At 71.9% G+C, this 54,905-nt stretch carries 58 protein-coding genes, 3 pseudogenes and 1 riboswitch (1 of these 62 running past the window's edge); of the genes and pseudogenes, 38 read left to right on the forward strand and 23 right to left on the reverse strand.

The window, feature by feature from the left end; genetic code table 11:
• The first annotated feature begins 175 nt into the window (after positions 1–175).
• The gene (locus ACWDD7_RS23030; RefSeq protein ID WP_450458712.1) at positions 176–379 is read left to right on the forward strand and encodes a hypothetical protein; all 204 of its coding nucleotides are present in this window, start codon (positions 176–178) and stop codon (positions 377–379) included.
• A gap of 140 nt (positions 380–519) precedes the next feature.
• Positions 520–1,026, forward strand: coding sequence for a hypothetical protein (locus ACWDD7_RS23035; RefSeq protein ID WP_450458713.1), 507 nt, complete (start codon positions 520–522; stop codon positions 1,024–1,026).
• Positions 1,027–1,135: 109 nt separating this feature from the next.
• Here ACWDD7_RS23035 and ACWDD7_RS23040 read toward each other — a convergent pair whose 3' ends face one another.
• The 4 genes and pseudogenes from ACWDD7_RS23040 to ACWDD7_RS23055 form a co-directional block, all read right to left on the reverse strand.
• Positions 1,136–1,315 carry a hypothetical protein gene (locus ACWDD7_RS23040; RefSeq protein WP_450458714.1) on the reverse strand — a complete coding sequence of 60 codons (180 nt, stop codon included), beginning with the start codon at positions 1,313–1,315 and terminating at the stop codon, positions 1,136–1,138.
• A gap of 82 nt (positions 1,316–1,397) precedes the next feature.
• Positions 1,398–1,703 carry a DUF6247 family protein gene (locus ACWDD7_RS23045; protein ID WP_450458824.1) on the reverse strand — a complete coding sequence of 102 codons (306 nt, stop codon included), beginning with the start codon at positions 1,701–1,703 and terminating at the stop codon, positions 1,398–1,400.
• Between the two features lie 96 nt (positions 1,704–1,799).
• Positions 1,800–2,279, reverse strand: a pseudogene (locus ACWDD7_RS23050) (transposase); the annotation flags it as partial.
• Positions 2,280–2,312: 33 nt separating this feature from the next.
• The gene (locus ACWDD7_RS23055; RefSeq protein WP_450458715.1) at positions 2,313–2,621 is read right to left on the reverse strand and encodes a hypothetical protein; all 309 of its coding nucleotides are present in this window, start codon (positions 2,619–2,621) and stop codon (positions 2,313–2,315) included.
• Positions 2,622–2,733: 112 nt separating this feature from the next.
• Between ACWDD7_RS23055 and ACWDD7_RS23060 the strand changes: the two genes are divergently transcribed.
• Positions 2,734–2,880 (forward strand): hypothetical protein, encoded by a 147-nt coding sequence (locus tag ACWDD7_RS23060; RefSeq protein WP_450458716.1) that lies wholly within the window; start codon positions 2,734–2,736, stop codon positions 2,878–2,880.
• Positions 2,881–3,084: 204 nt separating this feature from the next.
• Here the strand turns inward: ACWDD7_RS23060 and ACWDD7_RS23065 are convergent, their stop codons facing one another.
• Complete coding sequence (locus ACWDD7_RS23065; protein ID WP_395484412.1) at positions 3,085–3,405, reverse strand: hypothetical protein; 321 nt, start codon at positions 3,403–3,405, stop codon at positions 3,085–3,087.
• A 384-nt stretch (positions 3,406–3,789) separates the two neighbouring features.
• On the opposite strand from ACWDD7_RS23065, the gene ACWDD7_RS23070 reads away from it, so the two are divergent.
• On the forward strand, positions 3,790–3,957 hold the full coding sequence (locus tag ACWDD7_RS23070; RefSeq protein WP_450458717.1) for a hypothetical protein: 168 nt from the start codon (positions 3,790–3,792) through the stop codon (positions 3,955–3,957).
• Here ACWDD7_RS23070 and ACWDD7_RS23075 read toward each other — a convergent pair whose 3' ends face one another.
• The 3 genes from ACWDD7_RS23075 to ACWDD7_RS23085 all read right to left on the reverse strand — a co-directional run bounded on the left by ACWDD7_RS23075 (position 3,958) and on the right by ACWDD7_RS23085 (position 6,085).
• On the reverse strand, positions 3,958–4,356 hold the full coding sequence (locus ACWDD7_RS23075) for a transposase family protein (RefSeq protein WP_450458718.1): 399 nt from the start codon (positions 4,354–4,356) through the stop codon (positions 3,958–3,960).
• 94 nt (positions 4,357–4,450) lie between these two features.
• A complete protein-coding gene (locus ACWDD7_RS23080; protein ID WP_450458719.1) occupies positions 4,451–4,858 on the reverse strand; it encodes a hypothetical protein in 408 nt (135 codons plus the stop codon).
• Between the two features lie 288 nt (positions 4,859–5,146).
• The gene (locus tag ACWDD7_RS23085; RefSeq protein ID WP_450458720.1) at positions 5,147–6,085 is read right to left on the reverse strand and encodes a cupin domain-containing protein; all 939 of its coding nucleotides are present in this window, start codon (positions 6,083–6,085) and stop codon (positions 5,147–5,149) included.
• Between the two features lie 111 nt (positions 6,086–6,196).
• Between ACWDD7_RS23085 and ACWDD7_RS23090 the strand changes: the two genes are divergently transcribed.
• Together ACWDD7_RS23090 and ACWDD7_RS23095 are read left to right on the forward strand one after the other, a co-directional pair.
• Positions 6,197–7,045: an NmrA family NAD(P)-binding protein gene (locus ACWDD7_RS23090; protein ID WP_450458721.1), complete on the forward strand. Its 849-nt coding sequence runs from the start codon at positions 6,197–6,199 to the stop codon at positions 7,043–7,045.
• Positions 7,042–7,491, forward strand: a complete 450-nt coding sequence (locus ACWDD7_RS23095) for a nuclear transport factor 2 family protein (protein ID WP_450458722.1) — start codon at positions 7,042–7,044, stop codon at positions 7,489–7,491. Before ACWDD7_RS23090 ends, ACWDD7_RS23095 begins: the two co-directional genes overlap by 4 nt.
• Positions 7,492–7,950: 459 nt before the next feature.
• Here ACWDD7_RS23095 and ACWDD7_RS23100 read toward each other — a convergent pair.
• Positions 7,951–8,753 (reverse strand): IS5 family transposase gene (locus ACWDD7_RS23100; RefSeq protein ID WP_450458724.1). Its coding sequence is split into 2 segments (ribosomal slippage): positions 7,951–8,408 and positions 8,408–8,753, totalling 804 coding nucleotides; the frame shifts between segments, so codons are not numbered across the junction.
• Positions 8,754–9,246: 493 nt separating this feature from the next.
• Between ACWDD7_RS23100 and ACWDD7_RS23105 the strand changes: the two genes are divergently transcribed.
• The 3 genes from ACWDD7_RS23105 (at position 9,247) to ACWDD7_RS23115 (ending at position 11,238) form a co-directional block, all read left to right on the forward strand.
• Positions 9,247–9,873, forward strand: a complete 627-nt coding sequence (locus ACWDD7_RS23105) for an ATP-dependent Clp protease proteolytic subunit (RefSeq protein ID WP_450458725.1) — start codon at positions 9,247–9,249, stop codon at positions 9,871–9,873.
• Between the two features lie 7 nt (positions 9,874–9,880).
• Positions 9,881–10,189, forward strand: a complete 309-nt coding sequence (locus tag ACWDD7_RS23110) for a hypothetical protein (protein ID WP_285558607.1) — start codon at positions 9,881–9,883, stop codon at positions 10,187–10,189.
• A 418-nt stretch (positions 10,190–10,607) separates the two neighbouring features.
• Positions 10,608–10,761, forward strand: a riboswitch (cyclic di-AMP (ydaO/yuaA leader).
• 3 nt (positions 10,762–10,764) lie between these two features.
• Positions 10,765–11,238 carry a C40 family peptidase gene (locus ACWDD7_RS23115; protein WP_351867528.1) on the forward strand — a complete coding sequence of 158 codons (474 nt, stop codon included), beginning with the start codon at positions 10,765–10,767 and terminating at the stop codon, positions 11,236–11,238.
• Positions 11,239–11,374: 136 nt separating this feature from the next.
• Here ACWDD7_RS23115 and ACWDD7_RS23120 read toward each other — a convergent pair whose 3' ends face one another.
• Positions 11,375–11,833: an ATP-binding protein gene (locus ACWDD7_RS23120; RefSeq protein ID WP_450458726.1), complete on the reverse strand. Its 459-nt coding sequence runs from the start codon at positions 11,831–11,833 to the stop codon at positions 11,375–11,377.
• 212 nt (positions 11,834–12,045) lie between these two features.
• On the opposite strand from ACWDD7_RS23120, the gene ACWDD7_RS23125 reads away from it, so the two are divergent.
• Positions 12,046–12,909 carry a helix-turn-helix domain-containing protein gene (locus tag ACWDD7_RS23125; RefSeq protein WP_450458727.1) on the forward strand — a complete coding sequence of 288 codons (864 nt, stop codon included), beginning with the start codon at positions 12,046–12,048 and terminating at the stop codon, positions 12,907–12,909.
• A gap of 10 nt (positions 12,910–12,919) precedes the next feature.
• A complete protein-coding gene (locus ACWDD7_RS23130) occupies positions 12,920–13,144 on the forward strand; it encodes a DUF397 domain-containing protein (RefSeq protein ID WP_392214305.1) in 225 nt (74 codons plus the stop codon).
• Between the two features lie 39 nt (positions 13,145–13,183).
• Here ACWDD7_RS23130 and ACWDD7_RS23135 read toward each other — a convergent pair whose 3' ends face one another.
• Positions 13,184–14,311 carry an 8-amino-7-oxononanoate synthase gene (locus ACWDD7_RS23135; RefSeq protein ID WP_450458729.1) on the reverse strand — a complete coding sequence of 376 codons (1,128 nt, stop codon included), beginning with the start codon at positions 14,309–14,311 and terminating at the stop codon, positions 13,184–13,186.
• Positions 14,312–14,458: 147 nt separating this feature from the next.
• Between ACWDD7_RS23135 and bioB the strand changes: the two genes are divergently transcribed.
• Genes bioB through ACWDD7_RS23155 form a run of 4 tightly spaced genes read left to right on the forward strand, consistent with a single transcriptional unit; the run spans position 14,459 to position 18,386 of the window.
• Positions 14,459–15,658, forward strand: a complete 1,200-nt coding sequence (bioB, locus tag ACWDD7_RS23140) for a biotin synthase BioB (protein ID WP_351867542.1) — start codon at positions 14,459–14,461, stop codon at positions 15,656–15,658.
• On the forward strand, positions 15,651–16,940 hold the full coding sequence (locus ACWDD7_RS23145; protein WP_351867544.1) for an adenosylmethionine--8-amino-7-oxononanoate transaminase: 1,290 nt from the start codon (positions 15,651–15,653) through the stop codon (positions 16,938–16,940). Before bioB ends, ACWDD7_RS23145 begins: the two co-directional genes overlap by 8 nt.
• A 1-nt stretch (position 16,941) precedes the next feature.
• Positions 16,942–17,670 carry a dethiobiotin synthase gene (gene bioD, locus ACWDD7_RS23150; RefSeq protein WP_450458730.1) on the forward strand — a complete coding sequence of 243 codons (729 nt, stop codon included), beginning with the start codon at positions 16,942–16,944 and terminating at the stop codon, positions 17,668–17,670.
• Between the two features lie 41 nt (positions 17,671–17,711).
• Positions 17,712–18,386 (forward strand): class I SAM-dependent methyltransferase, encoded by a 675-nt coding sequence (locus tag ACWDD7_RS23155; RefSeq protein WP_450458731.1) that lies wholly within the window; start codon positions 17,712–17,714, stop codon positions 18,384–18,386.
• Here the strand turns inward: ACWDD7_RS23155 and ACWDD7_RS23160 are convergent, their stop codons facing one another.
• Positions 18,387–18,725, reverse strand: a complete 339-nt coding sequence (locus ACWDD7_RS23160) for a fic family toxin-antitoxin system, toxin component (RefSeq protein WP_285558882.1) — start codon at positions 18,723–18,725, stop codon at positions 18,387–18,389. It abuts the gene before it with no gap.
• A 52-nt stretch (positions 18,726–18,777) separates the two neighbouring features.
• The gene (locus ACWDD7_RS23165; RefSeq protein WP_351867553.1) at positions 18,778–19,020 is read right to left on the reverse strand and encodes a toxin-antitoxin system HicB family antitoxin; all 243 of its coding nucleotides are present in this window, start codon (positions 19,018–19,020) and stop codon (positions 18,778–18,780) included.
• Between the two features lie 232 nt (positions 19,021–19,252).
• Between ACWDD7_RS23165 and ACWDD7_RS23170 the strand changes: the two genes are divergently transcribed.
• The 7 genes and pseudogenes from ACWDD7_RS23170 to ACWDD7_RS23200 all read left to right on the forward strand — a co-directional run bounded on the left by ACWDD7_RS23170 (position 19,253) and on the right by ACWDD7_RS23200 (position 27,561).
• Positions 19,253–20,056, forward strand: coding sequence for an ABC transporter ATP-binding protein (locus ACWDD7_RS23170; RefSeq protein WP_392214313.1), 804 nt, complete (start codon positions 19,253–19,255; stop codon positions 20,054–20,056).
• A 4-nt stretch (positions 20,057–20,060) separates the two neighbouring features.
• Complete coding sequence (locus tag ACWDD7_RS23175) at positions 20,061–22,634, forward strand: ABC transporter permease (RefSeq protein ID WP_450458732.1); 2,574 nt, start codon at positions 20,061–20,063, stop codon at positions 22,632–22,634.
• Between the two features lie 78 nt (positions 22,635–22,712).
• Entirely contained in the window at positions 22,713–23,597 is an 885-nt protein-coding gene (locus ACWDD7_RS23180) for an LLM class F420-dependent oxidoreductase (protein ID WP_450458733.1), read from the forward strand.
• A gap of 42 nt (positions 23,598–23,639) precedes the next feature.
• Positions 23,640–24,077, forward strand: a pseudogene (locus ACWDD7_RS23185) (GNAT family N-acetyltransferase); the annotation flags it as partial.
• Positions 24,078–24,240: 163 nt separating this feature from the next.
• Entirely contained in the window at positions 24,241–25,581 is a 1,341-nt protein-coding gene (locus tag ACWDD7_RS23190; RefSeq protein ID WP_450458734.1) for a hemolysin family protein, read from the forward strand.
• Positions 25,578–26,591 (forward strand): hemolysin family protein, encoded by a 1,014-nt coding sequence (locus tag ACWDD7_RS23195; protein WP_450458736.1) that lies wholly within the window; start codon positions 25,578–25,580, stop codon positions 26,589–26,591. Before ACWDD7_RS23190 ends, ACWDD7_RS23195 begins: the two co-directional genes overlap by 4 nt.
• A gap of 121 nt (positions 26,592–26,712) precedes the next feature.
• Complete coding sequence (locus ACWDD7_RS23200; protein WP_450458737.1) at positions 26,713–27,561, forward strand: SGNH/GDSL hydrolase family protein; 849 nt, start codon at positions 26,713–26,715, stop codon at positions 27,559–27,561.
• Between the two features lie 214 nt (positions 27,562–27,775).
• On the opposite strand, the gene ACWDD7_RS23205 is transcribed toward ACWDD7_RS23200, so the two are convergent.
• The 3 genes from ACWDD7_RS23205 to ACWDD7_RS23215 are packed head-to-tail and all read right to left on the reverse strand — an operon-like array spanning position 27,776 to position 28,637.
• On the reverse strand, positions 27,776–28,006 hold the full coding sequence (locus tag ACWDD7_RS23205) for a hypothetical protein (protein WP_450458738.1): 231 nt from the start codon (positions 28,004–28,006) through the stop codon (positions 27,776–27,778).
• Positions 27,994–28,440 (reverse strand): hypothetical protein, encoded by a 447-nt coding sequence (locus ACWDD7_RS23210; RefSeq protein WP_351878642.1) that lies wholly within the window; start codon positions 28,438–28,440, stop codon positions 27,994–27,996. The genes ACWDD7_RS23205 and ACWDD7_RS23210 overlap by 13 nt, the downstream gene beginning before the upstream one ends.
• A gap of 2 nt (positions 28,441–28,442) precedes the next feature.
• On the reverse strand, positions 28,443–28,637 hold the full coding sequence (locus ACWDD7_RS23215; protein ID WP_450458739.1) for a hypothetical protein: 195 nt from the start codon (positions 28,635–28,637) through the stop codon (positions 28,443–28,445).
• A 473-nt stretch (positions 28,638–29,110) separates the two neighbouring features.
• Here ACWDD7_RS23215 and ACWDD7_RS23220 point away from each other — a divergent pair, with 473 nt between their 5' ends.
• The 8 genes from ACWDD7_RS23220 (at position 29,111) to mug (ending at position 39,159) form a co-directional block, all read left to right on the forward strand.
• Positions 29,111–30,409: an ABC transporter substrate-binding protein gene (locus tag ACWDD7_RS23220; RefSeq protein ID WP_450458740.1), complete on the forward strand. Its 1,299-nt coding sequence runs from the start codon at positions 29,111–29,113 to the stop codon at positions 30,407–30,409.
• An 11-nt stretch (positions 30,410–30,420) separates the two neighbouring features.
• Entirely contained in the window at positions 30,421–31,443 is a 1,023-nt protein-coding gene (locus ACWDD7_RS23225) for a carbohydrate ABC transporter permease (RefSeq protein WP_450458741.1), read from the forward strand.
• Positions 31,443–32,336 (forward strand): carbohydrate ABC transporter permease, encoded by an 894-nt coding sequence (locus ACWDD7_RS23230; protein ID WP_450458742.1) that lies wholly within the window; start codon positions 31,443–31,445, stop codon positions 32,334–32,336. The genes ACWDD7_RS23225 and ACWDD7_RS23230 overlap by 1 nt, the downstream gene beginning before the upstream one ends.
• Before the next feature lie 132 nt (positions 32,337–32,468).
• Positions 32,469–34,025 (forward strand): arabinosylfuranosidase ArfA, encoded by a 1,557-nt coding sequence (arfA, locus tag ACWDD7_RS23235; RefSeq protein WP_450458743.1) that lies wholly within the window; start codon positions 32,469–32,471, stop codon positions 34,023–34,025.
• 39 nt (positions 34,026–34,064) lie between these two features.
• A complete protein-coding gene (locus ACWDD7_RS23240) occupies positions 34,065–35,600 on the forward strand; it encodes a glycoside hydrolase family 43 protein (RefSeq protein WP_450458744.1) in 1,536 nt (511 codons plus the stop codon).
• Between the two features lie 200 nt (positions 35,601–35,800).
• Complete coding sequence (locus ACWDD7_RS23245; protein WP_450458745.1) at positions 35,801–36,859, forward strand: LacI family DNA-binding transcriptional regulator; 1,059 nt, start codon at positions 35,801–35,803, stop codon at positions 36,857–36,859.
• Positions 36,860–37,171: 312 nt separating this feature from the next.
• Entirely contained in the window at positions 37,172–38,614 is a 1,443-nt protein-coding gene (gene purB, locus ACWDD7_RS23250) for an adenylosuccinate lyase (RefSeq protein ID WP_450458746.1), read from the forward strand.
• A gap of 56 nt (positions 38,615–38,670) precedes the next feature.
• Positions 38,671–39,159 (forward strand): G/U mismatch-specific DNA glycosylase, encoded by a 489-nt coding sequence (gene mug, locus ACWDD7_RS23255; protein ID WP_450458747.1) that lies wholly within the window; start codon positions 38,671–38,673, stop codon positions 39,157–39,159.
• A gap of 1 nt (position 39,160) precedes the next feature.
• On the opposite strand, the gene ACWDD7_RS23260 is transcribed toward mug, so the two are convergent.
• Both ACWDD7_RS23260 and ACWDD7_RS23265 read right to left on the reverse strand, forming a co-directional pair.
• Positions 39,161–39,877, reverse strand: a complete 717-nt coding sequence (locus ACWDD7_RS23260; protein WP_450458748.1) for an ABC transporter permease — start codon at positions 39,875–39,877, stop codon at positions 39,161–39,163.
• A gap of 2 nt (positions 39,878–39,879) precedes the next feature.
• Complete coding sequence (locus tag ACWDD7_RS23265; protein WP_450458749.1) at positions 39,880–40,800, reverse strand: ABC transporter ATP-binding protein; 921 nt, start codon at positions 40,798–40,800, stop codon at positions 39,880–39,882.
• 107 nt (positions 40,801–40,907) lie between these two features.
• Here ACWDD7_RS23265 and ACWDD7_RS23270 point away from each other — a divergent pair, with 107 nt between their 5' ends.
• The 3 genes from ACWDD7_RS23270 (at position 40,908) to ACWDD7_RS23280 (ending at position 44,070) form a co-directional block, all read left to right on the forward strand.
• The gene (locus ACWDD7_RS23270) at positions 40,908–42,062 is read left to right on the forward strand and encodes a sensor histidine kinase (RefSeq protein WP_450458750.1); all 1,155 of its coding nucleotides are present in this window, start codon (positions 40,908–40,910) and stop codon (positions 42,060–42,062) included.
• Positions 42,063–42,162: 100 nt separating this feature from the next.
• Entirely contained in the window at positions 42,163–42,816 is a 654-nt protein-coding gene (locus tag ACWDD7_RS23275) for a response regulator (protein ID WP_450458752.1), read from the forward strand.
• 96 nt (positions 42,817–42,912) lie between these two features.
• Positions 42,913–44,070: an ROK family transcriptional regulator gene (locus ACWDD7_RS23280; RefSeq protein ID WP_351873972.1), complete on the forward strand. Its 1,158-nt coding sequence runs from the start codon at positions 42,913–42,915 to the stop codon at positions 44,068–44,070.
• A gap of 21 nt (positions 44,071–44,091) precedes the next feature.
• On the opposite strand, the pseudogene ACWDD7_RS23285 reads toward ACWDD7_RS23280, so the two are convergent.
• From ACWDD7_RS23285 to ACWDD7_RS23300, 4 genes and pseudogenes are all read right to left on the reverse strand, one after another.
• Positions 44,092–45,090, reverse strand: a pseudogene (locus tag ACWDD7_RS23285) (extracellular catalytic domain type 1 short-chain-length polyhydroxyalkanoate depolymerase); the annotation flags it as partial.
• A 61-nt stretch (positions 45,091–45,151) separates the two neighbouring features.
• Entirely contained in the window at positions 45,152–46,072 is a 921-nt protein-coding gene (locus ACWDD7_RS23290) for an alpha/beta fold hydrolase (RefSeq protein WP_351873975.1), read from the reverse strand.
• A gap of 147 nt (positions 46,073–46,219) precedes the next feature.
• Positions 46,220–46,981: a GntR family transcriptional regulator gene (locus ACWDD7_RS23295; RefSeq protein ID WP_450458755.1), complete on the reverse strand. Its 762-nt coding sequence runs from the start codon at positions 46,979–46,981 to the stop codon at positions 46,220–46,222.
• Positions 46,982–47,220: 239 nt separating this feature from the next.
• Complete coding sequence (locus ACWDD7_RS23300; RefSeq protein ID WP_450458756.1) at positions 47,221–48,105, reverse strand: RNA polymerase sigma-70 factor; 885 nt, start codon at positions 48,103–48,105, stop codon at positions 47,221–47,223.
• 123 nt (positions 48,106–48,228) lie between these two features.
• Here ACWDD7_RS23300 and ACWDD7_RS23305 point away from each other — a divergent pair, with 123 nt between their 5' ends.
• The 3 genes from ACWDD7_RS23305 to ACWDD7_RS23315 all read left to right on the forward strand — a co-directional run bounded on the left by ACWDD7_RS23305 (position 48,229) and on the right by ACWDD7_RS23315 (position 51,588).
• Positions 48,229–48,882: an NADPH-dependent F420 reductase gene (locus ACWDD7_RS23305; protein WP_351874027.1), complete on the forward strand. Its 654-nt coding sequence runs from the start codon at positions 48,229–48,231 to the stop codon at positions 48,880–48,882.
• Between the two features lie 105 nt (positions 48,883–48,987).
• Positions 48,988–49,821 carry an alpha/beta fold hydrolase gene (locus ACWDD7_RS23310; protein ID WP_450458757.1) on the forward strand — a complete coding sequence of 278 codons (834 nt, stop codon included), beginning with the start codon at positions 48,988–48,990 and terminating at the stop codon, positions 49,819–49,821.
• Between the two features lie 363 nt (positions 49,822–50,184).
• Complete coding sequence (locus ACWDD7_RS23315; RefSeq protein WP_450458758.1) at positions 50,185–51,588, forward strand: GNAT family N-acetyltransferase; 1,404 nt, start codon at positions 50,185–50,187, stop codon at positions 51,586–51,588.
• Positions 51,589–51,658: 70 nt separating this feature from the next.
• Here ACWDD7_RS23315 and ACWDD7_RS23320 read toward each other — a convergent pair whose 3' ends face one another.
• Entirely contained in the window at positions 51,659–52,858 is a 1,200-nt protein-coding gene (locus ACWDD7_RS23320) for a trans-sulfuration enzyme family protein (protein WP_450458759.1), read from the reverse strand.
• Between the two features lie 60 nt (positions 52,859–52,918).
• On the opposite strand from ACWDD7_RS23320, the gene ACWDD7_RS23325 reads away from it, so the two are divergent.
• Together ACWDD7_RS23325 and ACWDD7_RS23330 are read left to right on the forward strand one after the other, a co-directional pair.
• The gene (locus tag ACWDD7_RS23325; protein WP_351873992.1) at positions 52,919–53,404 is read left to right on the forward strand and encodes an Lrp/AsnC family transcriptional regulator; all 486 of its coding nucleotides are present in this window, start codon (positions 52,919–52,921) and stop codon (positions 53,402–53,404) included.
• 53 nt (positions 53,405–53,457) lie between these two features.
• Positions 53,458–54,905: the 5' portion of a DUF885 domain-containing protein gene (locus ACWDD7_RS23330; RefSeq protein ID WP_450458761.1), read on the forward strand. 241 nt of this gene lie beyond the right edge of the window; 1,448 of the gene's 1,689 nt are visible here — the first part of the coding sequence; it begins with the start codon at positions 53,458–53,460; its stop codon lies off the right edge, out of view.

A 54,905-nucleotide genomic window follows, 5' to 3' on the forward strand; every position in this document is an offset into this window, starting at 1 on the left:
CCCTCGGGAGACCACTGCGAAGCTTCGGGCACCGTGGCCTGTCGCCGCGGCGGTGAACCATCACGCCCCTACCTCGTGACAACCCGTCACCACACAAGAAGTGGACCAGAACCCGTTCTCGTGAATAAAGCCATTTTGGACGCCTTCGCCGCGGCGCTGAGCGTGCGCACGGGCGATGCGGACGTGGCCCGACGGCGTCCAGTGGATGTACCCGGTGGGCACGTGGGACGAGGCGCACCTGGAGGTGGCGCTCATGCCCGGCGGCGAGGAGGTGTGGCTGCGGATGTCCACCGACCGCTCCAGCGTCGCCGTGTGGACCATCGAGCAGTGGTGGCCCTTCTCCGGGGAGCTGCCCGGCGCAACGCCGCCGCAAGCCTGAGACGCGAGGCCCACGGCGGTTCGGCCGGCGCACGGACGGCGGAGGTCGACGTGGCTCCGGCGGGCCCGTGTCGTTGAGCATCCAGCCGCACCGCAGGCCCTGCGGTGGGCTGACCGCCGTAGCAACGCGAACGAGGACCGATGCCGAAGAAGCTGGCCCACGACCCGACGTACGGCTACGACCCGGAGACGCACACGGTCCGGGTCGACCAGCACGACCTGGCGCGGCTGCTGCTGATGTTCCGCTCGCTGATGCGCGAGCAGAAGCCGGGTTCGTGGGATCACATGAGGGACTACGACCTGTCCTTCGAGCGTCTCGCGGACGCGGTCGATGCCAGCTCGCAGATCCGGTACGGCAAGCGCTGGACGGGACCTGATCTGCGGATGCGCTGCACCACGACCGAGCCGGTGTACGACTGGCCGGAGGGCGCGCCGTACGACGGGGAGGCGACGTTCACCTGGATGGTGCCGGGCTACGGCTCGCACGCCTCCGAGGCCGATCAGGTGGACCTCTACTCGAACAAGGCGCTGTGCGGGTTCTACTGGGTGAAGGGCGACAGTCCGCGCCGCGTGGAGGGCCTGCCAGACTGCCCGGAGTGCCGGCGCGAGGTCCAGCTCGGTGCCGAACGGCCCCGCGGCCGCTGGTGACTACCGGTTGCCGCCCGGGTGGCAACCGGTGGATACGGCCGTGGCTACGATCGGAAACGCCCTGACCCCGGCAGTTGCGATGCCGGGGTCAGAGCGCCTGCACGGGTGGCTATCCGAGCCAGGTGATGGTGAAGACGGACAGGCGGCGCAGGGGCCGGTTCACCCAGTAGGTGAGGGAGAGCTGGCCGACGGAGGCGTGACGGACGTCCTTGCCCTCGGGGTCCTCCGTGTTCCACTGCCGGAAGCCCCACGGATCGCCGGCGGCTGCGTCCAGGACGTCCCACACCATGTCTTCGACGTGTTCGGGCAGGGTGTCGAGGACCTTCGCGGCCGGGGGGCGGAGAAGCGGACCGCGTACGGCTGCTGTGGGGTCACCGGCGCCGCCTGCGGAGCTCCGCCATGTCGATGAACTCGCTGTCGTCGTAACCGGAGGCGACGAACGCGTCGACCGCCGGGGCGGAGGCGAGGCGGCCCTGCCACTCCTGGACGACCTCGTACAGCCCACCGAGGGAGAACGTGCGCCGCGATTCCTCGAGGGCAGCCGCCCACTCCCGCTCGAAGGCCGGCACCCAGGTGTCCGCGCGCCGGTCGGCGCGCAGCTGGGCGAGGAGTTCGGCCGGAGCTCCCGGGGCGGGGGCGTACGGCGTGACGGGGGCGTGGTCGGGCTGCGCGCTCATCTGGTCCTCCCGGCGGGTCGTCACTTCACGGTACGCGCGCCGGGTGGCCGTGGATGCGGTCATGGGCGGATCCCCTCCTACTGGGTGCGCAGGGTCAGATATCGTGGACTTGGAGATCTCCGCGCCGTACACCTCGGCGAGATGCGCGGAGATCTCCCGATACGTCAGCCCCTTCGCCGACAGCGACAGGACCATCTCGTCCACCCCGCCCAGACGCCGCTGCCGCTTCTTGACCATCTGCGGCTCGAACGACCCCGCCCGGTCCCGCGGCACAGCGATCTCGACCGGCCCCGACTCGGTGATCACCGTCTTGGAGCGGTGCCCGTTGCGATAGTTGTCCCGGCCGCCCTCAGCCCGCTCACCGGGCTCGTGCCCCAGATGATCGGTGAGCTCACCCTCCAGCGCGGACTCCAGCACCCGCTTGGTCAGCTGCTGCAGCAGGCCGCCCTCCCAGGTGAGCTTCACCCCGCCGGCCTGAGCCCGGGCAACCAGCTCGGCGACCAGCCCGTCGTCCACGGCGCCCGGCCCACTCACAGCGGCCTTCCCGGCCTCGGTGTCACTCGTCACGTCAGTCATCAACTGTCGCTTCCAGCTCGGGAGTTACACCACTCACCGTACAGACCCTCTTTGGAGGAGATATCCGAGGCCATCGAGATGGGCGACGACTTCGCCCCGGCCGAGCCCACCGACGGCTACGCCATGACGATGACCGCCACCGTCCTCGACCACGGCGGCGCCGACCTGCCGCTCCTGGTCGCCGAGACCGTCGGCAAGGCGTACGTCGTCAACGACGGCTCCGGCGAGCTGACCAACGTGGTCGCCAGCCACCTGCTGGCACGCGGCTTCCACCTGGTCACCCGGCTGCGCCAGGCCCCGCCGCAGGTCGCCGAGTGGATCGGCGTGCTGCTGCTCGGGCACGGCCCGGCCGGCGAGGACGGGCTGCTGGTCCTCGACCCCGACGGTGGGAAGTTCTACACGGGTCCGTCGACCTGCCCGACGGCTCCCCCAGGCCGCCCGCTACGGCTGGGCCGTGCTGTACGTCGGCAACGTCGGCGGGCTCGATCCCCGCGCCCACGACACCAAGACCACCGCCAGGGCACTGCGCACCGCCACCCAGGCCGGGCAGCTGGTCGGCGCCCGCATCGCCGTCGGCACCCCGGAGCCCGCCCGGAGGTAGCCCCCGCCCGCCCATCCGCCCGTGCGCCGAGACCACCCCGGTCCCGGCGCACTGTGCTGTCCGGCCCGGGTGGGGGGATCGCCGAGGTAAGCCCAGAAGCCGCCAGTAGTTGATCTTGGAACAAACCAAAGGCCCGGTGCTCGTACGCTCCCCCCAACAGACACAGCAGCAGCAACACGAACACCGGGCCCAGGAACAGCAGCCTCAGCCCTCTTCCCAGTCCACGCTGCCCACACCCGTGCCGATCGGGCCGTTGCACCAGGCGCCGGACCAGCCCTCCTGACCGGGATTCAACGTCACCCAGTCACCGTTATGGTCGGCCTCCCAGCCGCAGACCACCTTGGCACGGAAGGCGATAGCTCGGTTGGTGTGGTTCACGCAGTGAGCGAAGCCATACGTTCCCTCATTGGTGACCCCGGTGTTACAGGTGAGTTCCTTGCCCTGCGCGCCGGCGGTCGATGGCCCAGCAAAGGACAAGAGCAGTGCCATGCCGACGAGCGTGGCAGCAGCAGCCTTACGGATCACGCGTATTCCTCCTTGCAGTAGCGCTGAACCTGAACCTAGAAGCGGTTGGCGTAACCCGCGAGGGCATACAGGAGTACGACGGGGCGCGCGGGATCATGACGGTGGCGCGAGGCAGAACGGACGCCGCCCGTACACGCCAGACTGCTCATCGGCGCCGTCGGCCCGGCGCCGTTTCGGGCGGACCCGCCCGAAACGGCGGGCAGCTCCGGTCAGCGCGCCGACCCGGGCCCGAAGGCCGGGGATATCTGGCTTTGGGGATCAATGGAACCGTGGTCATCGGCGAGAACGATCATGGAGCCGGAGCGGGGACAACGGCTAACGCTGAGCCGTTGATCTCGGGCCAAGGAGCACAGGCCGGAGGCTAACCGGGCCAGCGCCGGATCAGTGAGCCGTCACCTAAAGGGGGCTCGGTCGGCGACCTACAACCCCCGCCGCATCCAGAAACGGCTCGGCTACCTCAGCCCGATCGAGTACGAGGAGAAGCACTACGCCGACCAGACAGCGACCGAACAAGTGAACCTGAAACCACGTCAACCTGCCCTGACCAGCTAGTCAGCCACTCCCGCACTGCGGGGGAACCTCAGGCTGGCGGTCGGCAAGCCATCTGCCCACCGCCTGGTCCAGGGCATCACCGTCGATGCGGGCAAGCAGCCGACGGACCGTCGCCTCCGAGGGCACGAGCCTTCGGGGCAGTAATGGATCGGGGCGCACGCCGAGTCGCTCCAGCACGTGCGGCGGCGCGTCCGCGATCCACTCGCCGACCGCCAGTAGCGAGGTGGCGCCAGTCAGCACCGCGCAGGCGGTCAGCGTGAGCACGACGGCCAGAGTATGGCGCACGCCGCGCGGATCACGCGGATCCGGCACCTGAGCCAACCGCTCCAGCAGGCCAGGCACCTCCCCGGGCCCGACGTCGGACTGCTCGCGGAGCCGGTCAAGGGCAGGCGGGATCAAGGATGATGCGTCGGCAGGCACGGTCTTCCAGGCAGGTCACGGACGTGGAGCACTCCATGATCACGAGTACCTTTCCTGCATCGCCCGCTCACAGCTACGCCGCGGCCTCGCCCGCAATCCAGGTCTGCCAGACACGACGGGTGTTCGGCAGGTCAGGGCGATCAAGAAGCCAGGGCACGTACCCGGCGTGGCACCGGGCCCACGGACTGTCCGACTCTGCCGCCCGACCGAGCCTGCCCCGTAGATCAGCGCTGTCGACAGCCCGGGCAACCCGCACGTATTCGCGATCCTTGCAGCGATACGCCCGGTGGACGACGATCTCGACCAGGTCGGTGAGCTTCGCCTTGATCGCTTCGTCCTGGCGAGCACGGGCCACCTTCCGGATCAGGCTCTGCTTCGTACCCCACGCCTTCGCATGCTGCGTCCACTCCAGCGGGTACCTCGCCTCCCACTCCAGGAAGAGCAACGCATAAGGCAGCCCCGGCCACGTCGCCAGTTCCACGTCCACAGGACCGCCCCACACCCCATTGTTGACGCTCTTTGAAAGTCCCCAACCCCCGCTCAGTCAGGGGACAGACGTGCTCGCGCGATTCCCCCACTGCTGATGCCGGGGCACGGCCGGAAGGCGACTCTTTGGATACGAGCTCGCGGCGATCGGTCTGCTCAGTGGCGAGCCGTCCCTGCACCACCAGAACCTCCGCGCAGATCAAGCCGTTGATCGGCAGCCAGGACATGGACACGGAGTCCAGGAGGCGCGCTGGATGAGACGTTGAAACGGGCATGGCGTTGATCAAGATCCGTGGTGCGTGGTGAGCAGCCGCGTCTGTGCGGTCGCTCGTCCTCTCTGTCGCCAGATGCCGGGCGGTTCTCCGTGGTGGCGGCGGAAGGCGGCGGCGAAAGCGAAGGGGGAACCGTAGCCGACGGCGTCGGCGATCTGGGGCAGGGTGAGATCGTCGGCGCGCAGGTGGTCGCGGGCGATGGTCATGCGCCATTCGGTCAGGTACTGCATCGGGGCCTGACCAAGTGCCTCCCTGAACACCCGCGCGAAGGCGGCCCGGGACAGGCCGCTGATCTCGGCGAGTTCGGGGACCGTCCACGGGTGGGCGGCGTTGTCGTGGATGGCTTGCAGCGCGGGGCCCAGCCGTGGGTCCGCGGCGGCCCGGTACCAGCGTGGTGCGGTCGTGCTGCGGCGGAAGTCGCTGCGGATGGCCAGGACGAGGAGCAGGTCCAGGAGGCGGTCCAGGACGATCTGCTGGGCGAGTTCGTTGCGTACCAGTTCGCGGGACAGCAAGGTGATCACGTCCCGCAAGGGGTCGTCGTCGGCCGCTGAGAGGGTCATGACCTGGGGCAGCGCGTCCAGGAGCCCGCTGCCGACGTCGCCGGAGAACTGGTAGGCGCCGCACAGGAAAACGGTGGCCTGCGGGTTGTCCCCGGGGTGCGTCTGGGCGTGGCGTGCCCGGAACTCCTCCGGCTCCAGGCAGGCGGCGCCCGGCTCATGCCCGATGCAGTGGTCCGGTCCGCCGCGAACCAGCGTGACGCTTCCCGGGATGAGCTCCACAGTGCTGCCGGGGGTGTCCAGCCAGAGGTAGCCGCGGCCGCGGACGACCGTGTGCACCGACAGCTGTATCGAACCGCCCAGCCGCAGGCCCCACGGCGGTTCGGCGACTGTCCGCGCGAACACCGCGCCGGTGGCGCGTGCCCGCACCAAGTGGTCAGTCAGCAGGTCCATGGGATCAGCGTGCCCAGAACGAACATCCAGGGTCAAGGCATGAGAGCCTCACGTAAAAGATCGAGCGAATCGCACATGGATTATCTCGCTCCGGGCTTCGAGCATGGAGCCATGAACAACGAAGCACCCATCGCACTCATCCTCGGCGGCACCGGCCGGTCCGGTTCACTGCTGGCCGACGCACTCGCCCAGCGAGGAATCACCCCCCGTACCGCAGCGCGTAGCGGGGCTGACGTCCGGTTCGACTGGGACGACCCTGCCACCCACAAGGCCGCCCTGGACGGCGTTGACCGTCTCTATCTGGTGACACCCACCGCGCGTATCAGCTACGCCGACCAGGTCAGGGCCTTCCTGGACCTCGCCGAGGCGGCCGGCGTGCGCCATGTCACCTACCTGAGCGTGTACAACGCCGATCAGGCGCCGCCGGAGGTCGACATCGCGGCCGTCGAGGCCGATCTGGCGTCCCGGCAGGGCATCACGCACTCGGTCCTGCGCACGTCGTGGGTGATGCAGAACTTTGCCGACGGCCACCTCCCCATCATCGACGGAGTGATGATGGTCCCGAGCGGCGGCGGAGGGGAGGCGTTCGTCGACGCGGCCGACATCGCGGCGGTCGCGGCCCAGACGCTGCTGGACCCCGAGACCCACGCCGGTGCCGTCTACTCGCTCACCGGCCCGCAGGCCCTCACCTTCCAGGAGGTCGCGGACATCATCGCTTCCGTGAGCGGCCGTCCCGTCGCCTACCACGACCTCGACCAGGAGATGTGGATTGCCGGTGCGCTCGCCGCGGGTGTCCCCGCCGACTACGCGGTGATGATGCGCTGGCTCACCGGCGCCATCATCGCCGGCAACGGTGCCACGCCCACCGGTGACGTCGAGAAAGTCACCGGCCGTCCGGCGACCGGCTTCCGCGCGTTCGCCGAGCGCAGCGCCCACGCCTGGACCTCGGAGGCGAAGTGAGCAAGACCGTTGACGACAACGCTTCCTTCGGGGCGAACAGCCCGTTCTTCCGCATCATCAAGGAGGGGCTGGACGGCCTGGTCGACGGGGAGGACTACTACGCCCTGCTGGCCGAGGACGTGGTCTTCGAGTACGTGATCACCGTGCCGGGCTACCCCCGCCGGGTCGAGGGACGCCAGGGGATCATCGACCTGTACAGCGACTACGGCAACTACATCAAGCTGCACAGCGCGGACAACCTCCGCGTTCACCGGGACCCCGAGACCTCGGTGGTCGTCCTGGAGTACGAAGTCCACGGCACTTCGGCAGTGACGGAACGGCCATACGACAACCGCTTCGTCTCCGTCGTGACCGTCAAAGACCGCAAGGTGACGCACTGGCGCGACTACCTGGACCCCATCGCCGTATTCGACGCACAAGGATGGCCGCAAGACCCCCGCTCGTAACGCCGGCGTACCCGCCGAGACCGGCATCAGTCGAGCGATTGACTTCCTCGCCAGGACGCCCCCAATGGCTGAGCCCGTCGCACGCCCGCGTCTTCTGGAAGCCGACGCGGGCGTGATGACTGCCGAGGAGCCTCCTGCTGACGAGCAGCAGCCCTGACGATCTCCACATGGTCGGCTCAGGCCCACTGGCGATCAGTCAACGAAGTGAGGAACGAAGAGCGAGACCGGGGATTTTCACGAAGCCTCATCACCATCAGGCAGCGAACACTTCTGGGCCTGCTGATGCCTCCGGCGCGCGCAGAAGGGCCGGCTCCCGGTACTGCTCGTCCGCTCCCAGGGGCCGAGTCAGCAGCCACATCTCGTTGGACCGGGCGAGTGCGTCCGCGACCTTCCTCTGGGCCTCCACCAGATGGGCGAGCGCTGCACCTCTCGCAACCGGATCCTCCGCTATAAGAGGTCCTAACAAAGGCGTTGGACGTGTCGGTGGGTGATGAGACAGGTGGCGAGGCCGAGGAAGGCTTCGTGGATGTCGTCGCGTCGTTCCCAGCGGACGCGTAGACGCCGGAAGCCGTGAAGCCAGGCGATGGTGCGCTCGACCACCCACCGGACCTTGCCCAGTCCGGAGCCATGGGCGACACCGCGTCGGGCGATCACGGGTTTGATGCCACGCTTCCACAGCAGGCGGCGGTACTTGTCGAAGTCGTAGCCCCGGTCCGCGTACAGTCGCCGTGGCTTGCGGCGGGGGCGTCCCCGCAGACCCCGGATAGATGGGACCGCGTCCAACAAGGGCAGGAGCTGGGTGACATCGTGCCGGTTGCCGCCGGTGAGCGTGACGGCGAGCGGGGTTCCGTGACGGTCGACGATCAAGTGGTGCTTGGAGCCGGGGCGGGCCCGATCGACGGGCGATGGGCCGACGTGACTTTGAGGGCCCGGACGTGCGAGCCGTCCACGGCGCAGTCGTCCAGGTCCAGCAGGTCGGCGCGGCGCAGTTCGGTCAGCAGGTCGGCGTGCAGGCATGGCCAGACGCCGGCCTCGGTCCAGTCCCGCAGCCGGCGCCAGGCCGTCATCCCGGAGCAGCCCACAGTCTCCGCGGGGACGTCACGCCAGGCGACACCGGTCCGCAACACATACAGGACGCCAGCGAGTGCAATTCGGTCGGGAACACGCAACCGCCCCGGATGGCGGCGGCGCCGCTCGGGAGCGGGCGGCAGCAGCGGAGCCACCCGCTCCCACAAGTCGTCAGGAACAAGATCAGCACGCACTCCGGACACCCTGCCGACCAAGATCACTAAGCGCAAGACCTGCAGCTCAACTCATTCTGAAACGATCAGTTACACGGCACGATCGTGCACTCCCGGACGGCACACCAAGGCACGTACAGCCAGGTCGGACGCTATCCGGCTCCTCAAACGCTGTCACTTCCCAAGCCGAGAGTGCGAGTTCGACCCGCTCCACGCAAAACCCCAGGTCGGCGGGATCCGCAGGGCGGCGTCCCTGGATCCCCGCGGCCGGTTCATCTCGTCGATCGGGCACTCGACGACCCGCCCGGTCATCCGATGGATCTCGGCCTTGTTGCCGCAGTTCCAGGAACAGTTGTGAGACATCTGTGACCAGCGAGGAGCAAAAAGGCCCTCTGACCTGGGCATTTGACGTGATCACCAGAATCCGGTCCCATCATAACGGCTGGTACGTCCTGTACATTCTGTACAGAAGTCGGAGATCATCGGTCTCCGCCATGAGGAGGGGTGTGCCCAGATGTCCCGACCGTCCGCCCGTTACGTCCTGCCCGAGTTCACCGAGCGCACCAACTTCGGGGAGCAGCGGCTCGATCCCTACTCGAAGCTGTTCGAGAACCGGGTCGTCTTCCTCGGAACGCCCCTGGACGAGGCGGCGGCCGGCGATGTGATCACCCAGTTCATGCACCTCGAACACCTGGCCCCGGACCGGGACATCACGCTGTATCTGAACTGCCCGGGCGGCTCGTTCCACGCCATGACGGCGGTCTACGACACGATGCGGTACGTCACCTGCGAGGTGCAGACCTACTGCCTGGGCCAGGCCGCCTCGGTCGGCGCCCTGCTGCTGGCCGCCGGCACCCCCGGCAAGCGGTTCACCCTGCCCGGCGCCCGGGTGGTGCTGTCCCAGCCCGCGCTGCCCGAGCCGGCCCAGGGCCAGCCGAGCGACCTGCTGATCCAGGCCGAGGAGCTGGTCAGGCTGCGCACCCTGATGGAGGAGATGCTGGTCCGGCACACCGGGCGCACCGAGGAACAGGTCCACCGGGACCTGGAGCGGGACCTGATGCTGGACGCGCCGGGCGCGCTGTCGTACGGCCTGGTGGACGGCGTGGTGCCCAGCCGCCGCGACCTCCCCGGCGAGCGGTGAGCCGGCCGTGCTGCCCGAGGAGCTGCCGCCGCTGCCCGCGCTGACGCAGGCGGAGGGTGAACTGGTCGACCACTATCTGGCGGTGGTCGACCTGCTCGGCAGGATCAACCCGGCGCGCGACGGGGACACCTATCGCGGGCTGCGCGCCGCGCAGGCGCTGGTGCGCAAGGCCGAAGAGCTGCGCGCCGCGCTGGAGCTGATGCACGAGCGGGGCGAGCGGGAGCTGCACGGGGGCACGCTGGCACGGGCCCTCCGGGTGCTGGACGGCGAGCGCCGGGCCGCTCGCGTCGCGCTCCCGCCGGACGCCGTGGGCTGATCCGGACGCACGCCGGGTCCGGCGGGTGCGGGACGTCCGCGCATCCGCCGGGTCCCGACACCAAACGGTCCGAACGACGTACCGCCGACCGGTGTATATCCGAATCGGTTTTCCGCTCTGCCGAGTTGCGCGCGCGCCGTGTACATGCTCCGTTCAGGGCCGTCTTTTCCCAGGTCCGGGGCTACGCACGGGAACTGACGGAGCATCGATCACCGCGGCGTCCACCCGAGTGGGCGAGTCGTGAGTAACGCCACATATTCCCGGTTCCATTGGGATTTTCGGACAGCTGTGGGTGAAGATCCCTGTCTGACGACAAGACCCCGCCGCCGCGGCGGGGCGATCCGGGCGGACGCCGAATCCTGCCGCCGCCCGGATGACCGGTCGACAGGAGTGGATCGGCAGGAGTGGAGGACCCAGGCAAGGCGGGTCGCCGAAGCGGAAGACCGTCCGGTGGACACGGACGGGCGAACGCTCCGGGCGACCCTTGGGGTGAAGCCGTGGCAACGCGGCCGGGCTACTTCGCCAGCCCGAATCCGACAGGTCATCCTTCACAGGCGGCTGACGAAGGGTTGCGCATGACTGCGCTCAATCGTGTCCCGTCGCTGATGGCCCGTGCCGGTACGGCTTCGGCCCTCACTCTGGCCGCCGTGGGCGGCTCGATCGCTGCCCCGGGCCTCGCCACCGACGCCTCGGCCGCGACACTGGCGACGAAGGCCCTGAACATCGCGGCGTCCAAGAAGGGCGCCCCGTACCAGTGGGGGGCCACCGGACCGCGTCGCTTCGACTGCTCGGGACTGACGCTCTACTCGTTCAAGAAGGCCGGCAAGAAGCTGCCGCGGACCGCCGCCCAGCAGTACAACAAGACCCACCACATCTCCGCCGGCAGCCGCAGAGCCGGTGACCTGGTGTTCTTCCACTACGGCTCGTACGTCTACCACGTCGGCATCTACGCCGGGCACGGCAAGATCTGGCACGCGCCGAAGACCGGCGCCGTGGTGCGGCTGGAGAAGATCTGGTCCAAGAGCGTCTGGTACGGCCGGGTCAGCTGACCCCGCCTTCACACGGGAGCGACTCCAGCCACCGGGCCGTTCCCCGTGCTTCCCCCGTCTCCGGTACCGCCTCCAGCCCATGGGCGGCCGGGACGGGGCACCCTCGCCCGCCGGACGAACGTGTCGCGGCTCCGCGCTACGGCTCCTGCTGGCCCGCCGCCGTCATCGGCTCGGCCGGGACGGTCCAGGGCAGCTCGATGGAGACCGTCTTGCCGCCCTCACGGGTGGGACGGACACGGAGCCTGCCACCGCACTCGGCGGTGAGCCAGCGGATGATGACCATGCCACGGCCGTTGTCCTGCTGCACGGCCGCGGGCAGTCTCTTCGGGAAGCGGGGATGACTGTCCGTGACGCCGATGCGCAGCCGTTCGTCGCGGTCCAGCACGATGTCGACCGTGAAGGTCGGGGACCGCCCGAAGGTGTGCTGGACGGCGTTGGTGGCCAGTTCGGAGACGATGAGCCGCACGGTGTCCGCCGCCTCGGTGTCCGCCGGCAGGCCCCACTCCGCCAGGGTGCCCACCACGTACGACCGCGCGGCGGCGACCGAGGCGGGATCGCTGGGCAGAGTGACGGATGCTTCCAGTTGGTCTGCCATGGCGACGTCGTCCCTTTCCCACGGGACCGAAGTCCGACATGGAGCGGATGGTTCGAGTACGGTCCCGGACTGGTGCTTCCTCGTCAGACTGCCATCACCGGACCGTCACGGGGAGCGATCCATCGAGATATGCATATATCTGTCGCTCGATGCGGTGAACTCTGCGCCGGGAGACCGTATGGGGGCGGCCCCTGAGGAGTAAGGAGGAGCCCATGCAGAACGGGCCGGCAGTGCGCCGCCGCAAATTGGGTGCCGAACTGCGCACGCTGCGCACCGGTGCGGGGCTCACCAGTGGGGAGGCGGCCCGCCTGGTCGGCTGGCACCAGTCGAAGGTGAGCCGCATCGAGACGGGCGCCAGTGGTGTGAAACCGGCCGATCTGCGCTTGCTTCTGGACGCCTACGCCGTGCGGGACGCCCAGCTGCGCGAGCTGCTGCTGATGCTGGCCGGCTCCGAGGCCGGCGACGGCCACCGCAACCGCTGGTGGCACGCCTACCGCGGGGTGCTCCCGCCCACGTACCGGGACTTCATCAGCCTGGAGTCGCAGGCCAGCGCGATGCGCACCCTGGAGACCACCGTCGTGCCCGGCCTGCTCCAGACGGCCGAGTACGCCCGCGCGGTGACCCGGGCGGCCGTCAAGGACCTGGCCGAGGAGCGCCTGGACGCGCTGGTGGAGGTGCGCCTGGCCCGGCAGGACGTGCTGCGCTCGAACCCGCCGCTGGAGCTGTGCGCGGTCCTGGACGAGGCGGTGCTGCGCCGCGAGGTCGGCGGTCCCGAGGTGATGGCGCGCCAGCTGGAGCGGCTGATGGACGCCGCCCGACTGCCCCAAGTACGGCTCCAGGTACTGCCATTCGGGGCGGGAGCGCATGTCGGCCTTACCGGGCCTTTCGTTATCTTCTCATTTCCGAGCACTTCTGATCTCGATGTGGTTGTTCTAGACCAGTTGACGAGTAGCCTCTACCTGGAACGGAAAGAAGACCTCCGGGCGTACTCGGAGGCCTTCCGCACCCTCCAGAGCCACGCTCTTTCCCCCCACGATTCGCTCGACTACATCGCCGGGATAGGTGACGGCGCGTAAGGAGGCACCATTGTCTGCCCTGCCTCGGAACGTCCCTGCCAGTACCGACCTGTACGACGTGCGCTGGTCGCGCAGCAGTTACAGCACGGGAGCCAACAACTGCGTGGAGACGGCACGGCCGCGCTCCGGACCCTGGTCCGGACTGCTCGCCGTGCGCGACTCGAAGGACCCCGCCGGGCCCGCGCTGCTCTTCTCCGCCGCCAGCTGGGCCGGCTTCGTGGCCGCGCTCCGCTGAGACCTGTTCACCCGCGAAGCACGGCCGTGTTCCGCCGACTCACGGTCGCGTCTCGCCGATCACCCGCACCGCGTGTGCGATCTCGGCCCCGGAGAGGTCCGCGCGGGCGGTCAGCCGCAGCCGTGAGATGCCGTCGGGCACGGAGGGAGGACGGAAACAGCCCACGGCCAGGCCTGCCGTACGGCAGTCGGCCGCCCAGCGCACCGCCTGCTCCGGGGACGGGGCCCGTACGGAGACCACCGCGGCGTCCGGACGCACCGACTCCAGACCCGCGGCGGTCAGCCGCGCGTGCAGCTCCCCCGCCACCTCGCGGGCCCGTGCCGCCCGTTCGGGCTCCCGGCCGAGCAGCCGCAGGGCCGCGAGGGCCGCGCCGGCCGCCGCCGGCGCGAGGCCGGTGTCGAAGATGAACGTCCGGGCCGCGTTGACCAGGTGGTCGATCACCCGCGCGGGACCCAGGACCACCCCGCCCTGGCTGCCGAGCGACTTGGACAGGGTCGCGGTGACCACCACGTCCGGCGCGCCCGCGAGCCCGGTCGCGTGCGGCGCCCCGCGGCCGCCGTCGCCCAGCACGCCGAGGCCGTGGGCGTCGTCCACCACGAGTCCCGCGCCGCGCTCCCGGCACGCCTCGGCCAGCGCGGCCAGCGGCGCCCGGTCGCCGTCGACCGAGAACACGGTGTCCGAGACCACGATGGCCGGTCCCGCGTGCGTGGCGAGGGCCTTGCGCACCGCCTGCGGGTCGGCGTGCCCGACGACCTGGGTCTCGCCCCGGGCGAGCCGGCAGCCGTCGATGAGCGAGGCGTGGTTGCCCGCGTCGGAGACGACGAGGGAGCCGTGCGGGCCGAGCGCGGTGACCGCGGCCAGGTTGGCGGCGTAGCCGGAGGAGAAGACCAGGGCCGCCTCGAAGCCGCAGAACGCGGCCAACTCGCGTTCGAGTTCGGCGTGCAGCGCGGTGGTGCCGGTGACCAGCCGGGAGCCGGTGGCGCCGCCGCCCCAGGTGCGGGCGGCCCGCGCCGCGCCCTCGGTCACCTCGGGGTGCCGGGCGAGGCCCAGGTAGTCGTTGCTCGCCAGATCCAGCAGCGGGGAGTCGGCGGGGCGCGGGCTGAGGCGCCGTACGAGCCCGGCCCGGCGGCGCGCCCCGGCCTGCTCCTCGATCCAGCCGAACGCCATGAGTCCTCCGGAGGTTTTGTAGGTAGCGCACAGACCCTAGCGGGCCGACCGGACGCCCACCGTGTGGCAATACCCACACGGTGAACCGGCTTCGTTGTGCGGAGTCTCCTTGGCCCGGGGCGGTCCCGTAAGACAGGATCGGGCCTCATGGACCTGCTGAACACGCTGGTGGACAAGGGGCTTCGGCGCGAGCTGCCGACCCGCGAGGAAGCGCTCGCCGTGCTGGCCACCTCCGACGACGACCTGCTCGATGTGGTGGCCGCGGCCGGCAAGGTGCGCCGGCACTGGTTCGGCCGGCGCGTGAAACTCAACTACCTGGTCAACCTCAAGTCGGGGCTGTGCCCCGAGGACTGCTCCTACTGCTCCCAGCGGCTCGGCTCCGAGGCGGGCATCCTCAAGTACACCTGGCTCAAGCCCGACGAGGCCTCCCAGGCCGCCGCCGCGGGGCTCGCGGGCGGCGCCAAGCGCGTCTGCCTGGTGGCGAGCGGGCGCGGCCCGACCGACCGGGACGTGGACCGGGTCTCGCAGACCATCAAGGCCATCAAGGAGGAGAACGAGGGCGTCGAGGTGTGCGCGTGCCTCGGGCTGCTCTCGGACGGCCAGGCCGAACGGCTGCGCGAGGCGGGCGCGGACGCCTACAACCACAACCTGAACACCTCCGAGTCCACCTACGGGGACATCACCACCACCCACACGTACGCCGATCGGGTGGACACGGTGCAGAAGGCGCACGCGGCCGGGCTGTCGCCGTGCTCCGGGCTGATCGCCGGCATGGGCGAGAGCGACGAGGACCTGGTGGACGTCGTCTTCTCGCTGCGCGAGCTGGACCCCGACTCCGTCCCGGTGAACTTCCTGATCCCGTTCGAGGGCACCCCGCTGGCCAAGGAGTGGAACCTCACCCCGCAGCGCTGTCTGCGGATCCTGGCGATGGTCCGCTTCGTCTGCCCGGACGTGGAGGTGCGCATCGCGGGCGGCCGTGAGGTGCACCTGCGCACGATGCAGCCCCTCGCGCTGAACCTGGCCAACTCCATCTTCCTCGGCGACTACCTGACCAGCGAGGGTCAGGCGGGCAAGGCCGACCTGGAGATGATCGCCGACGCCGGCTTCGAGGTGGAGGGCGCCGAGCAGGTGACCCTGCCGGAGCACCGCGCGGGCGGGGGCTGCCACGAGGGCGCCGCCGCCGGCTGCCACGAGGGCGGTACGGGCGGCTGCCACGAGGGCGCGGGGGTCTGCGGGTCGGCTCCCGCGGAGCCGGCCGGGGAGCCGGTGGCCGCGAACGAGCCGCGCACCGACCTGGTCGCCGTCCGCCGCCGGGGCGCCGGAACGGATCTCGCGCCCAATGCCTGATCTGCCCCGCCTGAGCGTCCCCGAGCTGCTGGAGCTGGACCGGCGGCACGTCTGGCATCCGTACGGCCCGATGCCCGGACGGGCCGAACCGCTCGTCGTGGAGTCGGCGAGCGGGGTCCGGCTGCGGCTCGCGGACGGCTCGGGCGAGCTGGTGGACGGCATGTCCTCGTGGTGGTCGGCGATCCACGGCTACAACCACCCGGTCCTCAACGAGGCGGCGCGGGGACAGCTGGAGCGCATGAGCCATGTGATGTTCGGCGGGCTCACCCACGAGCCCGCGGTCCGGCTCGCGAAGCTCCTTGTCGACATGTCGCCGGACGGTCTGGAGCATGTGTTCCTGGCCGACTCCGGCTCGGTGTCGGTCGAGGTCGCGGTCAAGATGTGCCTCCAGTACTGGCGTTCGCTCGGCCGGCCCGGCAAGCGGCGGATGCTGACCTGGCGGGGCGGCTACCACGGGGACACCTGGCATCCGATGTCGGTGTGCGACCCCGAGGGCGGGATGCACGAGCTGTGGTCCGGCGCGCTGCCGCGCCAGGTCTTCGCGGACGCGCCGCCGGCCGGGTACGAGGAGTCGTACGCGGAACACCTGCGCGAGCTGATCGGGCGGCACGCGGACGAGCTGGCCGCGGTGATCGTGGAGCCGGTGGTGCAGGGCGCCGGGGGCATGCGCTTCCACTCCCCCGCGTATCTGCGGGTGCTGCGCGAGGCGTGCGACGCGCACGACGTGCTCCTGGTGTTCGACGAGATCGCGACCGGTTTCGGGCGTACCGGGGCACTGTTCGCGGCGGACCACGCGGCCGTCAGCCCGGACGTGATGTGCGTGGGCAAGGCGCTGACCGGCGGCTATCTGACGATGGCGGCCACGCTGTGCACGGCACGGGTGGCGACGGGGATCTCGCGGGGCGAGGTGCCGGTGCTGGCGCACGGGCCGACGTTCATGGGCAATCCGCTGGCGGCGGCCGTGGCCTGCGCCTCGCTGGAGCTGCTCAGGGGCAGAGACTGGCAGGCCGAGGTCAAGCGGATCGAGGCGGGCCTCACCGCGGGCCTCGCACCGGCGGCCGAACTGCCCGGGGTGCGCGACGTACGGGTGCTGGGCGCGATCGGGGTCGTCCAGCTGGACCACGAGATCGACATGGCCGCGGCCACCCGTGCGGCCGTACGGGAGGGCGTGTGGCTGCGCCCGTTCCGCGATCTCGTGTACACGATGCCGCCGTACGTCACGTCGGACGAGGACGTGGCGCGGATCGCGCGCGCGGTGTGCGCCGCGGCGCGGGAGGGTTGAGATGCCGGTACTGGTGATCACGGGGACGGGCACGGAGGTCGGCAAGACCGTCACCACGGCCGCCGTCGCCGCGGCGGCGCTCGCGGCCGGGCGTTCGGTGGCCGTGCTCAAGGCCGCCCAGACGGGGGTACGGCCGGACGAGCGCGGGGACGCGGACGAGGTGGCGCGGCTCGCGGGCGGCGTCACGGCGGACGAGCTCGCCCGCTATCCCGAGCCGTTGGCCCCGGGTACGGCGGCGCGGCGGGCCGGCATGGCGCCGGTGCATCCGCAGGAGGTGGCCGAGCGGGCCGCCAAGCTGGCCACCGACCACGATCTGGTGCTGGTCGAGGGGGCGGGCGGGCTGCTCGTACGGTTCGACGCGGCGGGCGGCACGCTGGCGGACGCGGCGCGGCTGCTGGGTGCGCCGGTGCTGATCGTGGCGCAGGCGGGCCTCGGCACGCTGAACGCCACGGAGCTGACGGCACGCGAGTTGCGCCGCCGCGGCCTGGAGCCGTTCGGCGTGGTGATCGGCAGCTGGCCCACCGCCCCCGACCTGGCCACCCGCTGCAACCTCTCCGACCTCCCCGAGGTCTCCGCCACGCCCCTCCTGGGCGCCCTCCCGGCGGGCGCGGGCGCCCTGCCGCCGGCCGGCTTCAGGGCGTCGGCCCCCGGTTGGCTGTCCCCGCGTCTGGACGGAACGTGGGACGCGGAGGCGTTCAGGGCGCGGGAAGGGGCTTGGCAGGGGACCTGAGGGCACACTTCTCCCAGGCCCGAGATGTCAGGGAGGTCGGTGTGCGGCTGAGGTCCGAGGCGGCGGGGCGGGGCCCCGTGCGGCATCCGGTGTTCGCGCGGTACTACGCGCGATGCAGTGTCGGGGCGGAGACACGGCTCGGCCTCGCCGGGGTGCGGGGGCGGCTGCTCGCCGGGCTGACTGGCCGTGTCATCGAGGTCGGCGCGGGGAACGGGCTGAACTTCGCCCGCTATCCCGCCACCGTCACGGAGGTCGTCGCCATCGAACCGGAGCCGCTGCTCGGGCGGCTGGCGCTGGAGGCGGCGCGGCACGCGTCGGTGCCCGTCGACGTCGTGCCCGGCACGGCGGAGGCGCTGCCCGTCGAGAGCGGGGCGTTCGACGCGGTCGTGCTGTCCCTGGTGCTGTGCAGCGTGCACGACGTGGCGCGGGCACTGGGCGAGGTGCGGCGGGTGCTCCGGCCGGGCGGGCAGGTGCGGTTCTTCGAGCACGGCCGGGGCGGGGGCCGGGCGATGAGGCTGACCCAGCACACCCTCGACCGCACGGTGTGGCCCGCGCTCGCCGGGGGCTGCCATCTGGCCCGGGACCCGGTGGCCGCGCTGCGCTCCGCCGGCCTCGAACTCGGGCCGTACCGCACCCTGTCGCTGCCCGAGCACGGGCCGAGGCTGCCCGCCTCGTACTGCGTGCTCGGGACCGCCTGGCGCCCGGACGGCGGCTGATCACAGGCTCCAGCGGCGCAGCTCACGGGCGATGTCGTCCACGCTCGCCGCGCCGTCCTTCACCAGCCGGGCGAGATCGCGCACCTGCTCCGGCGTGGTGACGACCTTCGCGCCGCTGGCGATCAGATAGGCGTAGGCGACGGCGGAGGCGAACAGCGCGTTGGAGCGCTCCAGCGCCGGCACGTGGATGAGCAGCTGGAGGAGGGCGGCGGCGCGCGCGTACGGCGTCTCGTACACCGGTACGCCGAATATCTCCGCCCGGTGCCGGGCGACGGCGGCGATCAGCGCGCCCCAGTCGGTGACCTGCGGGTCCCCGGGCGTCTTCTGTTCGGCGAGCATGAGCAGCCAGGCGAGGTCGATGCTCAGCCCGTTCGGGGAATCGCTCAAGGGATCAGCTGCGTCCTTCGCGCGGCGCGGTGCCGCGCGACTCGGAGAACTCCTCGGCGAACACGGACTCGTACTGCTTCATGAAGTCGGCGGCGGCCTCCACGAACGTGCGGCCGGCCTCGCCGGTGTCCTGTCTGACCAGTTCCTCGATGTAGCGGTTGACGCTCATCCCGCGGGCCAGCGCGCGCTCCCGCGCCGCGCGGGCTGTGCCCTCGTCCACGCGCACGTTCAGCTGGGTCTTCGCCATGTCTCGACGCTAGCGTCAGGGTGCTAGCAGGGGCAAGCGGCGGCGGGGGCACAAGGGGGCGCACGGGCGCGTCCGGCCAGGGCTCGCCGGAGCGTCGTCCGCGCCGCGCCGAAGGGTTTGCGCAGGTCTCTCGACCGGCCCGCACCCTTCGGCGCGGCCCCCGATTCCCCCTGTGCCCCCGGCCACACTAGGCTCACCCGGGACAGCTCGAACCGGTGACCGGGAGGCGGTCTTGTCCACATCCGCTGCCGCACGGCACGTCCCCGGCCGCGTGCCGGGCGAGGGGACCGCGGCCCGCGCCCGCGGGCTGACCAAGGCCTACGGCGCGGGCGAGACCGCCGTGCTCGCGCTGGACTCGGTGGACGTGGACATCGCGCGGGGCCGGTTCACCGCCGTGATGGGGCCCTCGGGGTCCGGCAAGTCCACGCTGATGCACTGCCTGGCCGGGCTCGACACCGTGTCGGCCGGGCAGGTGTGGCTGGGCGAAACCGAGATCACGGGGCTTCGGGAGCGGGAGCTGACCCGGCTGCGGCGGGACCGGATCGGGTTCATGTTCCAGTCGTTCAACCTCATCCCGACGCTGACCGCCGCCGAGAACATCACCCTGCCGATGGACATCGCGGGCCGTGAACCCGATCAGGCGTGGCTCGATCAGGTGATCGACACCCTCGGGCTGCGCGCGAGGCTCGCGCACCGGCCCAGCCAGTTGTCCGGCGGCCAGCAGCAGCGCGTGGCGTGCGCGCGGGCGCTGGCCTCCCGGCCCGAGCTGATCTTCGCCGACGAACCGACCGGAAACCTCGACTCGCGGGCCGGTCTGGAGGTGCTGGGCTTTCTGCGCGGCGCGGTGGACGACCTGGGGCAGACCGTCGTCATGGTCACCCACGACCCCGGCGCCGCCGCCCACTCCGACCTGGTGCTCTTCCTCGCCGACGGGCGGATCGTGGACGAGCTGGCCCGGCCGACGGCGGAGCGGGTGCTGGAGCGGATGAAGCGGTTCGACGGCGCCCGCGGCACGGGCGCCGCACAGGAGGAGTGACCCGGTGCTCAAGGCGACCCTGAGGAGCTTCCTCGCGCACAAGGGGCGGCTCGCGCTGTCGGCGCTGGCCGTGGTCCTGTCCGTGGCGTTCGTCGCGGGCAGCCTGATCTTCTCCGACACCGTCACCCGTACGTTCGACCGGCTGTTCGCCTCCACCGCCGCCGATGTGAGCGTGCAGCCGAAGCGGGACCTTATGTCGGCGCGGGCGAGCGGCGCGGTGGGGGCCCTGCCCGCCGCGCTGCGCGAGAAGGTGGCGCGGGCCGACGGGGTGGCGGCGGCGCGCGCCGAGGTGCAGGTGCAGAACATCGTGGTGGTCGACCACCGCAACCGCTCCATCAGCCCGACCAACGGCGCGCCCACCCTCGCCGGCTCCTGGTACCCGACCCGGCACAGCCCGGTGGAGCTGACCTCCGGGCACGCCCCGCGCGGTCCCGGCGAGGCGCTGCTCGACGCCGACACGGCCGGCAAGAGGCACGTACGGATCGGCGACACGCTGACCGTGCAGGCGCAGCCCGGAACCTTCCCGGTGCGGGTCGTCGGGATCGCCACGTTCACCACGACCAACCCGGGCGAGGCGCTGCTCTTCCTGGACCCGGCGGTGGCCGGGCGCCGGCTCCTCGGTTCGGACGCGCGGGCCACCGGCATCTCGGTGGACGCGGCCCCGGGCGTCTCCGACGCGCAGCTCAAGCACCGGGTCGTCGCGGCGCTCGGCGCGGACGCGGCCGCCTACGACGTGAGGACCGCGAACGAGCAGGCCAAGTCGGCGGCGGCGAGCCTCGGCACGTTCCTGGACGTCGTCAAGTACGTCATGCTGGGCTTCGCCGGGGTCGCGCTCCTGGTCGGCGTCTTCCTGATCGTCAACACCTTCTCCATGCTGATCGCCCAGCGCACCCGGGAGCTGGGCCTGCTGCGCGCGCTGGGCGCCGACCGGACGCAGGTACGGCGCTCGGTGCTGACGGAGGCACTGCTGCTGGGCCTGGTCGGCTCGACGCTCGGCCTCGCGGCCGGGATCGGACTGGCGTACGGGCTGATCGGTCTGATGCGGACGTTCGGGATGGACCTGAACGCCGCGCAGATGGTGATCGGCTGGGGCACGCCCGTCGCCGCGTACCTCGTCGGGCTCGGTGTGACCTTCGTGGCCGCCTATCTGCCCGCCCGGCGCGCGGCGGCCGTCTCCCCCATGGCGGCTCTCGCGGACGCCGAGGTCGCCGGTGTGGGCAAGCCACTGCGGGCGCGGGCGATCGCCGGCGCGGCGGTCGGGGCGGTGGGCGCGGCGGCGTTGGCCGGGTGCGCGGCGGCCACGAGGACCGGGCCCGCCGCCGTACTGCTGGGCGTCGGTGTGGCGCTGACGCTGATCGCGACCGTGGTCGCCGGGCCACTGCTGGTGCGGCCGGTGATCCGGGTGCTGGGCGCGGGCTTCCCCGCGCTGTTCGGTCCGGTCGGCCGGATGAGCCAGCGCAACGCCCTGCGCAACCCCCGCCGTACCGGCGCCACGGCCGCCGCGCTGATGGTGGGCCTGGCCCTGGTGGGCGGGATGTCGGTGGCGAGCGCGTCCATGTCGGCGTCGTTCGACCAGCAGATCGACCGGCGCCTCGGCGCGGACTTCACGGTCCAGAACGCCAACTTCACCCCGTTCACCCGGCAGATCGCCGTCCGCGTGGCCGCGACCAGGGGGGCCGGGCTCGTCGTGGCGCAGCGGCTGACGCGGATCGAGGTACGGCTGCCCGACGGCGCCCGGGTCGAGACGGGCGCCGCCGGGTACGGCCCGGGACTTGACGACGTCGTGCACCTCTCCTACGCGAAGGGCGGCTCGGCGGCCGCGCTGGCCGACGGGCATCTCGCCCTGGACGCGAGCTTCGCCGAGGACCACGGGGTGCGGCTCGGCAGCGTGCTCCCGGTGCGGTTCCCGGGGGGCCGCCGGGCCGAGCTGCGGGTCGGCGCGCTCACCGAGCAGTCCACGACCGACGGCTTCGGCAACCAGGGCGGCGTCTTCTTCGGCCTCGGCACGCTGGAGCGGTACGCGCCCGGCGGGCAGGACTCCGTGCTGTACGTGAACGCCGCTCCCGGCACGAAGCCGCAGGACCTGCGCCCCCGGCTGGAGCAGGCGCTCAAGCCGTTCCCGCAGGTCCAGGTGCGCGACCAGAGCGACTACAAGCAGCTGGTGCACGACCAGATCAGTGTGCTGCTGTACCTGGTGTACGCCCTGCTGGGCCTGGCGATCGTCATCGCGGTGCTCGGTGTGGTCAACACCCTTGCCCTGTCGGTGGTGGAGCGCACCCGGGAGATCGGACTGCTGCGCGCGATCGGGCTGGGGCGGCGGCAGTTGCGGCGGATGATCCGGCTGGAGTCCGTGGTGATCGCGGTGTTCGGCGCCGTGCTCGGGCTCGTCCTCGGCCTGGTGTGGGGCGTGTGCATGCAACAGGTACTGGCGCTGCGCGGGTTGACGGCGTTCGCGATCCCCTGGGGCACCGTCGTGGCGGTGTTGATCGGCTCCGCGGTGGTGGGTGTCGTAGCCGCCCTGCTGCCGGCGCTGCGGGCGTCGCGCATGAACGTGCTGGCGGCGATTGCCCACGAGTGACGGCCCACGCGCACGCCGGAACGGATGTGATGCAATGTCAGCCGAGGGGGAGAATTCGCTTCAGGTCGAGGAGACTTCATGCCGCGCCCGTTCCGCTTCGGGGTCAACATGCTCACGCCCGCGTCCGCGGCCGAGTGGCGCGCGAAGTGCCGTCGCGCCGAGGAGCTGGGCTACGACGTGATCCTCGTCCCCGACCATCTCGGCTGGGTGGCGCCCTTCCCCGCGCTGGTCGCGGCGGCGCAGGCGACCGAGCGGGTCCGGGTCGGCACGCTCGTGCTCAACGCGGGTTTCCACAACCCGACGCTGCTGGCCCGGGAGGTGGCGACCACGGACGCGCTCACCGGCGGGCGCCTCGAACTCGGCCTCGGCACCGGCTATGTGCAGGAGGAACACGAGGCGGCCGGGCTGCCCTTCGGCTCCCCGGGGGAGCGGGTGGACCATCTGCGGCGCACCGTCGAGGAGTTGAACCGGCTGCTCGGCTCCCCGGAGTACCAGCCGCGCCCGGAGCAGGACCGGGTGCCGCTGCTGATCGGCGGCAACGGCGACCGGATGCTGCGGCTGACCGCCGAGCACGCCGACATCGCCGCCTTCCCGGGCGCCCGGACGGGAAACACGGGGTCGCTCCAACCGCTCACCGCCGATGAGCTGGACGAACGGGTAGGACGCTACCGGGAGTTGGCGAGTGGCCGGGCGGAGCCCGCCGAGCTGAGCCTGCTGATCCAGCAGGTCGCCGTCACCGACGACCCCGAGTCGGCGCTGAAGCCGGTGCTGGAGCGGCGGCCGGACCTGACCCTGGAGACCATGCTGGAGCTGCCCGTCATGCTGGTGGGTCCGCTGGAGGACGTCGTGGCGAGGGTCAGGGCGCAGCGCGAGCGGTACGGATTCACCAACCTGACCGTCCTGGAGCCCCAGATGGAGGCGTTCGCGCCGGTGATCGAGCGGCTGCGCGCCGAGTCCGCATGATGGAAACCCCGGCGCGCGGGGCACGGCCGCGATCAAGGTGGCGGCATGGACGAGTTGCGCATACGCCCCGCCGCCCCCGCTGACCTCGACGCCGTGCTCGCGTTCTGGCGGACGGCCGCCGAGGGTACGAGCATCAGCGACGACCGCGCCGGCGTGGAGCACCTGCTGGCGCGCGACCCGGAGGCGCTGGTCCTGGCCGAGCGGGACGGCGAGCTGGTCGGCACCGTGATCGCGGGCTTCGACGGCTGGCGCTGCCATCTCTACCGGCTCGCGGTGGCTCCCCAGCGGCGGCGGCAGGGCATCGCGACGGCCCTGCTGGCCGCCGCCGAGGAGCGCTTCGTGCGCCTCGGCGGACGGCGCGCCGACGCGATGGTGCTGGTGCGCAACGAGCGGGCGCGGCACGCGTGGAGCGCCGCCGGGTACGGGCCCCAGGAGCAGTGGCGGCGCTGGGTCAAGCCGCTCACCGACCTGGTCGGCTGAGTTGTCCACAGGGCCCGGGGGTTGCTTTGCCCATCCTTTACCCTGGAGGGAGCACTCGGTTCTCTGTGAAAGGTAGTGAGCGTCCGCCCATGGGCGAGCCCCCCGGCCCGCGACACCGCGCGTCCCGTCGTCCCCTGTCCGATCATGGGACGGGGGTGACCCGATGACCGAAGTGCTGCTCCTTCTGGTGGCGATCCTGCTGTCACTGGCCTGCGGCGCGTTCGTGGCGGCGGAGTTCTCGCTGACCACGGTCGAGCGCGGCGAGCTGGAGCGGGCCGCCCGGCGCGGCGAGCGCGGCGCCGCGGGCGCCCTGAAGGCCGTACGGAACCTGACCTTCCAGCTTTCCGGCGCCCAGCTCGGCATCACCGTCACCAACCTGGTCGTCGGTATGCTCGCCGAACCCTCGATCGCCGGGCTGCTCGCCGGGCCGTTCCGGGCCCTGGGGCTGTCGGGCGGCGCGGCGCATTCGGCCGCGTTGGTGCTCGGCACCGCGCTGTCCACGGTGTTCCTGATGGTCGTCGGCGAGCTGGTGCCCAAGAACTGGGCGATCTCCTCGCCGCTGGCCGTGGCCAAGAAGGTGGGCACCCCGCAGCGCTTGTTCAGCGCCGCCTTCCGGCCCTTCATCGCCCAGCTGAACAACACGGCCAACCATGTCGTGCGCCGGCTCGGCTTCGAGCCCGCCGAGGAGCTGGCCTCCGCGCGCGGACCGCAGGAGCTGGCCGCGCTCGCCCGGCACTCCGCCAAGGAGGGCGCGCTGGAGGCGGACACCGCCGAGCTGTTCGTGCGGACGCTGAACCTGGCCGACCTGACGGCGGAGAACGTGATGACCCCGCGCGTCCAGGTCATCGCCCTGGACGAGCAGGCGACCTGCGAGGACGTGGCCAACGCGACCCGGGCGACGGGCCTGTCCCGCTTCCCGGTCTACCGGGGCGGCCTGGACTCGGTCGTCGGCACCGTCCACATCAAGGACGTCCTGGCGGTGCCCGCCGAGCACCGGCGCCACCGCCGCGTCTCGCACCTGATGCGGGAGCCGCTGCTGGTGCCCGAGTCCCTCACCGTCGACCGGCTCCTCGACCGGCTGTCCGGCCTCCGGACCATGGCCGTCGTCATAGACGAGTACGGCGGCACGGCGGGCGTGGCGACCCTGGAGGACATCGTGGAGGAGGTCGTCGGCGAGGTGCGTGACGAGCACGACCCGCACGAGACGCCCGACCTCGCCCCGGCCGGTGCGGACGAGAGCGGCCGGGCCCTGTACTCGGCCGACGGCGCCGCCCGCACCGACCAGCTCGCGCGCGTCGGACTGCGGGTGCCCGACGGACCGTACGAGACCCTGGCCGGGCTGGTCGCGACCGAGCTGGGCCGGATACCCGAGGTGGGCGACCGGGTCGAGATCGCGGGCTGGCGCCTGGACGTGGTGGACGCCTCGGGCCACCGCGCCGCCCGGGTGCTGCTGCACGCGCCCCTGGACGACGAGCGCGACGAGACGACGGAGGGAGCGCGATGACCGCCGTACAGCTTCTCATCGGTCTGGCCACCCTCGTGGTCAACGCCTTCTTCGTGGCCGGTGAGTTCGCGCTGATCTCGGTGCGCCGCTCGCAGATCGAGCCGCTCGCGCAGGACGGCGACCGGCGGGCGAAGAGCGCGCTGTGGGGCCTGGAGCACGTCTCCGCGCTGCTGGCCACCGCCCAGCTCGGCATCACGCTGTGCACGCTGGTCCTCGGTGTGGTCGCCGAGCCCGCCATCGCGCATCTGCTGGAGCCGGTGTTCCACGCCGTGGGCGTGCCGCTGGGCGTGGGCCATGTGGTGTCGTTCGTGATCGCGCTGACCCTCGCGACGTATCTGCACATGCTGCTGGGCGAGATGGTGCCCAAGAACATCTCGCTCGCGGAGCCGGTGCGCGCGGCGCTGCTGCTCGGACCGCCGCTGGTCGCGCTGTCCCGGGCGTTGCGCCCGGTGATCTTCACGGTGAACGCCTTCGCCAACGGGCTGCTGAAGCTGCTGCGGGTGGAGGCCAGGAACGAGGTCACGGCGACCTTCACGGACACCCAGCTCGCCGAGATCGTCAAGGACGCGAGCGAGGCGGGCCTGATCGACGACCGGGCGCAGGAGCGGCTGCACGACGCCCTGGAGCTGGGCAGCCGTCCGGTGCAGGACGTGGTGGTGCCGTTGGAGCGGGTGGTGTACGCGCGGGTGGGCGTGACCCCCGAGCAGTTGGAGCGGCTGTCGGCGGAGTCGGGGTTCTCGCGGTTCCCGGTGGTCGACGAGGCCCGCAGGATCGTGGGGTATCTGCACGTCAAGGACGCGTTGGACGCCGCCCCGCGGCAGGCGCCGTTCGAGCTGCGGGACATGCGGCCCATCGCGCGGGTGCGGGCGGGCACGCCGCTGGACGACGTGCTCACGGCGATGCGGGGCAGCCGCACCCATGTGGCCGCCGTGCTGGGCGAGGACGGGCGGCTGGCGGGGCTCGTGACCATGGAGGACGTGCTGCGGGAGCTGTTCGGGCAGCCGGCCTGAGCACGCGTGCTCTCGGGATTCCTCCGGTTCCCCGAGATTTCCCGGGTTTTCCCGCGCTTCCCCCCGGTTCTCCACACCGACCGACCGACGGGTATGGAGCCGGGATACCATCGCTGTCGCCATGCAGACGAATCCCACTTCCCCCCCGTACACCAGCCTGGTCGCGGTCGGCGACTCCTTCACCGAGGGCATGTCGGACCGGCTGCCCGACGGCTCCTACCGGGGCTGGGCGGACGTGCTTGCCGCGCGGATGGCGGCGAGCGCCCCTGGCTTCCGATACGCCAATCTCGCCGTGCGCGGCAAGCTGATCGGGCAGATCGTCGACGAGCAGATCGACCTGGCGGCGGCCATGAACGCCGACGTGGTGACCCTGGTCGGCGGCCTCAACGACACTCTGCGGCCCAAGTGCGACATGGGCCGGGTGCGCGGGCTGCTGACCGAGGCGGTCGAGCGGCTGGCCCCCTCCTGCAAGCACCTGGTGCTGATGCGCAGCCCCGGCCGCCGGGGCCCGGTCCTGGAGCGCTTCCGGCCGCGCATGGAGGAGCTGTTCGCCATGGTGGACGAGCTGGCCGCCCGGCACGGCGCGCTGGTGGTCGACCTCTACGGCGCCCCCGCCCTCGGCGACCCCCGGCTGTGGGACGTGGACCGGCTGCATCTGACGGCCGAGGGGCACCGCCGGGTGGCCGAGGCGGTCTGGCAGACGCTCGGCTACGAGCCCGAGGACACCGAGTGGCGGGTACCGATGCCGGCCACCGCGCCGCCGGCCTGGCTGGACCGCCGGGTGGCGGACGTCCGGTTCGCCCGGCAGCACCTGCTGCCCTGGATAGGCAGGCGGCTGACCGGCCGGTCCTCCGGGGACGGCCGGACGGGCGCCCAGGTCAGCGCTGAGCTGGGCAAAGCCTTCTGGGTCACCCCTGCGGACCACACAAACCCCGGCCCTGTGACGGACTGGCGACAAGTGGAGCCCTGACCCGGAGCCCCGCCCGGCTCCCCTGCCCCGGTGCTCATGGTGTCTCTGGCACCGAGGTCCTGGCCGGGCTGGAGACGGGCGGCGTCCCCGGTGGTGACCGCGCTCGCCGTGCACGAGGCGCTGTGCGTGATCGACCGGGAGCAAGGCGGTGCCGATGCCCTCGCGGCCGAGGGCATCTCGCTTTCATCGCTCCTGAACGGCAGCGGACCGGCGGTCACTCCGTCGCGTGCGTCTCGGTGACGGCGACGCGGGTGGAGGACTCGTCGACGATGCCCTTGTCCTCGGTGAAGGCGGCGACGAGGGACCGCCAGGCGATGTTGCTGACCGAGCGGGGCAGACCGCGGGGCGATCTCGTTCCCCACGGCCGGTCTCGGCAGCTGGCGCCCGCACCTGGCGCGACGGGCCGGGCCGGCGGCTCGTATGTCCAGCCGCTCAGGTCTGGCACTGCGCCGTTCCGGCGGTGGACCAGCCGCTCCAGCCACTCCCGGCGGCACGGGCGTGTACGCGGATCTCGACCCTCACGGGGCCGCACACCCGGGTCGAGCTTCCCACCTCCGTGGGCCCGACGGTCTCACCCGCCGGGAGATAGGTGCGACCGCTGCCCAACTTCACCCAGTGACCACCGGAGACGACACGGAAGAACGCCTCATAGGAGACGTTCGCCGCCCTTGGCCCCGTGTTGCGCAGCTTGACGTGCGCCGTGATCTCCCGGGTGTAGATCTTGCCCTCCTTTCCGCGTTGGGCGCTGATGCAGCCGTTGACGGCGACCCGGCCGGTCGACACACCACCGCCGCAGGCGACTGCCGCGGCGTGAGCGTTCGCCGGAACGGTCAGCATGGCGAGCGCCGCCACACCCAGGACCGTCCCTGTCTGCCTCATCTTCACGACTCTGCTCCCTTCGAGCCTGATTGCCCCGAAAGAACCATGACGTGTCGGGACGTCAGCGGCAGCAGCTCGTCGAGTTCTTCACTCCAACGGAAGCGGACGAGGCCCTCCGGTCGAGTCGCGCACGCCACGGTGTCCGGCTGGGCCGCAGCGATCCCGTCGGCGCCGGCGCCGACGGTCACGATCGACATCTGAACTCCCCATGTCGGGGACGTGGCTTCGAGACAGAACCACCTGCTGTCAAGGGCCTCACGTCTTCGTCGGGAGCTTGCCGGCCACGCCTCGCGGCGGTGGGGCACAAGGCGTGCCACACGGCCTCAAGTTTCGATGAACTTTCGAAAACTATTCGTTGACTGCCGCTCTGAGCGGAGCGCATACTCTCGATCGACCCGAACCTCCCCGTAACGGAAACGACTCCGTACGGTTACGCCCGTCCACCTGGCACGTCCACACGAACATGCCTGGAGCCGGGAAGTACGAGCGGCAGTGATCGTCGCGGACGCGTGTGCGCGTGTCCAAGTCTCACTGCCGCCGCGGCCCGCCGACCTGCCGCTCGAACACCCAGATCAGCGCACATGCAGGGTTTTCGACGGTCAACAGGACCATTAGTTTGCGCAAATTTTCGCAGTATTGTGTCTATGACGAGAGGTCAGGAAGTCCCCGGATGACGAGGAACACACGCGGCGCGACGGCTGTCGCGATCGGCTTGGGCATCGCACTGGCGGCCACCGGCTGCGCCGGCGGCGGCGACACCGGCAGCGACGGTGGTTCGTCCGGCGGCAAGGTCACGTTGACCGTCTGGGAGAACGCACAGCCTGGGCCCGGTGAGGAGTACTGGAAGGCCGCCGCGAAGGAGTACCACTCGCTGCATCCGAACGTCACGATCAAGATCCAGGCGATCCAGAACGAGGACTTCGACGGCAAGTTGCAGACCGCGCTCAACTCGGGCTCGGCGCCGGACATCTTCCTGCAGCGCGGTGGCGGCAAGATGCAGGCCATGGTCGACGCCGGCCAGGTCCAGGCACTGAGCCTCACCGCCACCGACAAGGCCGACGCGGGCGCGGCGGCTGTCGCCGGCTATTCGATCGACGGCAAGGTCTACGCCATGCCCGTCGACACGCAGCCCGAGGGCATCTACTACAGCAAGGACCTGTTCGGGAAGGCCGGCATCACCGCGCCGCCGACGACGATGGACGAGCTTGAGGCCGATGTCGCGAAGCTGAAGAAGACCGGCGTCGCGCCGATCGCGGTCGGAGCCAAGGACGCCTGGCCGGCCGCGCACTGGTACTACAACTTCGCTCTGCGCGAGTGCAGCCAGGACACCATGACGAAGGCCGGCAAGGAGCTCAAGTTCACCGATCCGTGCTGGACCAAGGCCGGCGAGGACCTGGCGTCCTTCCTCAAGGTCGACCCCTTCCAGAAGGGTTTCCTGACGACCTCGTCGCAGCAGGGTGCCGGGTCGTCGGCCGGCATGGTCGCGAACCACAAGGCGGCCATGGAGCTGATGGGCAACTGGCAGCCGGGCGTGTTCGCCAGCCTGACCCCGGACAAGAAACAGCTTCCCGACCTGGGCTGGTTCCCCTTCCCCGCCGTGGCCGGCGGCCAGGGCAGTCCGACGGCCATCATGGGTGGTCTCGACGGATACTCGCTGTCCAGGAACGCGCCGAAGGAAGCCCTCGGCTTCCTTCGGTTCCTTGTGACGAAGGATCAGCAGAAGGCCTACGCCAAGGCCTTCTACACGATCCCGGTGAACAAGGACGCCCAGGAGGTCGTCACCGACTCCTACAACGTCTCGGCGCTGCGGGCCTTCAACAAGGCCGCCTACTCCATGCAGTTCCTCGACACCATGTACGGCCAGAACGTCGGCAACGCCATGAACACCGCCGTCGTGAACCTGCTGGCCGGCAAGGGCACCGCCGCGGACATCGCCAAGGACACCGACGCCGCCGCCGCGAAGGGCTGAGTAAGCAGACCATGAGCAAGACCCTGGGTACTGACACGGCCACCGGCCGCCGGTCGCAGGGCACGCTCGGAGCCGGGGACACGGCCGCATCCGCGTCCCCGGCTTCGCTGCGAGCGGCCGCGCGCCGCCGCGGCCGTGCCAAGAAGCGGCTTGAGATCGCGGTCCTGTCCGGACCGGCGATTATCATGTTCCTGACATTCGTGATCTTCCCGGTGGCACTCGCCGCGTTCTACGGCTTCTACCGGTGGAAGGGCTACGGGGCGCCCACCGACTGGGTCGGCCTGGACAACTACAAGCTGATCCTCACCGACCCGGCGTTCCAGGAAGTCCTCCAGCACAACTTCCTGATCCTGGTGCTCTCCCTGGTCATCCAGGGCCCGCTGGCGATCGCCCTCGCGCTCCTGCTCAACCAGAAGATCCGCGGCCGCTCGGTCATCCGCGTCCTGATCTTCGTGCCCTACGTGGTCTCCGAGGTCATCGTCGGAATCGGCTGGAGTCTGATGCTCCAGACCAACGGCGCCGTCAACGACCTCCTGGAGCACATCGGCCTGGGCTCGCTGGAGGCGGACTGGCTCTCCGACCCGAAGCTGGCCATCTGGACGCTGATGGGCATCATCTCCTGGAAGTACATCGGCTTCGCGGTGATTCTGATGCTCGCCGGCCTTCAGTCGATACCCGACGAGCTCTTCGAGGCCGCCCAGATCGACGGCGCCTCCTACTGGCAGATCCAGCGCCGCATCACGCTGCCGCTGCTGGGGCCGACGATCCGTATCTGGGCGTTCTTGTCGATCATCGGCTCGCTGCAGTTGTTCGATCTCGTCTACATCATCTGGGGCCCGTACATCTCGGCCACCGCGGGCACCTCAAGCATGGCGATCTACATGGTCGCCCAGGGCCGCAATGCGGGCAACTTCGGCTACGGCAGCGCCATCGCGGTCGTGATGTTCCTCGTCTCGCTCCTCGTCGCGCTCGTCTACCAGCGCTTCGTCCTGCGCCGCGACCTCCGGGGCGCCGTCACCGAAGGAGCCGCCTGATGAGCGCGACGACCGCCGACTCCTGGTCTTCCTCCGCCACCCGGCCGAACGCACCCACCGACCGTCGCGACAAGCCGCAGAAGTGGGGCAGTCCCCTCACCTACTTCATCGCGCTGCTCTTCATCGGGGTCTGCGTCGCACCCGTGCTCTACATCGTGCTCGGCGGGTTCCGGACCAACGCGCAGATCACCACGGATCCGGCCGCCCTGCCGCACCCCTGGGTCCTCACCAACTACGCCGACATCCTGGCGTCGAGGAGGTTCTGGGGCGAATTCGCCAACTCCGTCATCGTCGCCCTCGTGAGCACCCTCGGCATCGTCGTCCTCGGCCTGATGGTCAGCTTCGTGATCGCGCGCTACGACTTCAGGCTCAAGGGCGCGATGTACTCACTGTTCGCCGCCGGCCTGATGTTCCCGATGGTCATCGCGATCACCCCGCTGTACATCGTCATCAAGAACATCGGCCTCGTCGACAACCTGTTCGGCATCATCGTCCCGCAGATCGCCTTCGGCCTCCCGACGACCGTCATCATCCTGGTGCCGTTCCTGCGAGCCATTCCCCACGAGATCGAGGAGGCCGCCGCGATCGACGGAACGAGCCGACTCGGGTTCTTCTTCCGCATGGTGGTCCCGCTGTCCCTGCCCGGCGTGGTGACCGTCGGTGTCCTCGCGTTCATCGGCAGCTGGAACAACTACGTCCTGCCCCTGTACATCCTCAACTCGGACGCGAACTACACCCTGCCGCTCGGCGTCCAGGCGTTCTCCTCACAGTACTCCCAGGACACCGCGAAGGTTCTCGCGTTCACCTCCCTGGCCATGCTGCCCGCGCTCGTCTTCTTCTCGATCTTCGAAAAGCGGATCGTCGGCGGGCTCACCGGCGCTGTGAAGGGCTGAAACCGGCACCGGGACCGCATCGACCGTCTCACGCCCGCCCCTGCCGTGCCTCCGGCAGGGGCAGGCCGCTGACGGGTGGCACCGCTTTGGCCGCGGCACGTCCCGCGCCACCCCTTGGAAAGGATCCCCACCTTGCCCCGCGCCCACATCGAGCTCGACCAGCTGGCCGTCATCGCTCCTGTCCGACGCCGCACCTTCGGCTCGTTCGTCGAGCACCTCGGCCGTTGCGTGTACACGGGGCTCTACGAGCCGGAGCACCCCAGCGCGAACGACGACGGGTTCCGCATGGACGTCGTCGGACTCGTCAGGGAGCTCGGCAGCACGACCATCCGCTACCCGGGTGGCAACTTCGTCTCCGGCTTCCGCTGGGAGGACTCGATCGGCCCGCGCGAGAAGCGTCCGGTGCGCCGGGACCTCGCCTGGCACTCGCTCGAATCGAACCAGGTCGGGCTCGACGAGTTCGCCAAGTGGCTCAAGCTCACCGACTCCGAGCTGATGCTGGCGGTCAACGTCGCCACGCGGGGCATCCTGCCCGCCCTGGACCTGCTTGAGTACGCCAACCACCCGTCCGGCACGGCGCTGTCCGACCTGCGCGTCGCCAACGGCACACCGGAGCCGCACAACGTGCGCATGTGGTGCCTCGGCAACGAGATGGACGGGCCGTGGCAGACCGGCTTCATGACGGCGGACGACTACGGCAAGATCGCCGCCCGCACCGCCGCCGCGATGAAGATGGCCGACAAGGACCTCGAACTCGTCGTCTGCGGCTCCTCCGGGTCCGACATGCCGACATTCGGCGACTGGGAACGGACGGTGCTGGAGCACAGTTACGACCATGTCGACTACGTCTCGTGCCATGCGTACTACCAGGAGCACGACGGCGACCTCGGCTCCTTCCTCGCCTCGGCGACGGACATGGACTACTTCATCGACACCGTCGTCGCGACCGCCGACCACGTGGGGAACAAGAGACGCTCGAACAAGAAGATCAACATCTCGTTCGACGAGTGGAACGTCTGGTACCTCAAGGAGCATCAGGAGTCCCAGGAGGCCGACGACGAATGGCGCCACGCCCCTCGGCGACTTGAGGACGTGTACACGGTGGCGGACGCCGTCGTCGTCGGCAACCTCCTGATGACGCTCCTCAAGCGCAGCGACCGCGTCACCTCGGCATCGCTCGCGCAGCTCGTCAACGTGATCGCGCCGATCATGACCGAGCCCGGCGGCCCGGCCTGGCGGCAGACGACCTTCTATCCCTTCTCGATCACGAGCCGGCTCGCTTCCGGCGAGGTGATCCGGCCCGTGATCGAGGCGCCGACGTACAGGACTGCGCGCCATGGCGAGACATCCGTCATCGACGCCGTCGCGACCGTCGACGAGGACCGGGCGGCGGTCTTCCTCGTCAACCGCGACCTCCAGGAGGCCGCGCAGGTGACGATCGGCGTACGCGGCCTCGGGTCGTCGCGCGTCGGCGAGGCGGTCACGCTCGCCGACTCCGACGTGTACGCGAAGAACACGCTCGCCGAGCAGCGACGGGTGACCCCGTCCGCGAACAAGAGCGCGACACTCGCCGACGGTGTGCTCACGATCGAGCTGCCACCGGTGTCGTGGACGGCGATCGCCCTCCACCGAGCGACGACACGAGGCGGACGGCGACACGAAGCAGACCCGGCGCCGCGCTCGGCCTGAACCCGCCGAGGCGCTCGACGGTTCGAAGGGACACATTCTGTGCGTACGTACGACAACCCTGTGATCAGCGGATTCCACCCCGATCCGAGCGTGTGCCGAGTCGGTGGCGACTACTACCTGGTGTGCTCCAGCTTCGAGTACTTCCCCGGGCTGCCGCTCTTCCACAGCAAGGACCTCGTGCACTGGGAACTCGTCGGCAACGTGCTCGACCGGCCCGGGCAACTACCGCTGCCCCTCCCCGGCGCCAAGGCGTCCGGCGGCCTCTACGCCCCCACGATCCGCCACCACGAGGGACGTTACTGGGTCATCAACACCAACATCGACGGCGGCGGCACCTTCGTCGTCTCGGCCGAGCGGCCCGAGGGGCCGTGGAGCGACCCGGTGTGGATCGACCTGCACGGGATCGACCCCGATCTGGCGTGGGAGGAGGACGGCACCTGCTGGTGCGCCTTCTCCGGGCCCGGGGGCGGCATCAACATGGCCAGGATCGACCCGGTCGAGGGGGAGGTGCTGGAGGGCCCGTTCGCCACGTGGTCGGGCAGCGGCCTCAAGTTCCCCGAGGCGCCCCATCTCTACCGCATCGGCGACTGGTGGTACCTGCTGATCGCGGAAGGCGGCACCGAACGCGGCCACAGCGTGTCCATAGCCCGCGGCCGTTCGCCGCGCGGCCCCTGGGAAGGCGCGCCCGCCAACCCCCTGCTGTCCCACAGCGGCACCGCCCGCTCCATCCAGAACACCGGCCACGCCGATCTGGTGGAGGCCCCCGACGGGAGTTGGTGGATGGTGCTGCTCGGCGTCCGGCCCCGCGGCTTCACGCCCGACGTGCACGTGCTCGGCCGCGAGACGTTCCTGACCCCCGTGGAGTGGGACGAAGACGGCTGGCCCGTCGTCGCGCCCGTTCCCGAGAGCCACCCGGCGCCGGGCGGTGCCTGGCACCCCGTTCCGGCCCTGCCCGCCCGCGACGACTTCGACGAGTCCGCCCTCGCCCCGTACTGGATCTCGCCGTTCACCCGCCCCGAGGACTCCTGGTCGCTCACCGAGCGCCCTGGATGGCTGTCCCTCAGGGCCACCGGCGCCACCCTCGACCGCCCCGGGTACACCTTCGTCGGCCGCCGCCAGCAGCACCACGACTGCCGCGTCACCGTTGCGATCGACCCTGGTACGGGACGCGGCGGCCTCAGCGTGCGCCAGGACGAGGCCCACCACTTCGAGATGGAGGTCGGCGACGGAGAGGTCGGCGTCATCGCCCGGATCGGTCCGCTGCGCCAGACCGTCGCCGGCCGACCGGTTCCGTCCGGGACGCTCACCCTCACCGTCGAGATCCGGACGTCGGATCTTGTGCCCGCCTCGCCCGAACTCACCGACGGCGGGACCACCGGCCCCGACACCATCGCCTTCTGGCTCGGCGATCCCGACGCCGCGGACGCCCACCCACTCGTCGAACTGGACGGGCGCTACCTGTCCGCCGAGGTCGCCTGCGGCTTCACCGGTCGCGTCATCGGCATGTACGCCACCGAGGGCGTGGTCTCCTTCGACTGGTTCGAGTACGCCCCGGCCCAGGCGCCCCCCGCGTGACGCTCGGCGTTCGGCCGCGTGCGACACCTGCGGCCGCGCGGGTCCGCACGCCGCATGCCGCGCGCCCCGTGCGGGCGTCGCACGCGGCATGCCCGGACCGCCGGCGAACCGCCGCGAAGCCCTCGTCCGCGGCCGGCTCAGGTGCGGGCCGCTTCCCACCCGCCGTCCTGAACCGCCTCCTCGCTGGATAGCCTGTGCTCATGTCCCCCCGACCCCTCGGATCGCGCCCGACGTTGTCATTGGTCGCCGAGACCGCCGGCACGAGCGTGCCCACCGTGTCCAAGGTGCTGCGAGGCGGAACCGACGTCTCGGCCGAGACGCGCGCGAAGGTCATGGAAGCCGTGCGAGCCGTCGGCTACACCCGCCGAGGCGGGGCCAAGATCGAAAGCGTGCGGGACGAGAGCGGCTTGTCCAACGTACTCACACTCGTGGTCACCCACTTCGAGGGGTCATGGGCGAATCTGGTGATAGCCGGGGTGGGGCGCGAGGCGGCAGCAGCAGGACTGGATGTCGTACTGACGCTCGCCGAGCCGCACAGCGACTGGGTGTCGCGGGTCCTGAGAAGGCGCAGCGTCGGCACCATCGGGACGCTGGTCGATCCCACCTCGCGGCAGTTCAACGCGCTCTTCGCCGCAGGCGTGCCCGTGGTGCTGATCGACCCGATGAGCACGCCGCCACCAGGGGTGGCAAGCGTCGGCGTGGCGAACTGGGACGGTGGCCGCATGGCCGGCGAGCATCTCCTGTCCCTCGGCCACGAGCGGATGGGGGTTGTCGCCGGCCATGCCCGTCATCTCTACAGCCGCGCACGGGTCGACGGTTTCCGCGCGGCAGCCGACACGGCACCCGCCGGCGGTGCCACGGTGTCCGTGGCCCATGGCGGATGGAATCGTGCCAAGGCGGCGGCCGCCACCCACACCCTGCTCGACAAGGACCCGGGGATCACGGCGATCTTCGCTTGCTCGGACCCCATGGCGCTCGGCGTCTACGACGCGCTGGGTGATCGAGGTCTGCGCGTTCCCGAGGACGTCAGCGTCATCGGCTTCGACGACCTGCCCGAGGCATACTGCGTCAGCCCCGGGCTGACGACCGTCAGGCAGCCCAGCACCGAATTGGGTGCGGCGGCGGTCAAGCTCCTGATCGATCTCTCCAGGAGCGAAGAGGGCGGCACCCGACGCCCCGCCCGCATGGAGTTGGCCACCGAGCTGGTCGTCCGCGCCTCCACCGGGCCCGCCCCGGCAGGCGCAGCGCCACGCCGATGACGCACACGGGTGTCGGGGAACCGGGGAGCACGTGCCCGCCCGTCCCGGACGGCGGAGGTCACACCGGCCGGTCCTCCGGGGACGGCCGGACGGGCGCCCGGGTCGGCGATGAGCCGGGCAAAGCCTTCCTGGCCCTGCTCGTCGTCGGGCGTGACCGGGGACGGGCGCCCGGCGAAGCGGCCGGAGGCGCCGCCGTACGAGGCGTACGGGTCTTGCGAGGGGCAGGCGTAGCGGGGCACGCGGGCTCTCGTAGTTTCCGACGAACACCCCGGTGGCGCTGAGCTGCACGAATCGCCAGTAGAATCCGGTTACGTGACTTCAGCGCCCGCCAAGCCCCGCATCCCGAACGTCCTCGCCGGACGCTACGCCTCCGCCGAGCTCGCCACGCTCTGGTCGCCCGAGCAGAAGGTGAAGCTGGAGCGGCAGCTCTGGCTCGCCGTGCTGCGGGCCCAGAAGGACCTCGGCATCGAGGTGCCGGACGAGGCGATCGCCGACTACGAGCGCGTCCTCGACACCGTCGACCTGGCCTCGATCGCCGAGCGCGAGAAGGTCACCCGGCACGACGTGAAGGCGCGGATCGAGGAGTTCAACGCCCTCGCCGGGCACGAGCACGTGCACAAGGGCATGACCTCCCGTGACCTCACGGAGAACGTCGAGCAGCTCCAGATCCGGCTGTCCCTGGAACTGATGCGCGACCGCACCGTGGCCGTACTCGCCCGCCTGGGCAAGCTGGCCGGCGAGTACGCCGAGCTGGTCATGGCCGGCCGCTCCCACAACGTGGCCGCGCAGGCCACCACCCTGGGCAAGCGCTTCGCGACCGCCGCCGACGAGCTGCTCGTGGCCTACGGCCGCGTCGAGGAACTGCTCGCCCGCTACCCGCTGCGCGGCATCAAGGGCCCGGTCGGCACCGCGCAGGACATGCTGGACCTGCTGGGCGGCGACGCGGCCAAGCTCGCCGAGCTGGAGCAGCGGATCGCCTCCCACCTGGGCTTCTCCCAGGCGTTCACCTCGGTCGGCCAGGTCTACCCGCGCTCGCTGGACTACGAGGCCGTCACCGCGCTGGTGCAGCTGGCGGCGGCGCCGTCCTCGCTGGCCAAGACGATCCGGCTGATGGCCGGCAACGAGCTGGTCACCGAGGGCTTCAAGCCCGGTCAGGTCGGCTCCTCGGCGATGCCGCACAAGATGAACACCCGCTCCTGCGAGCGCGTCAACGGCCTGATGGTGATCCTGCGCGGCTACGCCTCGATGACCGGCGAGCTGGCGGGCGACCAGTGGAACGAGGGCGACGTGTCCTGCTCCGTGGTGCGCCGCGTCGCGCTCCCGGACGCGTTCTTCGCGCTGGACGGCCTGCTGGAGACCTTCCTGACCGTCCTGGACGAGTTCGGCGCCTTCCCGGCCGTCATCGCCCGCGAGCTGGACCGCTACCTGCCGTTCCTCGCCACCACCAAGGTGCTGATGGGCGCCGTGCGCGCCGGGGTCGGCCGCGAGGTCGCGCACGAGGCGATCAAGGAGAACGCCGTCGCCACCGCGCTCGCCATGCGCGAGCAGGGCGCCGAGCGCAACGACCTGCTGGACAAGCTCGCCGCCGACGAGCGCCTCCCGCTGGACCGCGAGCGGCTGGCGGCGCTGATGGCCGACAAGCTCTCCTTCACGGGCGCCGCGGCCGACCAGGTCGCAGTGGTCGTCGGCCGGATCGAGGAGATCGTCAAGCAGCGCCCGGAGGCCGCCGGCTACACCCCCGGGGCGATCCTCTGACCCCGCGTCCCACCAAGGCGGACCTGGAGGCCGCCCGCGACCGTCTCGTCCCGGACGTGGTCGCGGGCGGCCTCCGCGTGCTCTTCTGCGGCATCAACCCCGGCCTGATGACGGCCGCAACCGGCCATCACTTCGCCCGCCCCGGCAACCGGTTCTGGCCGGTGCTGCACCTGTCCGGCTTCACCCCGAGGCTGCTGAAGCCGGCCGAGCAGGCGGACCTGCTGTCGTACGGCCTCGGCATCACCAACGTCGTGGCCCGCGCGACCGCGCGGGCGGACGAGCTGACCGCCGAGGAGTACACCGAGGGCGGCCGGCTGCTGACCGCGAAGGTACGGGATCTCGCACCGCGTTGGCTCGCGGTGGTCGGGGTGACCGCCTACCGCGCCGCCTTCGCCGACCGCACCGCCCGGGTGGGGCCGCAGGAGCGGACCATCGGGGACACCCGGATCTGGGTCCTGCCCAACCCCAGCGGGCTGAACGCGCATTGGACGGCGGCGACGATGGCGGAGGAGTTCGCGCGGCTGCGGCTGGCCACGGAGAGCTAGCTCACGCGTCCCTGCGGTCGACCGCCCAGGCGCCCGCGAGCAGGGCCGCCGCCGTCCACAGGGCGCAGACCGCGAGGCCGGTCCAGGGGCCGAGCGGGCCGTCCCAGGTGCTGTGCAGGACGACCTGGCCCGCGCGGTCGGGCAGGAAGTCGGCGATGCCCGAGGACATGTCGCCGATCACGAAGGACACGATCAGCAGGAACGGGATCAGGATCGACAGGGTCGCGACACCGCTGCGCAGCACGGCGGTGAGGCCCGCCGCGAACAGCGCCATCAGCGTGAGCTGAAGGCCGCAGCCGACGGCGCCGCGCAGTCCCTGGACCCAGCTCGGTCCCTCGGCGCCGAGGACGGCCTTGCCGGCCAGCAGGGTCACCGCTCCCGTGAGCAGTCCGACGGCGAGCGCGGGCAGGGCGATCGCGGTGGCCTTGGCGGCGAACCAGCGCGGCCGGTCCGGGGTGGCCGCCAGCGTCAGCCGCAGCGCCCCGCCCCGGAACTCCGCCGCCACGGCCGTCGTACCGAAGGCGATGGCGGCGATCTGTCCGAAGCCGACACCGAAGAACGCCGAGAACAGCGGGTCGGGGTCGTTCTGGTCGGGGGACGCGGAGGCGAGCGCGGAGAAGGCGGCCGTGACGAGGACGACCGCGGCCAGGGAGCCGACGAGGGAGCGCAGGGTGCGGATCTTGATCAGCTCGGCGTGCAGGACCGGGATGAAGGGCATGGTCAGGCCTCCTGGGGCTGGGCGGTGAACTCCGCCTCGGCGGCGGTCAGATCGAGGTAGGCCTGCTCCAGGGTGCCTTCCCTGGCGGCCAGTTCGAGCACGGGGACGCCCGCCTCGGACAGCAGACGCCCGAGGTCCTCGGCGCGGGTGTGCCGTACCGTCCAGGCGCCGTCCTCGTGCCGGGTGGCGTCGTGACCGTGCCGGGCGAGCAGGTCGCCGAGCGCGCCGGCGTCGGTGCTGCGGACCCTCACCTCGGGCTGGACGCGGGCGTCGATGAACTCCTGGACGGGGGTGTCGGCGAGGAGGCGGCCTCGGCCGAGGATCACCAGGTGGTCGGCGAAGGCGGCGGTCTCGTTCATCAGATGGCTGGAGACGAGGACGGTGCGGCCGTCGGCGGCGAGGCCGCGCAGCAGGGTGCGGATCCAGACGATGCCCTCGGGGTCCAGGCCGTTGGCGGGCTCGTCCAGGAGGATCACCTCGGGATCGCCCAGCAGGGCCGCCGCGATGCCGAGCCGCTGGCGCATGCCGAGCGAGTAGGTGCCCACCCGGCGCCGGGCCACCTCGGCGAGGCCCGTCTGTTCGAGGACCGTGTCGACCCGGGCGCCGGGGATGCGGTTGCTCGCCGCGAGGGCCCGCAGATGGTCGCGGGCGGTGCGGGAGCCGTGCGCGGCGCCGGCGTCCAGCAGGGCGCCCACCCGGCGCAGCGGCTCGGGGAGTTCGGCGTACGCCAGGCCGCCGAGGGTGGCGGTGCCCGAGGTGGGGCGGTCGAGGCCGAGGACGAGGCGCATGGTGGTGGACTTGCCCGCGCCGTTGGGGCCGAGGAATCCGGTGACGCGGCCGGGGCGGACGGTGAAGGTCAGGTGGTCCACGGCCCGCCGGGCGCCGTACTCCTTGGTCAGGTCGCGTACGTCGATGCTGGTCATGGCTTCAGCCTGGTGGGGTGCGGGAGTCGGCGCCTCCCCCGCCGGTGGAGATCCTCTCCCCCGTGCGGGGGAGGCCCGTTGTCGGTGGCGGGTGCGACGATGTCCGCATGGTCCGCCTCCTGCGCCCGTTGCTGCGCGGGACGACGTACACACGGCTGCTGCACCTGTGGGTGCCCATGCTGGTGGAGAGCCTGTGGCTCTTCATCGGTCCGGCGCACCCCTGGGTGCCCGCTCTGGTACTCGTCCCGCTCGGCCTGCTGCCGGCCGTGCGGCTGGGCGAGGGGGTGCAGGCGCGGCTGCTGCTGACGCCGGGTGCGCGGGAGTCCGGCATATCCGAGGCGCCCGCGGCGACTTGGCGGGACCGGCTGCGTACGGTGGTGTGGCTGGAGCTGCGCTGGGTGCTCGGCTGGGTGGCCTGTCTCGTCTCGGTGTGGTTGCTCGTCGCCACCGTCGAACTGGCGTGGTCCGCGTGGGGGCACGCGCCGTCCGGGCTGCCGTTGCTCGACCGACTGCCGCCGTCCCGCGGCCTGGCCCTGCTGGCACCGGTTCCGCTGCTCGTCCTGTACGGCGCGGTCGTCGGCCTGGGCGCGCTGGTCACGGTGTGCGCGCGCCGGCTGCTCGGGCCCTCGGCCGCCGAGCGGCTGGCCGCCCTGGAGGAGCGCACCGAGCAGTTGCTCGAACGCACGCGGATCGCACGGGAGTTGCACGACTCGATCGGGCACGCCCTGACGGTGGCGGTGGTGCAGGCGGGGGCGGCGCGCGCGGCGGGCGATCCGGAGTTCACCGACCGGGCGCTCGGCGCGATCGAGGAGACCGGCCGGGCCGCGCTCGCCGATCTGGAGCGGGTGCTGGGCGTACTGCGCGAGACCGAGCGGCCGGCCCGTGCCCGGCCCACGCTGGCGGACGCGGACCGGCTCCTGGAGTCGGCGCGGGCCTCGGGGGCGACGGTGGACGCGGAGGTGACGGGCCCGGTCGCGGCGGTACCGGGGCCGGTGTCCCGGGAGGGCTACCGCATCCTCCAGGAGGCGCTGACGAACGTGCTGCGGCACGCGGGCGCCGTGCCCGTGCGGGTCCGGGTCGCGGTCACGGACGACCGGCTGCTGCTCCGGGTGCGCAACGCGTTGCCGGAGCCGATACCCGGCACCGGCCGGGGCAGCGGGCTGCGGGGCATACGGGAGCGGGCCGCGCTGCTCGGCGGCAGCGCGCGCACCGGTCCGCAGGACGGGGAGTGGGCGGTGCGGGTGGATCTGCCACTGGGGTGAGCCGACCGGGGTCGCGGACGGGTCCGGCGGGAAGGGCGGGGCCGCCGAGGGGTGAGCGGGCAGGCGCCCGGGGGCCGTCGAGTTGATCTAGGCTGGCCGGATGCCGGTCACCGTACTCCTCGTCGACGACGAACCGCTGGTCCGCACGGGGCTGCGGGCCGTGCTGGAGGCGCAGCCCGACATCGAGGTGGTGGGCGAGGCGGCGGACGGGGCCGCGGTGATCCCACTGGTGCGGCGACTGCGCCCCGACGTCGTGGCCATGGACGTCCGGATGCCGCTGCTGGACGGCATCGAGGCCACGCGCGCGGTGCTGCGCACGGTCGCCGACCCGCCGAAGATCCTCGTGGTGACCACCTTCGAGGACGACGAGTACGTGTACGAGGCACTGCGCGCCGGCGCCGACGGGTTCCTGCTGAAGCGCGCCCGGCCCGCCGAGATCGTGCACGCGGTACGGCTGGTCGCCGAGGGCGAGTCGCTGCTGTTCCCCGCCTCGGTACGACGGCTCGCCGAGCGGTACGGCGACGGCCGGCCCGCGCGTGCCGTCCTCGAGCGGGCGCGGCTGACCGAGCGGGAGGCGGAGGTGCTGCGGCTGATGGCCCGGGGGCTGTCCAACGCGGAGATCGCGGACCGGCTGGTGGTGGGCACGGAGACGGTCAAGTCGCATGTGAGCGCCGTACTGGCCAAGCTCGGGGCGCGTGACCGGACGCAGGCGGTGATCGCCGCGTACGAGTCGGGGTTCGTGGAGCCGCGCTGAGCCGCGTGTTCCGCTCGGGTCGAACCCGGCGCTCGCCGAGGCGGAGCGGGCCGAGTACGATCCGGCCAACACGCCCGCGAGCTGGGAGGACGGACGGTGGGGCAGCTGACCGGCGGCGATCCCTCGCTGCTGCGAAGGATCAACTCCGCGGTGGTGCTGCACGCGCTGCGGGCCACGGACTGCGCGACGCTCACCGAGATCGCCCGGGTCACCGGTTTGTCCCGGCCGACGGTCGAGGGCGTGGTCGAGGGACTGATCGAGGCGGGGCTCGTGGTGGAGCGGGCCGCCGACGAGGGGATCGCGCGCCGGCAGGGGCGCCCGGCCCGCCGGTTCCGGTTCCGGGCCGAGGCGGGCCATCTGCTGGGCCTGGAGGTGGGCCCGCACCGGGTCGCGGCACTGCTGTCCGACCTGGACGGGCGGGTGCTGGGCCGGCAGGCCAAGGAGGTCGCCGAGACGGCGTCCGCGGACGAGCGCCTGGACCGGCTGCGGGGCACGGTCGCCGAACTGCTGCGGCGCTGCGGGGTCCCGCGTGACTCGCTGCGCGCGGTGGGTGTGGGCACGCCGGGCATCGTGGCGGCCGACGGCACGGTGCGGCTGAGCACGGCGCTGCCCCAGTGGACGGGGCTCGACCTCGGGGAACGGCTGAGCCGTTCCTTCAAGTGCCCGGTGCTGGTGGAGAACGACGCCAACGCGGCGGCGGTCGCCGAGCACTGGAAGGGCGCGGCGGACGAGACCGACGACGTGGTGTTCGTACTGGCCGGGCTGAGTCCGGGAGCCGGCGCGTTGATCGGCGGGCGGCTGCACCGGGGCTTCGGCGGGGCGGCCGGGGAGATCGGTGCGCTGCACCTGCTGGGCCGGGAGGTCACCCCGGAGACGCTGCTGTCCACCACCGACGAGCCGTTGCATCCGCTGGACGAGCAGGCGGTGGCCCAGGTGTTCGCGCTGGCGCGGGAGGGCGATCCGCGGGCGCGGGCGGCCGTGGAGCGGTTCATCCGGCGGCTGGTGCACGACGTGGCCGCGCTGGTGCTGGCGCTCGATCCGGAGCTGGTCGTGATCGGCGGCTGGGCGGCCGGGCTGGACGGCGTCCTGGAGCCGCTGCGCCGCGAACTCGCCCGCTACTGCCTGCGGCCGCCCCGGGTGGCGCTGTCCGCGCTGGGCGGGGCGGCCGTGGCCACGGGGGCGCTGCGGCTGGCCCTGGACCACGTGGAGGAGCAGTTGTTCGCGGTGGAGGGCACGGTGACGGCGCGCCGCTGACGGTACCGAGGGTCAGGGGGTGTCCAGTCCCCAGAACGTCGCGGTGTGGTAGCTGGAGCAGATGGTGTCGAGGAAGTAGAGACCGACGCCGCCGCACTGGTCCGCGCCGGTGCCGGGGCGCACGGCGAGGCCGTGGCCCATGCCGGGGACGGTGAACAGGGCGACGGCGGGTGTGCCCGTGGCGTCGTCGTACAGGCTCTCGACGGTGCCGCCGGTCAGCACCCGGGTCTCGGAGGCCGACTGGCCGATGCCCCGGACGTCGGTCCACTGGTCGCGCAGTTCCAGGGCGTTGACGGGGTTGACGACGGTGTCCAGGGTCCCCTGCCAGATCGCGACCCGCGGCCACGGACCGGAGTAACCGGGGTAGGAACCGCGGACCTTGTCGCCCCACTGCCTCGGGGTCAGGGGCACGGGGCCGTACTGGCAGCCGAGGGAGGCGCTCGCCGTGGTGGCGCACTGGGCGGGCGGTCCGGAGTCGACGGCGCCCCCGGCGAACACGTCCGGGTAGTCGGCGAGCAGGTCGGCGGTCAGGCCGCCGCCCCCGGACAGCCCGGTGACGTAGATCCGGCCGCGGTCGGAGCCGTACCGCGCCACCGCGGTGTCGACCATCTGCACGACCGAGGCCGCCTCCCCTCGGCCGCGTGTGTCCTTGGTCGCGTCGAACCAGCTGAAGCAGGACAGCGCGTTGTTGGCGGTGCTGGTCTGCGGGTAGACCACGGCGAAGCCCCACGTGTCGGCGAACTTCTGCCAGCCGGAGTGGGCGTGGTAGTCGCCGGCCGTCTGGCCGCAGCCGTGCAGGGCGACGACCAGGGGCGCGTCGGCGGGGAGGTTCGCCGGCGTGTACGTGTACATCGCCAGAGCGCCCGGGTTGGAGCCGAAGTCGGTGATCTGCTGGAGGGTGCCGGCGGCCTCGGCGGGCGGGGTGAGCGGGCCGGCCAGGGTCGCCCCGGTGGCCAGGAGCCCGAGCGCGGCGGCCAGAGCGGTCCGCCGCAGGAAGCGGCGCAGGGCAAGGAGGCGCATGGGCAACTCCTGTGAGATGGAAGGGGGTTGATTGCGGTACGACCCTCTTCGCCGGACCCCGCTACGGGGCCGCGACGCCTGCCGCGGCCAGCAGCTGGTCCGCCACGATCCGGGCGCCGGCGTCGCCGACGAGGAGCGTGTAGTGGTTGGTGCCGGGGACGTACCGGGTGCGGACCTTCTCGGGGTCGAGCCTCGCGTCGGCGAGGCGGTCGTCGTCGTACAGGCCCTGCGGCTCGTTCATCAGGCCGCGCTCCGCCCAGAGCAGGAGGGCGGGCAGGGGCAGCCGGTGGACGGCCTGGGCCACCTCCCCGCCGAGCTGGTCGATGCCGTCGACGCGGACCGCCTCGATCGCGCAGGAGGAGCGCAACCCGGGTTCCTCGCCCACGAGATCGCGCTGGATGTAGGCGTCCACCCAGGGCGACCAGGCGACGGCGAAGCCGGGGTGCTTCTGCCAGAAGGCCCGATAGGCGTCGCGGTCCTCGAAGGTCATCGACAGCCGGCTCATGGCCGGGCCGAGCACGGCGGCGATCAGCTCGTCGGGCTCCAGGCCGGTCGGCACGGGGAAGGACACACCGCCGTCGACCAGCAGCAGGGCGGAGGGCAGCTCGGGGTGGCGCACGGCGGTCAGGGCGGCGGTGAAGGCGCCCATGGAGTGGCCGGTCAGCACCACCGGTCCGGGCGCCAGTTCCTTGACCACGGCGGCCATGTCGTCCGCGTGCGCCGCGAGGCCGTACGGGCCGGGCAACCCCCCGCTGCGGCCCCGGCCGCGCAGATCGGGGGCCAGCAGGGTGACGCGGCCGGCGAGGTGGTGGGCGACCCGGGCCCAGGACAGGCCGTTGGCGGTGATGCCGTGCAGGGCCAGCACCACGGGGGCTCCGGGGTCGGCGGCGGGCCAGCGCAGCACGGCCAGTTCACCGCCGTGCACGGGGACCCGCAGTTCCTCGTGCGCCGGTACCTCTGCTGAGGGCTGGATGCGGCTCATGACGGGACGGCCTCCTCGCGGTGCGTGGTTGCCGGAATGATAGGAGCCGTCATACGGCCGACGGCATGGTGCCGTGCCCCACTCCTTCGGGTGTGCTCCTGGTTCCGACCGACATGCGCCCCGGTGGAGTCCGGGGCGCGGGGTCGGTCAGGAGGCCTGCCGGGCGGGGTCGTGGTGGATCTCCACCCCCGGCGCCTCGCCGAAGGTCAGCCGGCAGGTGTCGGCACGGTAGGTCGCCACGGAGAGGGCGGCGGTGCGGCCCTGGGCGGTGAAGCGGGTGGTGACGACGAGGACGGGCGAGCCGGGCAGGCGGTCCAGTTCCCGGGCGTCGTCCGCGCGGGCCGAGCCCAGCTCGACGGCTCGCTCCTGGCCCTCCAGGTCCAGGCGGTGCAGCTCCCGCAGCACCGCACGCGCGCGGGCCGTGCCGGAGGGCGCGTCGATCGCGGTGAGGCCCGGCACCGAGGCGGCAGGGATGTGGAGGAGTTCGGTGGCGACCCGCTGGCCGCCCGACATCCGGGAGCGGCGCACGGTGTGCACGGGCTCGTCCGCGCCGGTCTCCAGGGCGGTGGCGACGGCGGCGGGCGGCGTCTCCTGGACGCAGTCGACGGCCTGCCAGGCGTCCCCGGCGGCGCCGGGCCAGGCGTGCTGTCCGCCGCCGACGGCCACGCCCACGCGCGGCGGCGCGACGGTCGTGCCGACGCCCCGGCGGCGCTGCAACCGGCCTTCCAGCTCCAGCTGTTCGAGGGCCTGACGGAGCGTCGCGCGGGCCACGCCGAAGCGGGCGGCCAGGTCGCGCTCGTTGGGCAGGATCTCGCCGACGGAGAACTCGGAGTCCAGTGCCTCGCTGAGCACGGTCTTCAGATGCCAGTACTTCGGTTCCTGCACCGAATCCAGCTGCGTGGTCCCCACCCTGTCCTCCGCAAGAGCCGTGGTCCGGCGGTATTTAGCGCCCTTGTTTATTAAAGGTTGTTGCACTTCTCTGCGACCATAGGGCGGCCGGCACCCTTGGTCAAGACCAATCCTCGATCCCCGGGCGGACGCGGAGGAGGGCCGCCGCGCAGCGTTCACGAGACGTTCGTACGCGGTGATCCGGGTGGCATCACGGCGAAGCCCCCGTCGCGGGACGGGGGCTCGCCTGCGGGTGCGGTTCAGCGGTCGGCCAGGTGGCGCAGCTTGTCGGGGTTGCGCTGGATGTAAACGGACGTCACGCGGCCTGCGGTGACGTCCAGCTGGAAGAGGCTGTCGGGCTTGTCGCAGGACAGGACGAGGAGGGCGGGGCCGCCGTTGACCTCCAGCAGCCGGACGGAGAGGTCGGGTCCCGCGGTGGGGGCGACGGCGGCCATGAAGCGGGCCACCTTGTCGGCGCTGTGCATGATCCGCAGGGCCGCCTTGACCTTGCCGCCGCCGTCCGAGACCAGGCGGACGTCCGGGGCGAGCACCGACATGAGCCCGTCCAGGTCGCCCCCGGACGCGGCGACGAGGAAACGCTCCGTCAACTCGCGGCGCTGGTCGGGGTCGACGTCGTACCGGGGCCGCCGCTCCTCCACGTGCCGGCGGGCGCGCCCGGCGAGTTGCCGTACCGCCGGTTCGCCGCGGTCGAGCAGGGCGGCGATCTCGGCGAACGGGAAGCCGAAGGCCTCGCGCAGCACGAACACAGCGCGTTCCAGCGGGGACAGCGACTCCAGGACGACCAGGACGGCCAGGGAGACGGTGTCGGCGAGGACGGCCCGGTCCGCGGCGTCGGGGGCGGCCTCGCCGTACTCGGTGAGGTACGGCTCCGGCAGCCACGGTCCGACGTACGACTCGGCGCGCGACTGCACCTGGCGCAGCCGGTCGATGGCCAGCCGGGTGGTGATCCGCACCAGGTAGGCGCGCGGTTCCCGGACCTCGGCGCGGTCGGCGCGGGACCAGCGCAGCCAGGCGTCCTGGACCACGTCCTCGGCGTCGGCGACGCGGCCGAGCATGCGGTAGGCGACGCCCGTGAGCAGGGTCCGGTGCTCCTCGAAGACGTCGGTCGCGGGGTCGGCGGTCATGCCCTCATCCCATCCGACACGCCCCGGCGTTGTCCACCCGGAATCTGGCGGCGCGTGATCGTGCCGGACCACAATGACCGCGCGGACCGCCGGGGGCCGGCGGCCAGGAGCCGGAGGTGTGCGATGCGGTACGGGGTGCTGGGCACGGGCGAGGTCGGGCGGACGCTGGCCGGGCGGCTGGTGGAGCTGGGGCACGAGGTGACGCTGGGGTCGCGCACCGCGGACAACCCGGTGGCGCGGGAGTGGGCGACGGCGGCGGCGGGGCGCGCGCACGCGGGGACGTTCGCGGAGGCGGCCGAGGCCGGGGAGGCGGTGGTCAACGCGGTGAGCGGGCGGGTGGCGCTGGACGCGCTGCGGGCGGCGGGCGCGGCGCACCTGGACGGCAAGATCCTGGTGGACGTCTGCAACCCGCTGGCCTTCGTGGACGGGCTGCCGCGGCTCGACCCGGTGGAGTCGGACAGCGTGGGCGAGCAGATCCAGCGGGCGTTTCCCGGCACGCGGGTGGTCAAGACGCTGAACACCGTCAACTTCAAGGTGATGGTCGATCCCGGGCGGGTGCCGGGCGAGCACCACCTGTTCGTGTGCGGGGAGGACGCGGCGGCCAAGGAACGGGTGACGGGGCTGCTGGGCGAGTTCGGGTGGCCGGCGGAGCGGGTGCTGGATCTGGGGGGCATCGGGGCGGCGCGGGCGATGGAGATGTATCTGCCCCTGTGGTTGCAGATGTCGCGGGTGTTCGGACACGGGGACTTCAACATCGAGGTACGGCGGGCGCGTTGAGGTCCCGGGGAGTGCGGTCCTGGTCCGCACCTCGGGCTACCCGTGGGTAGTAATTGCTGACAAGCTGTCTACGGCGTCTGTCAGCAGCCGAGCCGAGGAGCACTCATGTCCGCCACCGCCTCCTTCACCGTCCCCACCCCGCGCGGCGCCGAGGACGTCACTCTGTCCTACGCGCGCGTGGGGCGCGGCGAACCGCTGGTCCTGCTGCACGGCATCGGGCACCACCGGCAGGCCTGGGACCCGGTGGTGGACATCCTCGCCACCGAGCGCGAGGTGATCGCGGTCGACCTGCCCGGCTTCGGCGCGTCTCCGGCGCTGCCGCCCGCCCTCGCCTACGACCTGCCCACGACCAACGCCGTGCTGGGTGCCCTGTTCGAGACGCTGGAGCTGGACCGCCCGCACGTCGCCGGCAACTCGCTGGGCGGGCTGCTCGCACTGGAGCTGGGCCGCGCGAAGCTCGTACGATCCGTCACGGCCCTCTCCCCCGCCGGTTTCTGGACCGAGGCCGAGCGACGGTACGCCTTCGCGACGCTGCTCGCGATGCGGGGGATCGCCCAGCGGCTGCCGGTGCCCCTGGTACGACGGCTCAGCCGCAGCGCCGCGGGGCGCGCCGCGCTGACGAGCACGATCTACGCCCGCCCCGCCCGCCGGAACCCCGAGGCCGTGGTGGCCGAGACCCGGGCACTGGTGGAGGCCACCGGCTTCGAGGCGACCCTCCGCACGGGCAACGCCGTCCGCTTCACCGACCCCCTCCCCGACCTGCCGGTCACGGTCGCCTGGGGCACCAGGGACCGCCTCCTCCTGCGCCGCCAGGGCATCCGCGCCAAGCAGACCATCCCCCACGCCCACCTGATCCGCCTCCCCGGCTGCGGCCACTGCCCGATGAGCGACGACCCGGCGCTGGTGGCGCGGGTCATCCTGGACGGCAGTAGGGGGTAGGGAGACCGGCACCGGGGTCCACCAGGCACCGAGGCGGCTCCAGCCCCTGCCCCGGGTGACCCCCCGAGCGGGAGACCGCACCCCGGACCCGGCCGGGTCGGCCGGTAATCGACGGTCGCCCGATCGGTTCCCGTACGCTTTCGAGCCACGTCGCGCGCCGGCGTCATCCCCCGGCGCGCGGCAACCCCGACTCGGGCACGAGTGCGAGGATTCTCCCCTTTGTCGGGCTTCCCGGACGAGATGCCGACGGCGACTGATCATACAAGTCAGAACAAATGGGACGGAGCATGCTTTACCTGTCGGTCACAAACAGTTCGTGATCAGGCAACACGCTTCCTTCACAGTGGATGCATGACTCCGGATATGTCTGATGTGACCCGCGCCCGGCACGGTCGCCCCGTGCACCACTGGCGGCGGGACCTGGTGGAACTCGCCGCTCTCTTCACGGCCGTCGCCGTGGCCGACGGGGTGGCGAACCTGATCGGGCACGGCCCCGACGGGCCCGCCCTGCTGGTGATCTCCGCGCTCGCGCTCGCCGCGACGGCGGGCTTCCACACCTGGTGGGCACGGCGCCACGGCCACGCACCGCCGTCGGCCGCGGCCGGTGATACCGGTGCCCGGCAGGCCGCCGAGACGCGGTCGGCCGGGCCCGCCGGACAGCACGACGGCGCCGCCGGGATGGCCGGGACCAGCACGCTGTGGCGGATGCGGACGACGGTCAAGGACGAGCCCGGTTCGCTGGCCGCGCTGTGCACGGCGCTGGCCGAGCACCGGGTGGACATCCTCAGCCTCCAGACGCACCCGCTGGCCGACGGCACCGTGGACGAGTTCCTGCTGCGGGCGCCCGGGGCGCTGGGCGCGGCGGAGCTGACGCGGGCGGTGGCGGCGGCGGGGGGCGCGTCCACGTACATCGAACGGGCCGACGCCCACGACCTGGTCGACGCGCCGACCCGGGTGCTGGGCCTGGCCACCCGTACGGCGTTGGACGCGGCGGAACTCCCGCTGGCACTGCGGCAGTTGCTCGGCCGGTGCACGATCCGCTCGCTGCCCGGCCGGGGCCGCGAGCGGGAATCGGTGCCGGCGGAAGGGGTGTTGGAGGACACGGTCATGCGGTTGCGGGCGCCGGAGGGCGGCGTGCTCAGTGTGGAGCGGCCGTATCTGCCGTTCACGCCCACCGAGTTCGCGCGGGCCCGCGCGCTGGTGGAACTGGACGCGCGGCTCGGGCCGCGCATCCCGGACGGGCAGGACGTGCTGACGCTGCCCGAGGGCGACGACATCGCCGTCCGGCGGGTCGACACCGGTGACCTGGCGGCGGCGAAGGCGATGCACGAGCGGTGCTCGGCCCGCACGCTGTCGCTGCGCTACCACGGACCCGTCGGCGACGCCGACCGCTATCTCAACCACCTCCTCAGCCCCCGCTTCGGGCGGACGCTCGCCGCGCAGACGCCCTCCGGGCGGATCGTCGGCCTCGGGCATCTGCTGTGGGACGGCGACGAGACGGAGGTCGCGCTGCTGGTCGAGGACGACTGGCAGCGGCGGGGCGTCGGCGCGGAGCTGCTGCGGCGGCTGGTGGGGCTGGCCCGGGAGGCCCACTGCGACAGCGTGTACGCCGTCACGCAGGCCTCCAACACGGGGATGGTCGCGGCGATGCGGGGCCTCGGGCTGCCGCTGGACTACCAGGTGGAGGAGGGCACGCTGGTGATCACGGCGCGGCTGGCCTCGGAGGCGTCCTCCCTCGCGCGCTACGACGCGGCTCAGCGGGACTGACGGTCCACCGGGGGTGCCGGTGGGACGCGGCTTGCGACGGCGGCGTCCCACCGGTGGAAGCGGGGCCCCGTCAGCCCACCGCCTCCGCCACCCCCGCCGGCACCCGGGCCGGCTCCCCCAGGGCCTGGTCCAAGTCGGCCCAGAGGTCGTCCACGTCCTCCAGCCCCACCGACAACCGCAGCAGCTTGTCGCTGACCCCCGCCCCCCGGCGGTCGTCCGCGTCCACGATGCGGTGGCTGATGGAGGCGGGGTGCTGGATCAGGGTGTCGACGCTGCCCAGGCTCACCGCGGGGGTGACCAGACGGACCCGGGAGATCAGCTCGTGCGGATCGCCCGGGACCTCGAAGGCGATCATCGCGCCGCCGATGCGCGGGTAGTGGACGCGGGACACACGCGGGTCGGCGGCGAGGCGGTGGGCCAGTTCCGCGGCGCTCGCGGAGGCCGCCCGGACGCGGACCGGCAGGGTGGAGAGGCCGCGCAGGAGGAGGTAGCCGGCCAGCGGGTGCAGGACGCCGCCCGTGGCGAAGCGGATCTGGCGGAGCCGGCCGGCCATCTCCTCGTCGCAGGCCACGACCCCGGCCAGCACGTCCCCGTGCCCGCCGAGATACTTCGTGGCGCTGTGCAGCACCAGTCGCGCCCCCTGCTCGGCCGGCCGCTGGAGCACCGGCGTGGCGAAGGTGTTGTCGGCCAGCAGCGGCACCGAACCGCACGCGTGCGCGATGGCCCGGAGATCCAGCTCGGCGAGGGTCGGGTTGGCCGGGGACTCGACCATCACCAGGCCGGTGTCCGGGCGCAGCGCGTCGGTGACGCCGGCCGGGTCGGTCCAGGTCACCTCCGTGCCGAGCAGCCCGGCGGTCAGCAGGTGGTCGCTGCATCCGTACAGCGGCCGTACCGCGACGACATGGCGCAGGCCCATCGCGGACCGCGCGAGCAGCACCGCGCTGAGGGCCGCCATCCCGCTGGCGAACGCGACCGCTGACTCCGTGCCCTCCAGCCGGGCCAGCGCGGTCTCGAAGCGGGCGACGGTCGGGTTGCCGAGCCGGCCGTAGACCGGCGGCCCCACCGGGTCGGCCCCGTCGGCGGCGAAGGCGTCGATGCGCGCGGCCTCGCCGCGGCTGTCGTAGGAGGGGTATGTGGTGGACAGGTCGATCGGCGCGGCGTGCAGTCCCTGGCGGGCGAGATCGTCGCGGCCGGCGTGCACGGCCTCGGTGTCGAGGGCTCTCGGTGCGGGGCGTACGTCGTCGTAGGCACCCGTGGTCGCTGTGTCCATGACGGGAAGGGTGAACAACGACCGGGATCCGAGGGCCGGACCCCGTGTTATGTTCGGCCAATGGCCGAATCCGTCGTACTTGATCCGGTGGATCTCCAGCTGCTGCGGCTGCTGCAGAACGACGCCCGGATCACCTACCGCGACCTCGCCGCCCAGGTCGGCGTGGCCCCGTCGACCTGTCTGGACCGGGTGACCCGGCTGCGCCGCTGCGGCGTGATCCTCGGCCATCGGCTGCGGCTGGATCCGGCCAAGCTCGGGCGCGGGTTGCAGGCGCTGCTGTCGGTGCAGGTCAGGCCGCACCGCCGGGAGCTGGTGGGGCCGTTCGTGGAGCGGGTGCGGGCGCTGCCGGAGGCCCGCTCGGTGTTCCATCTGACCGGCCCGGACGACTACCTGGTGCATGTGGCCGTCGCGGACATGGCCGATCTTCAGCGGCTGGTCCTGGACGAGTTCACGGCGCATCGCGAAGTCGCCCGCGTGGAGACCCGGTTGATCTTCCAGCAGTGGGAGTGCGGGCCGCTGCTGCCGCCCGGACACGCCGACAGCTGAATCCCCGCTCGCACGGATGACGCGGCGATCCCTCTCGTACGAGGATGGGCGGCATGTCTGAGATCAACACCCCGCTGCCCCGCCAGGTCGCCGACGCGTACGTCGACGATCTCATCGCCCTCGACCCCGTGACGGGCACCTACCTCGGCGTCCAGGAGAGTTCGCGCACGCTGCCCGACTACTCGCCCGCGGGCCAGGAGGCGCTCGCGGAGCTGTCCCGGACCACCCTCGCGAAGCTGGACGAGGCGGAGCGCCGGCCCGGCGCGGACAGCGACGCGGAGCGGCGCTGCGCGCGGCTGCTGCGGGAGCGGCTGACCGCCGAACTGGCCGTGCACGAGGCCGACGAACACCTGCGCGCCGTCGGGAACATGCACACGCCCGGCCACTCGGTGCGGGACGTCTTCACGGTGATGCCGGCCGAGACCGAGGAGGACTGGGCGGCGATCGCGGAGCGGCTGCGCGCGGTGCCGGGCGCGCTCGCCGGTTACCGCGAGTCGCTCCAACTGGGCCTGGACCGCAAGCTGTTCGCCGCGCCCCGGCCGACCGAGACCTTCATCGGGCAGCTCACCGAGTGGATCGACGCGGACGGCGAGGGCCGCGGCTGGTACGAGGAGTTCGCCGCCGCCGGACCCGACGCGCTGCGCACCGAGCTGGACGAGGCGGCCCGCTCCGCCACCGCCGCCCTGACCGAACTGCGCGACTGGCTGCGGGCGGTGTACGCGCCGGCCGTCGAGGGCGCCCCGAACGTCGTGGGCCGGGAGCGGTACGCGCGCTGGGCGCGTTACTTCAACGGCACCGACCTGGACCTGGACGAGGCGTACGCGTACGGCTGGTCGGAGTTCCACCGCATCCTGGGCGAGATGAGGCGCGAGGCCGAGAAGGTCCTGCCCGGTGCCGAGACCCCCTGGGTGGCGCTGGCGCACCTGGACGAGCACGGCCGGCACATCGGCGTGGACGAGGTCCGCGACTGGTTGCAGGGCCTGATGGACCGGGCGATCTCGGACCTGGACGGCACGCACTTCGAACTCGCCGAGCGGGTACGGCGGGTGGAGTCGTGCATCGCCCCGCCCGGCGGCGCAGCGGCCCCCTACTACACGAACCCCTCGGAGGACTTCTCCCGGCCCGGCCGCACCTGGCTGCCCACCATGGGCCTGGACCGCTTCCCGGTCTACGACCTGGTCTCCACCTGGTACCACGAGGGCGTGCCCGGCCACCACCTCCAGCTCGCGCAGTGGGCCCACGTGGCCGAGAACCTCTCCCGTTACCAGGCGACGGTCGGCATCGTCAGTGCCAACGCCGAGGGCTGGGCGCTGTACGCGGAGCGGCTGATGGACGAGCTGGGCTACCTCGCCGACCCGGAGGAGCGCCTCGGCTACCTGGACGCGCAGATGATGCGCGCGGCCCGGGTGATCGTGGACATCGGCATGCACCTGGAGCTGGAGATCCCGGCGGACTCGCCGTTCCACCCCGGTGAGCGCTGGACGCCGGAGCTGGCGCAGGA

The sequence above is a fragment of the Streptomyces sp. NPDC001056 genome (assembly GCF_053598955.1).

Coding starts and splice junctions, on each gene's coding strand:
- ACWDD7_RS23030 (WP_450458712.1), top strand. CDS start 176: ATGCGGACGTGGCCCGACGGCGTCCAGTGGATGTACCCGGTGGGCACG.
- ACWDD7_RS23035 (WP_450458713.1), top strand. CDS start 520: ATGCCGAAGAAGCTGGCCCACGACCCGACGTACGGCTACGACCCGGAG.
- ACWDD7_RS23040 (WP_450458714.1), bottom strand. CDS start 1,315: ATGGTGTGGGACGTCCTGGACGCAGCCGCCGGCGATCCGTGGGGCTTC.
- ACWDD7_RS23045 (WP_450458824.1), bottom strand. CDS start 1,703: ATGAGCGCGCAGCCCGACCACGCCCCCGTCACGCCGTACGCCCCCGCC.
- ACWDD7_RS23085 (WP_450458720.1), bottom strand. CDS start 6,085: ATGGACCTGCTGACTGACCACTTGGTGCGGGCACGCGCCACCGGCGCG.
- ACWDD7_RS23090 (WP_450458721.1), top strand. CDS start 6,197: ATGAACAACGAAGCACCCATCGCACTCATCCTCGGCGGCACCGGCCGG.
- ACWDD7_RS23105 (WP_450458725.1), top strand. CDS start 9,247: ATGTCCCGACCGTCCGCCCGTTACGTCCTGCCCGAGTTCACCGAGCGC.
- ACWDD7_RS23115 (WP_351867528.1), top strand. CDS start 10,765: ATGACTGCGCTCAATCGTGTCCCGTCGCTGATGGCCCGTGCCGGTACG.
- ACWDD7_RS23120 (WP_450458726.1), bottom strand. CDS start 11,833: ATGGCAGACCAACTGGAAGCATCCGTCACTCTGCCCAGCGATCCCGCC.
- ACWDD7_RS23125 (WP_450458727.1), top strand. CDS start 12,046: ATGCAGAACGGGCCGGCAGTGCGCCGCCGCAAATTGGGTGCCGAACTG.
- ACWDD7_RS23135 (WP_450458729.1), bottom strand. CDS start 14,311: ATGGCGTTCGGCTGGATCGAGGAGCAGGCCGGGGCGCGCCGCCGGGCC.
- bioB (WP_351867542.1), top strand. CDS start 14,459: ATGGACCTGCTGAACACGCTGGTGGACAAGGGGCTTCGGCGCGAGCTG.
- ACWDD7_RS23145 (WP_351867544.1), top strand. CDS start 15,651: ATGCCTGATCTGCCCCGCCTGAGCGTCCCCGAGCTGCTGGAGCTGGAC.
- bioD (WP_450458730.1), top strand. CDS start 16,942: ATGCCGGTACTGGTGATCACGGGGACGGGCACGGAGGTCGGCAAGACC.
- ACWDD7_RS23160 (WP_285558882.1), bottom strand. CDS start 18,725: ATGCTCGCCGAACAGAAGACGCCCGGGGACCCGCAGGTCACCGACTGG.
- ACWDD7_RS23165 (WP_351867553.1), bottom strand. CDS start 19,020: ATGGCGAAGACCCAGCTGAACGTGCGCGTGGACGAGGGCACAGCCCGC.
- ACWDD7_RS23180 (WP_450458733.1), top strand. CDS start 22,713: ATGCCGCGCCCGTTCCGCTTCGGGGTCAACATGCTCACGCCCGCGTCC.
- ACWDD7_RS23190 (WP_450458734.1), top strand. CDS start 24,241: ATGACCGAAGTGCTGCTCCTTCTGGTGGCGATCCTGCTGTCACTGGCC.
- ACWDD7_RS23195 (WP_450458736.1), top strand. CDS start 25,578: ATGACCGCCGTACAGCTTCTCATCGGTCTGGCCACCCTCGTGGTCAAC.
- ACWDD7_RS23200 (WP_450458737.1), top strand. CDS start 26,713: ATGCAGACGAATCCCACTTCCCCCCCGTACACCAGCCTGGTCGCGGTC.
- ACWDD7_RS23210 (WP_351878642.1), bottom strand. CDS start 28,440: ATGAGGCAGACAGGGACGGTCCTGGGTGTGGCGGCGCTCGCCATGCTG.
- ACWDD7_RS23215 (WP_450458739.1), bottom strand. CDS start 28,637: ATGTCGATCGTGACCGTCGGCGCCGGCGCCGACGGGATCGCTGCGGCC.
- ACWDD7_RS23220 (WP_450458740.1), top strand. CDS start 29,111: ATGACGAGGAACACACGCGGCGCGACGGCTGTCGCGATCGGCTTGGGC.
- ACWDD7_RS23225 (WP_450458741.1), top strand. CDS start 30,421: ATGAGCAAGACCCTGGGTACTGACACGGCCACCGGCCGCCGGTCGCAG.
- ACWDD7_RS23230 (WP_450458742.1), top strand. CDS start 31,443: ATGAGCGCGACGACCGCCGACTCCTGGTCTTCCTCCGCCACCCGGCCG.
- ACWDD7_RS23245 (WP_450458745.1), top strand. CDS start 35,801: ATGTCCCCCCGACCCCTCGGATCGCGCCCGACGTTGTCATTGGTCGCC.
- ACWDD7_RS23260 (WP_450458748.1), bottom strand. CDS start 39,877: ATGCCCTTCATCCCGGTCCTGCACGCCGAGCTGATCAAGATCCGCACC.
- ACWDD7_RS23265 (WP_450458749.1), bottom strand. CDS start 40,800: ATGACCAGCATCGACGTACGCGACCTGACCAAGGAGTACGGCGCCCGG.
- ACWDD7_RS23270 (WP_450458750.1), top strand. CDS start 40,908: ATGGTCCGCCTCCTGCGCCCGTTGCTGCGCGGGACGACGTACACACGG.
- ACWDD7_RS23275 (WP_450458752.1), top strand. CDS start 42,163: ATGCCGGTCACCGTACTCCTCGTCGACGACGAACCGCTGGTCCGCACG.
- ACWDD7_RS23290 (WP_351873975.1), bottom strand. CDS start 46,072: ATGAGCCGCATCCAGCCCTCAGCAGAGGTACCGGCGCACGAGGAACTG.
- ACWDD7_RS23300 (WP_450458756.1), bottom strand. CDS start 48,105: ATGACCGCCGACCCCGCGACCGACGTCTTCGAGGAGCACCGGACCCTG.
- ACWDD7_RS23305 (WP_351874027.1), top strand. CDS start 48,229: ATGCGGTACGGGGTGCTGGGCACGGGCGAGGTCGGGCGGACGCTGGCC.
- ACWDD7_RS23310 (WP_450458757.1), top strand. CDS start 48,988: ATGTCCGCCACCGCCTCCTTCACCGTCCCCACCCCGCGCGGCGCCGAG.
- ACWDD7_RS23315 (WP_450458758.1), top strand. CDS start 50,185: ATGTCTGATGTGACCCGCGCCCGGCACGGTCGCCCCGTGCACCACTGG.
- ACWDD7_RS23320 (WP_450458759.1), bottom strand. CDS start 52,858: ATGGACACAGCGACCACGGGTGCCTACGACGACGTACGCCCCGCACCG.
- ACWDD7_RS23325 (WP_351873992.1), top strand. CDS start 52,919: ATGGCCGAATCCGTCGTACTTGATCCGGTGGATCTCCAGCTGCTGCGG.